This window comes from Streptomyces sp. NPDC025618 (genome assembly GCF_055558795.1).
The window spans coordinates 14934-71481 of record NZ_JBVHLW010000004.1; the positions used below are offsets into that span (position 1 = coordinate 14934).

A 56548-nucleotide genomic window follows, 5' to 3' on the forward strand; every position below is an offset into this window, starting at 1 on the left:
CATCTCGTGGGAGGGCCCTCGTTGAGGGCCCTCCCGCGCGCACGGGGCGTTTTCAGTCTCCCCCCCCCCCCCCCCCCCCCCCCCGTCCGGCGATTGAGGACAACGCGCGAAGCGTGTTGCGGGGGTCTGGGGGCTTGCCCCCCACGCGGCGGAGCCGCACATCAGACGCAGCCGGGAAGGGGCGGGGCTGGGGAAGAAAGAAGCGCCCCGCCGCAGGCGGGTCAACGCGCCAGATTCTCCGGGCACCCCGTGCCACGCGGCAACTTATAAGGCGAGGCGATCCGATACGTGCCGGCCCGCGGAGCGTAAAGCATCGTCCAGTCATCCTCAGGCTCCCCCGCCCGAGACTCCTGCACCTGCTTCACCAGGCACCCGTTCACATTGACCGCCGGCTCCCCGTGCGGCCCCGGCTTCGGCGGCTGGACGGCCTTGCCGTCCTTGTCGACGACGCTCAGCCACGGGGAGTACGGGATCCGGATGAGCACCGGGCCCGCGGACCTCACGGTGATCGTGACCTCGTTGGCCTCGACGCGGTCCACGACGGCCGGCGGGTCGGCGAGCGGGGTCGGCGCGTCGACCGCGTAGACCCGCCAGTTGTCGTCGGACCACACCTGCCGCAGATACGGCTGGCCCTTGACGACGAGCTTGGCCTCCGCCTTGGCGGCGTCGTCGGGCTCGCCGGTGGGCAGCACGACGTAGTGCACGGCCCAGCGGTCGAGCCAGGCGCGGTAGCTGGAGGGGTTGAGCAGGTCGGGCTCGTAGAAGAGCGGGTTGCGCTCGCGGTCCGCCTGCCGGTTCCAGCCGCGGGCCAGGTTGACGTACGGCGCGAGGGCCGACGCCTCGCGGTGGCTGCGGGCGGGCACGACCTCGACGCGCCCGCGGTCGGCGTCCAGCTTGTGCAGCCGGTCGACCAGGGGCGCGAGCTCCCGCGCCCAGGAGGCGGCGGGCGTGGTGTGCATGATGTCGCCGATCGCGCTGGTGGCCTGCCAGATCGTGCAGGTGAGCGCGGCGAGGACAAGCGCGGTCCAGCCCCGGGCCGAGCGCAGCAGCTCCGCACGCGGCGGAACCTTTCGCTCCGTGAGGACGGCGACGAGCACGACCCCGCCGAAGACCATGCCGAGCCGGGAGATGTTCGTGCCGATCTGCGACGGGATCAGCCAGACCAGCAGCACACCGAGGACGTAGAGCGCCGACACCATCCGCACCGTGCGCCACTGCCTGGGCACGAAGACGACCCCGAAGATCCCGCTGAGCAGCGGCAGGATCGCCGAGGGGAAGAACATCGGCTGCTGGCCGGAGAAGGGGAACAGCCAGGCCGACAGGGCGACCACCGCGACCGGCGGCAGCCCCAGCGCGTACGCCGCGGGACGGCGCTTGCCGAGCCACAGCGCGGCCGCCACGATGCCCACGAAGAGACCGGCGACCGGGCTCCCCGCGGTGGCCAGCGCGGCCGCCGCCCCGGCGAGCGCGGCCCGCCCCCACTTGTACCGGCCCTCGTTGCGCCACCGCGCGGGCCACGCGAAGATCGCGGCCACGGCCGCCAGCCCGAACATCATGCCGAGCCCGAACGTCACCCGCCCGGAGATCGCGTTGCCGGTCAGCGCGAGCGCGCCGTAGAGCGCGGGCCACAGGGGCCGCCGCACGGCGCGGCTGCGCACCAGCAGCAGGGCGATCAGCCCGGCGGACACCGTGCCCGCGATCATCATGGTGGGCCGGACGCCGAGCTGGGCCATCAGATACGGCGAGATCGCGCTGTACGAGACGGGGTGCATCCCGCCGTACCAGGAGAGGTTGTACGCCGACGACGGGTGCTGGAGCGCGAACTCCGCCCAGGCGTCCTGGGCGGCCAGGTCCCCGCCGCTGTTGGCGAACACCAGGATCCACAGCACGTGCAGCAGCGCGGCCACGAGGAGCGTGGTGAGCACCGGCCGCCCGGCGAGAGTGCGAGCGGCGTGCGGCAGGCGCTCCCGCACGCTCCCGCCGCCCTGCGGCGGGCGGTCGGGTACCCGTATCCGGGAGGGGGTGTCCTTCTTGCCGGACGGCTCCTCCGGTTTCCCGGCGCGCGTCGGCCCCACGGTGGTCACTGCTGCTCTCCCCGTCTCCCCCGAGGTCCTGGCCCCCATCTTCACGCTGTCCCGGTTGCCACGGGTAGCGGCACGGCGTTCCGGCCGTACTCAAACCCTCGCGACGCTAGCACGCCGGGCCGAAGCGGCCTTCACCGAGAAAGGGCTCCTGGTCCGTACGCACTCGTACGGACCAGGAGCCTCGCGTCTTTGCTGCCCGGCGGCTCAGCCGAGGCGCGTCAGCTTCGCGCCGAAGCCGGGCTCGGCCAGCGGCTTCTGGAGGGCCACCGGCACCTTCACCGCGTTCGGGCCGCTGCCCACGGTCAGCTCGCCGACCTCGGTGCCCGCCTTCGCGGAGTGCGGCACGGGCTTGTCGCCCTTGCCGACGACGAGCTTCGCGGTCATGCCGGGCCAGCCGACACCGGTGAGGTCGCGGGTGGCGACGACCGGGGTCTTCCCGCCCAGGCCGTCGTCGACGTAGCCCACGACGTCGCCCTTGCTGACGAGCTTCGCCGAGGTCAGCGCGTTCTGCACGTCCTCGATCATCTTGTAGCTGACCTTCTTGACCAGCTTCAGGCTCATCTCGGCGTTGACGTCGGGACCGCCCTTGAAGTGCTGGGCCATCGTGACGCCGAGGATCAGGTTCTCCTTGCCGTTGATGGTCCGCTTGGCGGCCCACATCAGCGTGCCGCCGGCCGGGGTGGAGGAACCCGTCTTGATGCCGAGGCCGCCCGGCTTGATCAGCAGCTCGTCGTTGTTGTTGTTCAGGTGCTGGCCACCGGCGACGTTGGTGTTGGGCTTGGCCACGATCTCCCGGAAGACGTCGTCCTTCATGACCTCCTCGGCCAGCTTCAGCTGGTCGACGGCCGTGCTCTTGGTCGTCTCGTCCAGGCCGCTGGGGTCGGTGTAGGTCGTGTGGGTCATGCCCAGCGACTTCGCCGCGTCGTTCATCTTCGCGACGAACGCCTCCTTGGACTGGGCGTCCCAGCGGGCCAGCAGGCGGGCCGCGTTGTTGCCCGAGGGGATGAGCAGCATCTGGAGCAGGTCGTACTCCGAGACCTTCTCGCCCTGCTTCAGGGTCACCAGGGACTCGTCCTTGGCGTGCGAGTCCTGCTCGGCCTGCGCGTCGACCGTGATGTCGGGACCCTTGTCGCCCTTCTTGAGCGGGTGGCCCTTGAGGATCACGTACGCGGTCATCACCTTGGCGACGCTCGCGGTCGGCGTGGGCGTCTCGTCGCCGTACGTGCCCAGGCTGCCGACCCCGGCGACCTTGGCCGCGGCCTGGCCCTGGTCGGGCCACGGCATGGCGAACTTCTGGCCCTGGAAGGTGTACGTGGCCTTCGCGGAGTCCGTCGTCAGCTTCGGGGCGGGCAGCGGGCGGAACGCCTGCACGACGCAGAAGATGATCGCCAGCAGCGCCACGATCGGCGTGTAGATCTTCACGCGGCGCAGCGTGTTGCGGACCGGGGTGGGCTCGGGCGGCGGCGTGTTCGTCAGCTGCGCGAGCAGGTCCAGCGGCGCGGCGGGCTGCGCGGGCGGGGCGTCCGCCCCGGGCTTCGGGCCGGACGGCTCCTGCGGCTTCGCCGACGCCTTCGGATCCGTCTTCGGCGGGGCGGGGGGCGAGGTGACCGTGACGGGTATGGCCGGCTTCCCGGCGGGCTTCGCGGGCGCGCCGTCCAGGGACTTCAGCGGCACGAACTGGCTGGTGCGCTCGGAGTCCGACTCGGCCGCGGGCGCCTTCGGCGCCTTCATCAGCGCGGTGGGCTGGTCGTCGGAGCCGGGCTTCGCGGGCGCTTCGGGGGCCTTGATGAGCGCGGTCGGCTGGTCGTCGGAGCCGCGCTTGGCGGGAGCGGCCCCGGCCGGGGCCTTGACCGCGCCGAAGACGGCGGTCGGCTGATCGGCGGCGGGCTTGTCGCCCTCGGCCTTCGCGGTGCCGTCCTTGGCCTTCGGGCGCACCGCGCCGAAGACGGCGGTGGCCTGGTCGGCCGTGGGCTCACCGGCGGCCTCGGGCTTGTCCTCGGCGTCGGTCGCTCGGACCCAGCGGGGCTTCTGGGCGCCGTCGCCGGACTTGCCGGAAGCGGCGGCGGGCTTGCCGGCGTCGGCCTTCTCGCCGTCCGCCTTCGGACGCAGGGTGCCGAAGACAGCGGTGGCGCGGTCGGCGGCCGGCTCACCGGCACCGTTCCCGTTCGCGGCCTTGCCGGCGTCGGCCTTGTCACCGGCGGCCTTGTCGGCGTCGCCCTTCGGGCGCAGCGTGCCGAAGACGGCCGTGGCACGGTCGGCGGCGGGCTTCCCCGAGCCGTTCGCGGACTTGTCGCCGTCGGCCTCGGCGGCCTTGCCGGCCTTGTCACCAGCGGCCTTGTCGGCGTCGGCCTTCGGGCGCAGGGTGCCGAAGACGGCGGTGGCGCGGTCGGCGGCGGGCTCGGGCTTCTTGTCGTCGTCCGCGGGCTTGTCCGCGCCGGCGTCGTCGTCCGTCTCGGCCGCGTCGGCCACCCACGCCGCGACGGCGGCCTTCAGGCGCGCGTCACCGCCGCGCACCGCCGCCTTGCCCGGGTCCTCGCCCGGCGAAACGGGCGGCTTTTCGTCGGAATCCGCGTCCGCCCGCCCGGGGGATTCCTCGGACTTCGAAGGCCGCGCGTCGGACGCGGCGGAGGTTTCCGATTCCCGGAAAACCCCCAGCCGCGGGTCGCGCTCGCCTTCAGTCGTCTCCCCCGACGACTTCCGCTGCTCCGACTTGTCGGGGGACTCGCCCGCCACCGATGCCTCCTCGAATTCCCACGCCATACACGCCATACACGCCGTCACGGGGCGCGACTGCCCCGCCCTGGACCTTCACAACGCTTACCAGTGTCCTTCGTCGCCGCCTCGCCACCGCGCAACCGCACCGTCAAAGGGCTTCGACTGGCCTCACCGACGTGCTAGACGAGACGACATACCTACCGGTTCCCACCCGAAGCCACCACGCGCTCTCGACAGACCAATGTGAGAGGGGTCACCCTGTCACTCATCCACGCGGGGAGGCATGGATGGGCAGGAGCCGCAGAACAATTCCGGAGGAGCTTCTGCTGCTCGCCCTGGACCCGGCCACGGGTACCACGGCGCAGCCGCAGTCGCTCGACCTCGGTCTCGCCGGGGCACAGCTCGTCGAGCTGGCTCTGGCCGGACGGATAGCCCCAGACGGGGATCGTATCGCCGTGGTGATGCCACGGCCGACAGGAGATCCGACCCTGGACTCCGCACTGGAGCTGCTGCGTCGCCGCGGCAGCCCGGTCCGCGCCGTCCACTGGATCGGCGGGCCCCGGCTGGGGCTGCGTCAGACGTATCTCACGCACCTGGAGCGGTGCGGCATGGTGCATGCCGTGGCGGGCCAGATGTGCGGGGTGCTGCCGACGACCCGCTATCAGGCCACGGACACGGCCATCAGCCGGGAGATCAGGGCCCGGCTGGACAGCGCGATCCGCACCGGCGTGCCGCCGGACCCGCGGACCGCGGCGCTGGCCGCGCTGGCCCACGCGGTGGGTCTGGGCAAGCATCTCTACCCCGGTAACGAGGGGCGGTCGTCCCGCTCCCGGCTCCGGGATCTGATCAGGCACGACCCGATGGGCGGGCTCGTGGCCCACGCCGTCATGGATGTGCAGAACGGCGTCGCCGCACAACCACGGCGACAGCCGGCCACGGCCGGCGGCGGCAACGGCTCAGGACGCCGCTCGACGTCCGTCCGGGCCGCGGTGGAGCCCTCCGGGGCCTCCGCTCAGCAGGTGGCGCACGGGGCGGGCGTGATGGCCCGCGCGGGCGCTTCCTGAACCGGTCCCCCAGCCGGTGAATCGTCAAGCCGCCAGGCAGTCCGGCATCGCGGCGATGCCGCGGCCGGCACCGCCGGCGGCCCCGGTAACACCCCCAGCACGACGCGCAGTACAGCTTCGGCAGTTTTCCGGCACATATGTGACACACCCTCAGCTCCACCAGCTCCACCGGCCGCACCGCAGTCCTCCGGCCCGGTCCGGGAGCCGCGGAACCGCGCGGGGTGGTGGGCCTGTCGCCCGGGACGGCGGCACGGTCCGCCGCCCCGCGCACGCGTCTGCCGTCCCGCCGCGCCGCCGCACGTCACGGGCCCTTGCCGCGGGTCACCGCCGGTGGACCCTGTGTAGGCCGTTTTCCAGCGCCGCCCCGGCCAGTGGTGGCAGGCTGCGAGGTCAGGAGACAGAGCATGACGGAGCCGGAGGTGCGTCCCGTGGCGTCCAGTGTCAATCCCACCGTTAGGCGACGCCACTTGGGGCAGGAGCTGCGCAAGCTCCGCGAACTCAAGGGCATGACCGCCGAGGAAGTGGCCGAGCGGCTACTTGTCTCGCAGTCGAAGATCAGCAGGCTGGAGAACGGCCGACGGAGCATCAGCCAGCGTGACGTCCGCGACCTGTGCGGGGTGTACGGGGTCGAGGACCACCGCATCGTCGATTCGCTGATGCAGATGGCGAAGGAGTCGCGCCAGCAAGGCTGGTGGCATGCCTTCGGCGACATCCCCTACAGCGTCTACATCGGCCTGGAGACCGACGCCGCCTCGCTGCGGGTCTACGAGGCGTCGCTGGTCCCGGGCCTGTTGCAGACCCCCAACTACGCGAGCGCGGTGACGGAAGGCTCCTGGCCGGAGGCCACGGCGGCCGACATCGAGCGCCGCGTGCAGGTCCGCATGCGCCGCCAGGAGCGCATCACCGACCCCGACAACCCGCTGCGGCTGTGGGCCGTCATCGACGAGTCGGCGCTGCGCCGGATCGTGGGCAGCCGGGCCATCATGCAGGAACAGATGCGCAAACTGGTCGAGTTCAGCTTGCAGCCCCACATCACCGTGCAGGTGCTGCCGTACGACGTGGGCGCGCACCCGGGGATGTACGGCAAGTTCTGCATCCTCGAATTCAACGACCCGCAGGACGCCAGCACCGTCTATCTGGAGGGCATCACCAGCGACCTGTATCTGGAGAAGCCGAATGATGTCCAGACCTACAGCGTGATGTATGAGCATTTGCGGATGCAGGCACTCAACGCCGAGAACTCGCGGCAGTTCATCGAGCGGGTCGGCGAGGAGTGGGCGACAGGCTGAGGCTCGAAAGGGCCGCACGGTACACCGCACATCCTGTTCCAGGAAGAGGCTCCCGGGATATGCCATCCGGTCGAGTGAATGGGCCATTCATCAGCTGATGTTGGCGCGTACCGTCGTCGGCGTCTGGGAAATCGGTCGGACCACCGGCCTGACACCCGGGCGATATCGACAGCGACTCACCCAAGGCATGGGAGCAATCATGGCGATCCAGCAGGGAAACACCACGTGGCGTAAGTCTTCGTACTCGCTGGCCAACGGCGACTGCGTGGAGGTCGCCTCCCCCCTCCCCCGGACCATCGCGGTTCGTGACTCCAAGGAGCCTCAGCGTACGGCGCTGAGCTTCAGCCCGGACGCTTGGTCCGCGTTCGTGGCGACCGTCACCTCTGCCGCCTGATCCTTCGGCCGATCCGATTCTCTTCGCAGTCCCGTGCGGAGCCCTCTCATCCTTGCGGCTGAGGGGGCTCGGCCGTTTCTGGGGGCGGGTTCGCGTGCGCCTGCGGCGGTGCGGCTGTCGGGTGCGGGCCGACTGACGCCTGCGGCGGGCTTGTTCCCCTACCCCGCCCCTTCCCGACTGGGGCTGCGCCCCAGACCCCGCAACACGGCTTCGCCGCGTTGTCCTCAAACGCCGGACGGGCTGAATATTCAGCCCGTTGGGGGCACCTCTGGGGGCACCCCCGGACGGAGTCTGGGGGAGGTAGCTGGGGGAGTTTGAGGACGCGGCCGCAGGCCGCTGGGGTCCGGGGTCTCCCCGGTTTCGGGAAGGGGCGGGGCTGGGGAAGAAGCCCGCCGCAGGCGCGACCGGCAGCCGACCCGCACCCCGCAACCGGCCCGCACCCTACCTCGGATACCGCCCCAGCCAAGCAGACCGCTCCGCCGGACCGTGCAAGCTCGCCCCCTGCGTCAGCTCCATCGCGAAGTCGTCCGCCAGTTCAAGGATCGTCGCGCGCCCCTCCAACTCCACCACCCAGGGCGCCGGCAGAGCCGTCTCGCCGTGCAGGGCGCCGAGGAGATTGCCGCACAGGGAGCCCGTGGAGTCGGAGTCCCCGCCGTGGTTGACCGCGAGCAGGAGGCCGTGGCGTACGTCCTCGGCCACCAGCGCGCAGTAGACGCCGATGGCGAGCGCCTCCTCCGCCACCCAGCCCTCGCCCAGGGAGGCGACCCGCTCGGGCGACGGCATCCCCTGCCGCACCGCGCCGAGTGCCTGCTGAAGGGCGCCGCTGGTCTCCTCGTGGCCGGGGTGGGTGGCCAGGACGGCCAGCGCCCGCTGGACCGCGCCGTCCAAACCGTCGCCGCGCGCGGCGCCGTGCACGATGACGGCGAAGGCGCCCGACGCCAGATACCCCGACGGGTGGCCGTGCGTCTGCACGGCGCACTCGGCGGCGAGCTGGAAGACGAGCTCCGGCTCCCAGCCCACCAGCAGTCCGAACGGCGCGGAGCGCATCACCGCGCCGCACCCCTTGGAGCCGGGGTTCCTGGGTGCCTCCAAGGTGCCCATGGTGGTGTCGGCGAGGCCGGACAGACACGCGTTGCCGGGTGCCCGCCGCGCGTACAGCCACTCCTCGCGCGCCAGCCAGCCGGCGTCCGGCTCGCGCTCGTCGGGGCCCCAGGCGCGCTGGGTGGCGGCCCAGCGGAGGTGGGCGCGGTGCACGTCGGTGGGCGGGTGCCAGGCCCCCGTGTCCCGCCGCACATGGGCCCGTATCAGCCCGTCCACGGTGAAGAGCGTCATCTGGGTGTCGTCGGTGATCGCCCCGCGCCGCCCGTACGCGGGCACGTAGTCGGTGACGCCCTCCGGTCCGTGGGTGGCGCGGATCGCGTCGAGGGAGTCGAACTCGATGCCCGCGCCGAGCGCGTCGCCGATCGCCCCGCCGAGCAGGCAGCCGCGCACCCGGGCGCGGAAGTCCTGCTGCTCCGCTCGGCTCCACAGCGCGGGGGTCGCGCCGGCGGTCGTGGTCACGTCCTGGCCTCCTGGCGTCGCTTCGTCCCGTCCGGTCGGTGCCCGGCACGGCTACAGCTACAGCTACAGCTACAGCTACAGCTACAGCTACAGCTACAGCTACAGCTACAGCACTGTAATGGCGCCCCTCACCGGGGGCTTCAGCCCTTGGCGGGCCGGACCGTGGCCATGATCTTGTCGATCTCGGCCTCCGGCAGCGCGTCGGGCACGCCCTGGTCCGCGTAGATGACCCAGCTGTGGAACTTCCCGTCCGGCAGCTTCTCCACGATGCTCTTGGAGATCGCGGTGGCCGGAACGCAGGCGCTCGGGCGGTTGGACACGGTCACCTTGGCCGTCGCCGTCCAGCCGTCGATGCCGTTGTGCTTCCACGGCTTGGCCTCGGACACCTCGATCTTCGGCTTGTTCGCCTTGCCGCCGTAGGCGAAGAAGCCCCAGTTGCCCGCCCAGTTCCGGGCGTTCTCCTGGATGCTCAGCGACGGGTCGCCGCCCATGGTGCCGACCGTGGCGAGCTGACCCTTGCCCGCCTCGCCGAGTGCCTTGGGGTTGGCGCTGGAGGAGCAGCCGCCCTCGCGGAAGTGGGCCACGTCGCGCATCGTGATCTGCGGCTTGCCGGACTCGTCGACGTACGACGTCATGGTGTCCTGCGGCAGGAGGTTCCACTGCGCGTCCTTGCCCGGCACGTCGTACCGGAAGCGGTACTCCCTGGCGGTCTGCGTCTGCCAGCCGGCGACCATCGGCCGCGTGCCCGAGGGCGCCGGGCTGTCGCCGCCCGTGGGCTTGTCGCCCTTCTTGGCGCCCGGGTCGGGGGCGATGACGCTCTGCCCCTTGTCGTCCTTCTTGGCCTCGTCGCTCTTCTTGTCGTCCTTCAGCAGGAAGAACGCGCCACCGCCGATGACGGCCAGCGCCACGACACCGCCGACGACGGCGAGCAGGGTCTTGTTGCTCTTCCCCTGCGGCGCGGGCGCGGGAGCGGGCGGCTGCGTGCCGTACGGGGACGGCGGCCGCATGCCCGGCGGGGGCGGCGGCTGCATCCCGGACGGCGGGGGCGGCTGCGTCCCCGGCGGAGGCGGCGGGGTCACGGCCGGCTGCGCGAAGACGGTCGGCTGCGCGTGCAGCCCGCCGCCGGGCGGCGCCACGGCGGGCTGATCGACGGCCGTGGCCTCCGGGCGCTGCTGAGGTTGGTGGGGCTGCTGGGGATTCTGAGGCCAAGACATGCGCGTAACTCTATGCAGCGCACGTCGCTGATCCATTGAGGCAAATCAACAGATCAGCAACGTTCGCACCGGCGCGCGGTGTCCTAATCCTCCAGAACCGGCAGCAATTCCGGCAGATGGCCGTCCGACATCGCCGCCGCCGACAGCCGTTCCTGTGACACCTCGCCGTAGAGCGTGGTGCGCGCGCGTGCCGGGCGGCCCGCCGACTCCGCTATCGCGACGAGGTCCTGGACAGAGCGGTACGAACCGTAAGAAGAGCCCGCCATGCGGGAGATGGTCTCCTCCATCAGCGTGCCGCCCAGGTCGTTCGCCCCGGAGCGCAGCATCTCCGCCGCGCCGTCGGCGCCCAGTTTGACCCAGCTCGTCTGGATGTTGGTGATGTGCGGGTGCAGCAGCACCCGGGCCATCGCCGTGACCGCCCGGTTGTCACGCATCGTCGGACCGGGGCGGGCGATGCCCGCGAGGTAGACGGGGGCGTTGGTGTGGATGAAGGGCAGGGTCACGAACTCCGTGAAGCCGCCCGTCTCCTGCTGGATGCGCGCGAGCGTCCGGAAGTGGCCGAGCCAGTGCCGGGGCTGGTCCACGTGCCCGTACATCATCGTGGACGAGGACCGGATGCCCACCTCGTGCGCCGTCCTCACGACGTCGATCCACGTCGCGGTGGGCAGCTTGCCCTTGGTGAGGACCCAGCGGACCTCGTCGTCGAGGATCTCGGCGGCCGTGCCGGGGATGGTGTCGAGCCCGGCCTCCTTGGCGGCGGTCAGCCACTCGCGGACGGACATGCCCGTGCGCGTCGCGCCGTTGACGACCTCCATCGGCGAGAAGGCGTGGACGTGCATGCCGGGGACGCGCTCCTTCACCGCGCGCGCGATGTCGAAGTAGGCCGTGCCCGGCAGGTCCGGGTGGATGCCGCCCTGCATGCAGACCTCGACCGCGCCCACGTCCCACGCCTGCTGGGCCCGGTCGGCGACCTGCGACAGGGACAGGGTGTAGGCGTCGGCGTCCGTGCGGCGCTGGGCGAACGCGCAGAAACGGCAGCCGGTGTAGCAGACGTTGGTGAAGTTGATATTGCGCGTGACGATGTACGTGACGTCGTCACCGACCGTCGCCCGGCGCAGCTCGTCCGCGATGCGGCACAGCGCGTCGAGGGCGGGGCCGTCGGCGTGCAGCAGGGCGAGCGCCTCGGAGTCCGTGAGCTTGGTGGGGTCGTCGGCGGCCTGGGACAGGGCGGCGCGCACGTCGCCGTCGATGCGGGAGGGCACCATGCCGGGGGCGGCGGCCTCGCGCAGCGCCTCCCAGTCGCCGTACACCTCGTCGAAGTCCTCACGCCGGTCGCCGGTGCGACCCTCCGTGTCGACGGCGCGGTGCAGGTCCGTACGGCCCGCGGCGACGAAGACGTCCTCCGGCTCCTGCCAGGGGCGCCCCTCCACCACGGCGTCCTCGCGGGCCAGGCCCGTCTCCGGGTCGGCGAGCGCGCGGACGTGCGGCAGCAGCCGGGGGTCCAGCCAGGGCTCGCCGCGCTGGACGAACTCGGGGTAGACGGCGAGACGTTCCTTCAGCTCGAAGCCCGCGGCCGCCGAGCGCTCGGCCAGCTCCTCGATCTGCGGCCAGGGGCGCTCGGGGTTGACGTGGTCGGGGGTGAGCGGCGAGACGCCGCCCCAGTCGTCGATGCCCGCGCCGATGAGCCGCGCGTATTCGTCGTCCACGAGGTTGGGCGGCGCCTGGAGGCAGGCGGACGGGCCCATGATGTGCCGGGCGACGGCGACGGTGGCGACCAGGTCGTCCAGCTCCGCGTCCGGCATGCCGCGCATCGCCGTGTCCGGCTTGGCGCGGAAGTTCTGCATGATGAGTTCCTGGATGCCGTGGTAGGCGCGGGAGACGCGGCGCAGCGCGAACAGCGACTCCGCGCGCTCCTCGGGCGTCTCCCCGATGCCCAGCAGCAGCCCGCTGGTGAAGGGCACGGAGCTGCGGCCGGCGTCCTCCAGGACGCGCAGCCGGACGGCCGGTTCCTTGTCGGGCGAGCCGTAGTGCGGGCCGCCGGGCTCGCTCCACAGCCGCTCGGCCGTGGTCTCCAGCATCATCCCCATCGAGGGGGAGACCGGCTTGAGCCGCTGGAAGTCCGTCCAGGTCATGACGCCCGGGTTGAGGTGGGGCAGCAGCCCGGTCTCCTCCAGGATGCGGATCGCCATGGCGCGGACGTACGCGATGGTGTCGTCGTACCCCTCGGCCTCCAGCCACTCGCGGGCCTCGGGCCAGCGGTCCTCCGGCTTGTCCCCGAGGGTGATCAGCGCTTCCTTGCAGCCGAGCTCGGCGCCGCGCCGGGCGATGGCCAGCACCTCGTCGGGCGACATGAACATCCCGTGGCCCGCGCGGCGCAGCTTGCCCGGCACGGTCGCGAAGGTGCAGTAGTGGCACTTGTCGCGGCACAGGCGGGTGAGCGGGATGAAGACGCTCTTGGAGTACGTGATGACACCGGGCCGCCCGGCGGCTTCCAGCCCGGCGTCGCGCACGCGCGCGGCGGACGCGCACAGGTCGTCGAGATCCGCGCCGCGTGCCTGGAGCAGCACGGCGGCCTCGCTCACGTCCAGCGCCACCCCGTCGCGGGCGCGCCTGAGCGCCCGCCGCATGGCGTTGGCGGTGGGTCCTGCCTGCGAGTTTTCGTGGGCACGGGAAGTCATTGTCCGAGCCTATGCGACGGGGTCGCGGGCGGCTCTGGGGCACCGTCAGTAACCCCCACGGGGTCTGTGTCCGCGGGTACGGCTCCGCCGTGGGGCGCCTGCGGCGGGCTTTTTCCCCAGCCCCGCCCCTTCCCGAAACTGGGGGTGATCCCCCAGACCCCCAGCAACACGGCTTCGCCGCGATGTCCTCAAACGCCGGACGGGCTGGCTTTCCAGCCCGTTGGGGGCACCTCCCAGCGGTAGCTGGGGGAGTTTGAGGACGCGGCCGCAGGCCGCTGGGGTCCGGGGTCTCCCCCCACGCGGCGGAGCCGCACATCAGACGCAGCCGGGAAGGGGCAGGGCTGGGGAAAAAGCACCGCAGGCCGACGAACCCGCACCCGGGGGCCGGGGAAAAAGCCCGCCGCAGGCGCCCACCACCGGTCACAGAAAATCCGCATGCGCGTCCAGCGCCCGAAGCACCTCCCCCTCCCCCGCCGACGGCAGACCCACCACGACCTCCCGCAACCCCAACTCCGCGAAATGCGAGAGCTTCCCCGCCGACGGCCGCACCGCGTACGGCACCACCTCCGGCTCGCCGGGGCGCCCCGCCGCGGACCACGCCTCGCGGAGCTGCGGGATCGTGTCCCGCAGGCCGCTGCCGCCCACCGGCAGCCAGCCGTCCGCGTACTCCGCGATGTGCGCGAAAAGCTTCGGCCCGGCCGCGCCGCCGATGAGGATCCGGGGGCCGACCAGCGGCTCACCGCCCTTCCGGGCGCGTGGCGGGCGCACCGGCTTGGGGTGGGCCCAGCTCGCGCTCACGGAGCCGAACTCGCCCTCGTACGCGGTCGGTTCGTCCGCCCACAGGGCCCGCATCAGTGCCATCCGGTCGCGGACCAGCTCGCGCCGCCGCGCCCAGGGCACGCCGTGGTCGGCGGCCTCCTCCACGTTCCAGCCGAAGCCGATGCCGAGCGTGAAGCGGCCGCCGCTGACGTGGTCGAGGGTGGCGGCCTGCTTCGCGAGGTGGACCGGGTCGTGCTGGGCGACAAGCGCCACGCCCGTGCCGAGCGTGATCCGCTCGGTGACCGCCGCCGCCTGTCCGAGCGCCACGATCGGGTCGAGCGCGCGGCCGTACTCGCGCGGCAGCGGGCCGCCCATCGGCGCGGGGGTGTCGCGGCTGACGGGGATGTGGGTGTGTTCGGGGAGGTAGAGCCCGTCGAAGCCGCGCTGTTCCAGCTCGCGCGCGAGCCGGACGGGGCTGATCGTCTCGTCGGTGAGAAAGACCGTGGTGGCAATCCGCATCCGGGGCACCTCCGTCGGGGCTGTGGCTGGCGCGGGGTGACGTGGGTCACCCCCGGGGTTCCGGCTGTCACCGTATGCCCAACGGGGCGTCAGGGGGGCCGACCGGCCGGTCGCGCCATGCGACTGTCGTAATCCCGCCTTACCCGTACGGCCCTCCCGGGGCCCGGCGAATCCACCCCGGACCGCCCGGGACCGCCCGCGGACCGCAATCCACCCGCCCGCGCCCGTTCCCCCGCGCGCCACCCGGGCGTACAACGGTGTCCCTGGCGGCCCTCCCTTCCAGCCGGAGGCACAGATGCGCAGACGTGAACTGCTGAGGATCACCGCGGGCGCCGCCGGCGCGCTTACGCTCGAAGGCGTGACGTTCGCCCACGCCGACGCGCGGACCGGCGGCGAGGAGTCCCGCAAGGTCACCGGCCGGCTGCCGACCGGTGCGCCGGACTACGTCTATCTCCCGGTGGAGGTGCCGGACGGCGTCCGGGAGCTGGCCGTGTCCTACACCTACGACCGGCCGTCCGTCCCGCCCGGCACCCAGGGCAACGCCTGTGACATCGGCATCTTCGACGAGCGCGGCACGGAGCTGGGCGGGCGCGGCTTCCGGGGCTGGTCGGGCGGGGCGCGCACGGAGTTCGCGATCAGCGCCGAGCGTGCGACGCCCGGCTATCTCGCGGGTCCCGTGCGGGCCGGCACCTGGCATGTGGTCCTCGGGCCCTACACGGTCGCGCCGCAGGGCCTGGCGTATGAGGTGACGGTGACCCTCCGCTACGGCCCGGCGGGCCGTACGCCGGCCCCGGTGCACCCGCCGCAGCGGGCGAAGGGGCGGGGGCGCGCGTGGTACCGCGGCGACAACCACCTGCACAGCGTCCACTCCGACGGCAAGCGCACCCCCGCCGAGATCGCGGCCGCGGCGCGCGCCGCCGGGCTGGACTGGATCACGACGACCGAGCACAACACGACGTCCGCGCACGGCGCGTGGGAGGGGCTGTGGGGTGACGACCTGCTGATCCTCACCGGCGAGGAGATCACCACGCGCAACGGCCACGTGGTCGCCCTCGGCACCGACCCCGGCGTCTTCCTCGACTGGCGCTACCGCGCCCGGGACCACGCCTTCGGCCGCTTCGCGCGCGCCATCCACCGGGCGGGCGGCCTGGTCGTCCCCGCCCATCCGCACGCGACGTGCGTCGGCTGCGGCTGGAAGTTCGGCTTCGCCGACGCCGACGCGGTGGAGGTGTGGAACGGCCCGTTCACCCCGGACGACGAGATCGCGATCGCCGAGTGGGACAACACCCTCGTCGCCTCCGTGCGCCAGGGCGGACCCTGGCTGCCCGCCATGGGCAACAGCGACGCCCACCGCGAGCCGCAGGTCGTCGGCCTGCCGCAGACGGTCGTGCTCGCCGACGACCTCTCCCGCGCCGCGCTCCAGGAGGCCATCCGCTCCGGCCGCAGCTGGATCGCGGAATCCTCGGCGGTGAAGCTGTCGTTCACGGCGACGGGCGACCGGGGCGCGCACGCGGGCATCGGTGAACGGCTGCGCGTGGACGCCGGTTCGCCGGTCGCCGTGCGGCTGGAGGTGACGGGCGCCCCGGGCTGCACGGCGCACTTCGTGACGGACCAGGGGCAGCTCTTCACCGCGCCCGTCCCGGCGGACGGCCGCGTCGAGTGGCGTACGACGCCGTCGTACGCGGCGTACGTGCGGGCCGAGGTCCGGCACGCGTCGGGGGCCATGGCGGCGATGACGAACCCCGTCTTCCTGGGCCACGAGTGATGCGGCTAGCAGGGGGACCCTTACGGGGCGTTGCCCCGGCCGGAGCGCCCCGCGCCCCCGAAGATGGGCGGAGCCGCCTGTGGCTCACCCGTCGACGAGAAGAAGGCGTTCCATGCGTGCTCACATCCGTAAGCCTGTCATCGCTGGTGTCCTGACCGCCGGGGCACTGCTCGGGAGCGCGGGTGCCGCTGCCGCCCACGACGGCTCCCCCGCCCGCGACTGGGGCGCGAGCGGGATGGTCTCGGGCCAGAACCTCCAGATCCTCAGCGGCCTCCCGCACGCGTGCGACGCCGGCCTCGACGGGCCGGCCTTCCTCCACACGGCGGCGAGCTGCGTGCGGAGCTAGCTGTATTGCCCTGTCCGGATGCGACGAGACCCGGCGCCCCTTCGAGGGGTGCCGGGTCTCTCGCGTGATCGGCGGCCGACGCCTCCTGACAGCCGGCGCTTGACCTCAAGTTTGATTCAGGTTCTACGTTTTCCTCACCAGCCAAGATCGACAGATGGTGAGGGCAGGACCATGGAGTACTCGCACAGCGACGCCGAGCTGGTCAACCAGCCGATCGGCTACTGGGCCACCGCCGCCGGGCGGGCCGTGGTGGGGAACATCCGGGGCGGGCTCGCGCAGTACGGGATATCGCAGCCGCAGTGGTGGGTGCTCAACCGGAATGGACAGACCCGCGAGGAGGCCACGTCCGTGCTGCTCCACTACGTCATGCCGGGCGACGACCTCGACGCCGAGATCGACGGCCTGCTCGACCGGGGGCTGATCACGCTCGGCGCGGAGAACCGCATCACCCTGACCGGCGAGGGCGAAAGGGTGCTGGCCCTGTGCGCGGCCTGGCAGAAGGACGCGCGGGAGCGCACCCACGACGGCATCACGGACGAGGAGTACGTCAGCGCCCTCAAGGTCCTCCAGCGAATGATCCACAACGTGGGCGGCAAGGCTTGGCACCATTAGGCAGTGGCCGGGCGCGGTTCCAGCGAACGACGCGACGGCATCACGATGATCTAGGGAGACCCTCCGCATGTGGAACGGCGACGCACTCGACCTCGACGCCTATCTGGCCCACCTCGGCCACGAAGGGGACCGCTCCCCCACCCTGGCGACGCTGCGCGCGCTGCACCGGGCGCACGTCCTCTCGGTGCGCTGGGAGAACGTCGAGGCGGTGCTGCGCAAGAGCCGCTCGCTCGACCTCGAGTCGGTCCAGGCCAGACTGATCGGCAGCCCGCTCGGCGGCACGTGCTTCGAGCACGTCACCCTCTACGCGGCGGCCCTGGAGCGCCTCGGATTCCGCTTCTTCGCGGTCCAGGGCCGGGTCCAGCTGGGCGCGACCACCATCAGGCCCGCGACGCACGCCATGGTGATCGTGGAACTGGAAGGCAGGCGCTGGCTCAGCGACATCGGCTTCGGGGGGAGCCCGCTGGAGCCCATCGAACTGACCGACGCGACGGACACGACGGACGGCGTATGGGCGTACCGGCTGCGCCGCGAGGAGGTCACGCCGGGCGCCGACGGGTGGGCGCTCCACCAGCCGACGAGCGAGGGCGACGGCTGGATGGTCCGGCACACGTTCACGCTCGACCCGCAGTATCCGGCCGACTTGCGGGTGACGAACCACTACGGCGCGAGCAGCCCGCAATCCCCTTTCAGCAACCGCCTCGTGGCGCAGCGCCTCCACCCGGACCGCCTGCACATGCTCGACAACCTCACCCTGACCACGACGAGGCCGGGCGCCCGCCCGGAGACGCGGGAGCTGGAGCCGCGCGAGGTGCCGAAGGTGCTGGCGGATGTCTTCGGGATCGAGCTGCCGACGGGGGATGCGGAGCTGTTGCTGAGCAAGTTGGGCTGATGTGCGGTCAGTTCAGCCTTAGGTGACGGCGGCCGCCGCCGAGGCCCCGCGCCGGGGCCCGACGGCGCGTGGCGTCAGGCGGACCGGCTGACGTCGTCGTAGTCGGTGGAGGCCGACAGTTCGGCCCATGCCAGCATGTCGCGCTCGAAGGCGTCGCGTCCGGCCTGGACGTACCGGAGCGCGTCGGTGCCGAGCAGCAGGCGGGCCGGCGGCCGCTCGGCCGCCACGATGCGCAGCACGGCGGCCGCGGCCTTGTCCGGGTCGCCCGGCTGCTGCCCCCGGCCCTGGATGCGCCGGGCGCGCAGCGGCTCGAACAGCTCGTCGTAGTCGGCGATCGCACGGGGCGCGCGGACCATCGAGCGGCCGGACCAGTCGGTGCGGAAACTGCCCGGCTCCAGGGCCGTGACATGGACGCCGAGAGCGGCGACCTCCTTGCCGAGCGTTTCGAGGATGCCCTCCAGCGCGAACTTGCTGCCGTGGTAGAAGCTGAGGCCCGGCATGGTGGTCAGCCCGCCCATCGAGGTGACGCCGATGATGTGGCCCGAGCGGCGCTTCCGCATGTGCGGCAGCACGGCCTTGATCACCGCCACGGTTCCGTGGACGTTCACCTCGAACTGGCGGCGGAGGTCGTCCATCGACGACTCCTCGAAGAGGCCCTCATGGCCGTAGCCGGCATTGGCGACGAGGACGTCGACCGGGCCCAGGTCGCGCTCGGCCTCCGCCACGACCGTGCCCACCGCGTCATGGTCGGTCACGTCCAGGACGCGGGCGTGCGCGTCGCCGGCGAGCGCCGCGAAGGCCCGTGCGTCGGCGGGCGTGCGCACCGTGCCCACCACCCGGTGGCCCGCGGCCAGCGCGCCGCACGCGAACGCGCGGCCCAGGCCGGTGCTGACGCCGGTGATCAGAAATGTCTTGGTGTCCGACACAGGAGTTCCCTTCGTACGGTGCGAACGGAGGCCGGCCGGGGCGGTTGGGCCCCGGCCGGGCTCGACGCGTTCCACTTCAGCACCGGAATCGGCCGCCGACGGGGTTCAAGGGGGTCCGCTTCGCCCCGGGGACAGCCGGACCGGGGGACTGCCAGTCCCCCCTTCGCCGGGCGTCGGGGCGATCTTTGGCCCTATCGTGAACGGCATGGACCGCAACACAGCACTCGGTGAGTTCCTCCGCTCCCGGCGGGCACGGATCACCCCGCGCCAGGCGGGCCTGCCCGACGACGGGGGCTCCCGGCGGGTGCCGGGACTGCGCCGCGAAGAGGTCGCGCAGTTGGCGGGCGTGAGCGTCGACTACTACATACGCCTGGAGCGCGGACGCCCGCTGAACGTCTCCGAGACCGTGCTGGACGCCGTCTCCCGCGCGCTGCGCCTCGATCCCGTCGAACGCACCCACCTCTTCCAGCTCGCCAGGCCCGCCGCGAGCCGCCCCCGCCGCGCGGCGACGCGTCCGCAGCCGGTCCGCCCGGGCCTGCGCGACCTGCTCCGGATCCTGGAGCACACCCCCGCCCTGGTGCTGGGGCGGCGGCTGGACGTACTCGCGTCCAACCGGATGGCACGCGCGCTGCTCACCGACTTCGACGCGCTGCCGCACCGCGAGCGGAATCTGGTGCGGTTCATGTTCCGCGACGAGACCGCGCGCTCGCTGTACACCCACTGGGAGACCCACGCCCAGGACATCGTCGCCTCGCTCCGGCGCGACGCCGGACGCCATCCCCACGATCCGCTGCTGGCCGAACTCGTCGGCGAACTCTCCATCGCCGACGAGGACTTCCGCCGCTGGTGGGCCGATCAGAACGTGCACCGCCACACGCACGGCAGCAAACACTTCCACCACCCGGTCGCGGGCCCGCTCACCCTCAATTACGAGTCCCTCACCCTGCCCGCCGACCCGGATCAGCGGCTGAGTGTCTACACGGCCGAGGCAGGCTCCAGTTCGGAAGAGGCGCTTCGGCTATTGGGGGCGTGGGTTCGGCAGCCGGAGAATGCGTATGGGGAGCACGCGGATCTTTAGGAGAGGCGCGGGACACGGGGCGAGGGGAGGTCGCGGCGTCCGCCGGCTGGGGCCCTGCTCCTGTTCACGGCAGCCTGGCAGGGGGAGGAGCCTCCTTCACGCCGGGTGAGGCCGGGGAAGTCCAAGTAGCGATTCACCGATGCCCCTCGGGCCGCTGACCTGGTGGTTTGTGCAGGGCATGCCCTGCACGGGCTGTTCAGACGTCGCCGTGCTGTGGGTGGTCGGCAGCCGAAACCCGGCTGGTCGCCAGCCAGGATCGCGCGGGTTCGGCGGGATGCGTGGTGTCCACGGTGAGGTGGAGCCGGGTACCGCCTTCGCGGCCGGCCGGGTAGCTGCGTTGTTCGGTGGAATCGAAGCAGTGCCGGAGGACTTCCGCGACGCGGCGGGCGGTCTCGGGGGACGCGGCGACGACGCGAATGTCGGCGCACCCCGCCGGGGGCACCGGATCCGCTGGGGCAGGAGTGGGCGTGGTGTGTGCGGACGTCATGTTCACCTCCTCCGTCCGGAGAAGATCCGGCGGCGTTCGCGATCCCCGTGCGGTTGCTCGCGGCGGTTACGGGCGAGGAGGGGGCCGGCGGGGTCGATGGCCGACCGGGGGCGCTTCCGGCTTCTGCTGTCGCGCCACGGCAGGACACCGCTGTAGTGGAAGCTCGCGATCCGTTCGTCGTGCTGGGCGTTGAGCCGGTGGATCAGGAGGGCTCCCGCAGTGATCAGGCCCAGGATCACGACCAGGGTGACGGCGATCTCCACTGCCTTCACATCCCTCGGGCGGAGCGCGGAGGCCCGGTCGGGTTCCCGGCCGGTGGTGGCGCGGTCCCGCCCTCGGTCTCCCATTCCTCTTCGCGGTCCCGTGACTCCGCCGCGTCGTCGGCCGCTCGCTCGTCCTCCATCAGCCTGCTCGCGGTGAGGAGGCCTCCGGGGGTGGCCGCGGCGGACATCAGTCTGGCGGCCGCGGCCGGGTCGGTCTCCGGCGGGATGATCAGCAGGTCCAGGCGGTCCGCGGTGCAGGAGAACACAAGGAGCTTGTGGGGGTCCTGCTCATTGGCGAACCACCCCACGTGCACCGTGTGTCCGGTGACGGGAACCTTGCGCGGGATCACGGGCCAGAAGGCCGGATTCACCGTGACGCGGGCGACCCGCCCCCAGGAGGGGTCCAGCCTCTCCGCCAGTGCGGGGAGCTCGCGGGAGAGGTCACGCGAGCGAGGCCACCAGGAGCCGTCCAGGAGCCCCGGCGCCGTTCCTGACGTCAGGGACAGGCGAGCGGGCGGCGAGGGGGCATGCTCCTCGGTGGGCGTAGGGTCGATGGTCACGGCCATGATGCAACCTGCCCCCGGGCTCGTCGTCGGCCCGGCATTGCGACTCGCCAGGAACGACACCCGCGTGGAGGCCGGTGTACGAAGCGTTCCCGGTTTCTTCACCCTACTCCGGCAGACGGCCCACAGGCCCCGCGCGACCGGGCAATCTTGCGGGAGCACGGGCGTACGACGGCGGCCCTGCGGGCGACCCCGCCGCCGGCCCGCGGAGTACGGTGGGTTTACTGCGAGCGCTTCACCCGGTGCTCTCGGCACATTGCCGGACGACGAGCGAATGCGCCGGAACTCTCGGAGACAGGCGAGCACACCATGGCCACGTCCGATACCCCACGCCTTCCCGGGCTTCTGCCGGATGCGATTCACCACGCCGTGAGACCTGGGACGGCACTCCTGCGGCTGGAGACGACACAAGAGCGCGGGGGCGTCCTGGACGGCGCGTGGTGGCCGCGCTCCCGCGACATCCACGCCGAGCTTCCCGGTCTGATCACCGCCCTGACCGAGCACCTCGGGCCCATCATGCGCGTGGGCCTGGACGGGAGTGCCTGGGAGGAGCTCCCGGCGCGGCTGACCGTCGACGACCGGGTTGTGCACATCGACTCCTTTCCTGTCAGTGACGACACGGTCCTCATCAGCCGGGGCGACAACGATCACTTCGCCCTGCTGGTGGTCCCGCCCGACGCGGCACCCGACGCGGCGCGGGCCGCAATGGCCAGAGCCGTACGGGCCGACAATGTCACCCAGGCCGAACAGATCCTCATCGACACCGGCAGCACTCCGCGGCCCTGAACGCCCGGGCAGCGCGGCGTACGGTCAGCCGAGGAAGGACAACCGGACCTTTCGGTCGGCGGTGTCCCGCCCGGTGGTCACCAGAACGACGGACTGCGAGCTCCCCAGCTCCAGCTCACCGCCGACCACCGGCAGCGTGGCGTGCGGCGGGACCAGGGCCGGGAGCATGTGATCGCGGCCGGGGCCCGCGCCGCCGTGGCGGTCCCGCCAGCGGTCGTCCGCGCGAAGAACCTCACGGAGGGCCGCCAGCAGGTCGTTGTCACTGCCGGCCCCGGTCTCGATGAGAGCCAGGCCGGACGTCGCGTGCGGGGTGAAGACGTTCAGCAGTCCGTCTCTCCCGTGAGCGACCTCCCGGAGGAACGCGGAGCACGCGTTCGTCAGGTCGTGCATGGTTTCGGCGGAGCCGGTTGTCACGTGGACAGTGCGGGTGGTGAAGGTACCAGTCATGGTTCACCAGTACCCGCTGGACAGGAGCAGCGCTGACGGCTGGGCGGGTTGTTTCCGCCGGACTCCGATCACCGAAGCCGCCCCCGGCGTCCTGCCGCGAGCCGCCACGTGGTGGGAGATCACCCAGGCCGGGGTGATGTGCCCCTGTTCTGCCTGGTGGGATCGCCTCCCACCGGCTATGGACGCCGCCGTCGAGGTCGCCGAGCGTCATCGCGCAGCTGGGCGGCGCGGACTCCGCCCGCGGCGCCATCGTCGGCCGAGCTGCGCAGCCAGCTCGCCGCCCACCGCACGGCCCGCCCCGTCGCGGACTCCCTCGACCTCACTGCGCAGCCCACCCACGATCTTCCCTTTGCGCCAGGGTTCGTTGTCCTGGAGCCCGTCGGAGGCGAGCATCAGCCAGTTCTTCTACGGCACCGTGCGCGGCGGTTCGGTGGGTGGCGAGGCGGGTGTTCGCCTCGCGCATGCCGAGCCAGTCTTTCCGCACCTCCAACTGGTGGCGCAGCTCGACGAGTTCGAGGCAGGTGGGGCAGGTCTCGGACGGGGCGAGGACGATGACGCCGGGGCCTGACGAGCCGGCCACGGCGACGAGGCCGCGGCGCAGGCGGCGCTGCTCGTGACGGAGGGCTTCGGCGGCTCGGCCCAGGCTTCTGACGCAGGCGATCGCGGATACGTATCCGTCACCGGGGCCGAGCCGCAGCCGGTAGCGGGCTTCCCGCACGACGACGAGGGCTTCCAGCCGCACGGGGTCTCCGACGGGGCGAGCGCTCGCGGCGGTCTCGACGTCGTCGGCGGTCGCGGTGATGAAGCGGCGGAGGCAAGCGGTGAGCCAGGTCAGTCGGCCGGGGGGTGCGAGGAGTCGTTGCATGGCGTTGGCTTCGCGGATCACGTCATCGATGACGGTTTCGTCGGGTGGGGTGAGCCCTCCGCCGAGGTGGCTGGTGTGGGGGAACGGAGGCATGGGGGAGCTCCTAGGGCAGGTGTGCGGGGGCGACAGCCGGGCGCGCCGGGCGCACTGATTACGTTCCTCCAGCTCCGAGTTGCCTTTCAACTTAGAGGCATGAACTCCTTGAAATTGGCATATGACAAACCCTGGAGATCGCTTGCTCAAGGGGCTACAGGGGGTGGGAAACTCCCAACTGGGGTGCACTGAGGGGCAACAGAGGCGCGCTGAGGGCCAACAGGGTCGCGTCGAGGGCATACAGAGGCACGTCGGCGGGCACAGCATCAGGAGGGCTCAGAGTGGCAGCACGACGCGGTCCGACGTTCCGTCGGAGAGAGCTGGGCAAGGAGCTTCGGCGACTGCGGGAGAAGAAGGGGATCGGGACGAAGGAGGCCGCCGCAGCCATCGAGAGCTCGGAGTCCAAACTCAACAGGGTTGAATCCGGTCACAACCAGCTACCGCGCGTCCGCGACCTGGAAGACCTGCTGGACCTGTACAACGTCACGGAGCGCGCCGCCCGCGAGCACTTGCTGATGCTGCACCGCGACTCACTCAGCGCGGACTGGTACCGGCCCTACCAGAACTTCATGCCGTCGGGGCAGCCGCTTTACGCGGGCCTGGAGTCCGATGCCGCCGCGATGCGGGCGTGGCACTCACAGCTCGTCTTCGGACTCTTGCAGACCGAGAACTACACCCGGTCCCTGTTCATGACGGCGAAGCCGGTGGACGAAAGGACGACCGAGTTCGTCGAGGAGAGCGTGGCCCTCCGCATGAAGCGAAAGTCGATCATCCACAGGGACGACCCGACTGAACTACGAGTAATCCTCGACGAAGCCGCTCTCCGCCGGATGGTCGGCGGAACGGATGTCATGCGTGAACAGTACGAGGAGATCGAAAGAGTGGCCGCACTCGATCACGTGACCGTCCAGATCCTTCCGCAGAACCTGCCCGCTTATCGGGCGCTTGCGAATTTCGTCATTCTGGACTTCGACGCAGGGCTCGACCCAGTCGTCATGGAAGAAGGCGCCTCGGTCATGACGGTGTCCGACAAGCCCCGCGAGGTCTGGAAGCACGCCCGGAAGTTCGACGCGATGCGGGAAAGTGCGCTGGCCCCGGCCATGACAGCGGAGTTCCTCCACCGACTGGCGAGAGAGATCGATGACAACTGACACCCGCGCGAAGGCACTCGACGTAGCTGCCGAGGCATTCTGGTTCAAGTCTTCCTACAGCGGCGACAACGGGGGCGGCGGCTGCGTATCGATCGCCACGCTTCCCCAGAACGTCGCCATACGCGACTCCAAACAACACAACGGCCCCACCACACTCGTCCCCACAGCCACCTGGGCCACCTTCATACACAGCCTCCGCACCGGCCGGCTGGGCAATCCCTGACCGGAATCGATCACCCACGTCCATTACCCATTCGTCAAGCGGATTACCAGACCCAAACTATTTATTGACCGCAACCAGGACATCCACCCCCGCACCCCCCACTAAGGTTTGGCTTCGCTAACCAAAGTGCCACCGCGGACGCGACTCGCGCCGCCGCCCCGGCCGAGAGACCAGCCGGCGTCGTGCCGGGGAGGACGCCCTATGTGGGACGACGCGTTTCCCAGTTTTCTGATCGGGCTGAGGGAAGGGCTCGAAGCCGGGCTCATCGTCTCCGTGCTCGTCGCCACACTCGTGCGGGCGGACGCCAAATCGCGGCTGCCGCAGGTGTGGACGGGAGTCCTGGGCGCGATAGCCCTCTCGCTCAGCTTCGGCGCGGTGCTCACCTTCACCGCCGCCACGCTTTCCGCCACCGCGCAGGAAGCCTTCGGCGGCACGCTCAGCGTGATCGCCGTCGCCTTCGTCACCGCGATGGTCTTCTGGATGCGGCGCTCCGCCCGCAATCTCTCCGGGGAGATCCGGGAGAAGGTCACCAGCGCGCTCGCCATGGGCACGGGGATGCTGATCATCACCTCGTTCCTGGCCGTCGGCCGCGAGGGGCTGGAGACGGCGCTGTTCCTGTGGACGACGGCGCGCGCGGCCGGTGAGTCCGCCGGGCCGATGGCCGGGGCGGGTGCCGGGCTCGTCATCGCGGCAGTGCTCTGCTGGGGGCTCTACCGGCGCGTACTGAAGATCAACCTCACGAAGTTCTTCACCGCCACCGGCATCGTCCTCATCGTCATCGCGGCAGGCGTGCTCGGATACGGCCTGCGGGATCTCCAGGAGGGCGGCGTGCTGCCGGGGCAGAGCGCGTTCGCGTTCGACCTGAGCCGGAGCATCGACGCGAGCTCCTGGTACGGCACGCTCTTGCAGGGCGTCTTCAACCTGACGCCGTCCATGACCTGGTTGCAGGTGATCGCCTACGTCGCCTACCTGGCCGTGGTGATGACCCTCTTCGTACGCGGCGTACGCACGACGGCCCCCAAGACGGCAACCCCGAAGGCCGAGAAGGCCGAGAAGGCCGAGAAGGTGCCCGGCAGCCGGCCCGCCTGGGTCGTCCCCGCCGCCGTCGTGGCCGTGCCCGCCGTCGTCGCCGGTGCCGTCGTCGCGTTCAGCGGCTCGAAGCCCGCGGGCGACCAGACCGTCGCCGTCTCCGAGAAGGACTGCGGCAAGGGCTTCACCGCCCCCGAACCGGGCCGCCGGACCTTCCAGATGCACAACACCGGCGACAAGGTCTCCGAGGTCTATCTCGTCGAGCCCGCGACCAACGCCGTCCACGGCGAGATCGAGGGCCTGGCGCCGGGCACCACCCGCGAGCTGGTCGCCACCGTCGGCGGCGGGGAGTACGCCTGGCGCTGCGTCCCCACCGGCGGCAGGACGGTCACCTCCACGCCCGTGCGCGTCGACGGCGCGGCCGCCAAGGCCGTCGTGCCGGTCTCCGAGAAGGACCTGGCCGCGCCGCTCGGCACGTACAAGGACTACGTGAACAAGGGCCTGGCCACCCTCACCGAGCAGACGGGCAAGCTCGACCAGGACATCGAGAGCGGCGACCTCGACGCCGCCCGCGAGGACTGGCTCACCGCCCACCTCTCGTACTCCTCCCTCGGCGCGGCCTACGGCACCTTCCAGGACTTCGACAAGAAGATCAACGGGCGGACGGCCGGGCTCCCGGACGGCGTCAAGGACAAGGACTTCTCCGGCTTCCACCGGATCGAGTACGGCCTGTGGCACGGGCAGTCGGCCGACGATCTGCGCGGCCCGGCGCAGCAGCTCGCGAAGGACGCCGACGGCCTGCGGAAGGCGTTCCCCACCCAGGACTTCGACCCCGGTGACCTGCCACTGCGCGCCCACGAGATCCTGGAGAACACGCTCCAGTTCGAGCTGACCGGCGACTCCGACCAGGGCAGCGGCACGAACCTCGCCACCGCAGACGCCAACCTCGCGGGCACCCGCGAACTCCTCGACGTGCTGCGCCCGCTGCTCACCGCCCGGGACACCAGGCTGCTGCCCACGGTCGACGCCGACATCGACCGCGTGCAGAAGCTGCTCGACGGCGCGCACCACGACGACCGGTGGACGCCGGTCGACAAGCTCGACGCGGGCACCCGTGCCCGGCTCGACGGGGCGACGGGGCAGTTGCTGGAGGATCTCGCCCCGGTCCCCGACCTCCTCGAGATCCGCAAGGCCGGCTGAACCGTGCCCACCGCCGACCGCCCCGAAGGGAACCCGAACATGACCGCCGACTCCGCCTGCCCGCAGGGTGGCTTCTCCACCGGCCGCCGCGGCTTCGTCAAGACGGCGCTGGGCACGGGCGCGGCCGGGGTCGCCCTCGCCGGTGGCGGCTTCGCGCTCGGCCAGACCGTCGGCGCGCAGCCGGCGCGGGCGGCCGGCAGCGAGGCGCCGGGGAAGACGGAGTTCCACGGCGTGCACCAGGCGGGCATCACCACCCCGCAGCCCGCGGCCGCCGCCTTCATATCGTTCGACGTGATCGGCGAGAACCGCAAGGACCTCGCCGAGCTGTTCAGGACGATCACCGAGCGGGCCCGCTTCCTGACAGCGGGCGGCGCGCCCGCCGACCTCGGCGTCGGCGCACCGCCCTCGGACAGCGGGATCCTCGGCCCGACCGTCCCCGCCGACGATCTCACCGTCACCCTCGGCGTCGGGGCGTCCCTCTTCGACGGGCGCTTCGGGCTCGCCGGTGCCAAGCCGCGCCGCCTCACGCCGATGCGCACCTTCCCCAACGACAACCTGCGCGCGGCCGAGTGCCACGGCGACCTCTCCCTCCAGATCTGCGCGGCCCGGCAGGACGTCGTGCTGCACGCCTTGCGCGACATCGCCCGGCACACGCGTGGCGCGATGCAGGTCAAGTGGCGTATCGACGGCTTCCAGAGCACGCCGCGCCCGACCGGCGCGCAGCGCAACCTGCTCGGCTTCAAGGACGGCATCGCCAATCCGGACACGGACTCGTCGCGCGAGATGAGCCGCCTGGTGTGGGTGACGGAGCGGCTCGGGGAGCCCTCCTGGGCCGTGGGCGGCAGCTATCAGGTGATCCGCGTCATCCGGATGCTGGTGGAGTTCTGGGACCGCGTCTCGCTCACCGAGCAGGAGAAGATGTTCGGCCGCCGCAAGGACACGGGCGCGCCGCTGGACGGGGCGAAGGAGACCGACAGCCCCAACTACGCCAAGGACCCCAAGGGCGAGGCCATTCCGCTCACCGCCCACATCCGCATGGCCAACCCCCGTACGGCGAAGACCGACGACTCCCGCCTCCTGCGGCGCGGCTACAACTACGACCGGGGCATCGACGCCGTCGGCAACCTCGACATGGGCCTGGTCTTCTGCGCCTACCAGCAGGACGTACGGCGGCAGTTCGAGGCCACGCAGGAGCGGCTGATCGACGAACCGCTCGTCGACTACATCTCGCCGACCGGCGGCGGCTACTTCTTCGCGCTGCCCGGCGTCAGGGACTCCCACGACTGGCTGGGGCGGACGCTGCTGGGCGGCTGAGGCGGCGGCGTCGGCTCGGGCATCGGCATCGGCATCGGCATCGGCATCGGCATCGGCCGAGGATTCGGCTCAGGCTTCGGCTGAAACGACGCCGTCAGTCCTCCATCACCAGCGCCGGGGTCGACCGCGTCAGCACCTCGCCGCGGAAGAACGCCGGGCTCCGGCGCCGCATCAGCAGCATCAGCACCACCCCGAGCAGCAGCAGGCCCACGCCGATCACGAACACCGACCCCACGCCCATGACCGAACTGCCGCTGCCGTACGCGGGGTTCCACATGTCGTACAGCGTCTTGCCGAACACGGCCGCCAGCAGCACCCCGCCCAGCAGGGGGAAGACGCCCTTGAAGAGCGCGTCGCGCACCGAGCGGCCGAGCTCGCCGCGGAAGTACCAGGCGCAGGCGAAGGCCGTGATCGAGTAGTAGAAGCAGATCATGAGGCCGAGGGCGTAGATGGTGTCGATGAGGACGTTCTCGCTGAGGAAGCTCATGACGGCGTAGAAGACGCCGGTGGCGACGCCTGCGGCGACGGTCGCGCGGCCCGGTGACTTGAAGCGCGGGTGGACGCGCGCGAAGGACGGCGGGAGGGCCTGGTAGGTGCTCATGGCCAGCACCGTGCGGGCCACCGGCAGGAAGGTCGTCTGAAGGCTGGCGGCCGCCGAGGCGAGCACCGCCACGAAGAGCAGCACGCCCAGCACCGTGCCGAGCACGGGGTCGGCCAGGGCGGCGAAGACGTTGTCGGCGGTGCCGGGGTTGCCCAGGCCCGTGCCCTCGGTGCCCACGCCGGCGAACATCTGGGCGGCGACGGCGGTCAGCAGATACGAGCCGACGAGCACGACCATGGAGATCAGCGCGGCCCGGCCCGGGGTCTTCGCGCTGCCCTGGGTCTCCTCGTTGACCGTGAGACACGCGTCCCAGCCCCAGAACATGAAGATCGAGAGCGAGAGCCCGGCGGTGAAGGCCGCGAAGGACCGCACGGCGAAGGGGTCGAGCCAGCTCCAGGAGAAGTCGACGGAGCCGGGCAGGCCGCCGGTGCGGGCCTTGACGAGCGCCATGGCCACGAAGACGGCGAGCACGGCGAGTTGGAGGCCGACGAGCGCGTACTGCACGCCCTTGGTGGCGGTCATCCCGCGATAGCTGACGGCGGTCGCGACGGCGATGAAGGCCAGGCACGTCAGGACGTGCACGGGGCGGTTGCCGTCCAGGCCGGCGACGTGATCGCTGCCGGTGATCTGACCGAGGAGGAGATAGAAGAAGGAGGTCGCGACGCCCGCGAGGTTGGACAGCACGATGATCGTCGCGATGACCAGGCCCCAGCCGCACATCCAGCCGACCCGGGGCCCGAACGCCTGCACCGTCCAGGTGAAGGACGTGCCGCAGTCGGGCACGGCCTTGTTGAGCTCGCGGTAGGCGAAGGCGACCAGCAGCATCGGCAGGAAGCCGGCGAGGAAGACGGCGGGCATCTGCACGCCGACCTGCCCGACGGTAGGGCCGAGCGTCGAGGTCAGACAGTAGACGGGGGCGACCGTGGAGACCCCGATGACGGCGCTGCCGAGCAGCCCGACGGAGTTCCCGCTGAGGCCCTTGGCGCGCCGGTCGCCGACGCTCGTTACCGTGTCTCCGGCCCTGGGCCGGGGGGCTGTCTGCACCATGAACAGGACGTTAAGGGCTGCTGTTTCCGCAACCGGAGCCTCGCAGTCCAGACGGAACCCCTTGAATATGGGCCGCTGCAACGGCAGTTGACCTGGCTTTGAAAGGCATCCCGCCACTTACGCCAAGTAACACCCAGGAGTAACCCCTCACCCATCACCCTGCGATAACCGCAGCCCCGCACCTTTTGCCCCGTTTCAAAAATTTCCCGCGCCGGGCCGGGGCAGGCACGCGTACCGGCCACGCGCTCAGCCCTTCGTGGCCACCGTCTCCGTGTCCCGCCCCGACCGCAGCACCCTCCCGGGCACCTTCCCCGTCACCACGTCGTGCCGCACGGTCTCCACGCCGTTGACCCGTACGCTCACCACGCCCACCGCCCGCGCGTCCAGCCTCGGCCCGTCGCCGGGCAGGTCGTGGACGAGCGTGGCGGGGCCCGCGTCGACGCGCTCGGGGTCGAAGAGGACGAGGTCGGCGCACCAGCCTTCCGCGATCCTCCCCCGGCCCCGGAGCCCGAAGAGCCGCGCGGGGTCGTCACTCAGCATCCGTACGGCCGCCGGAAGCGGCACCAGCTTGCGGCCGCGCAGGCAGTCGCCGAGGAAGCGCGTGGTGTACGGCGCCCCGCACATGCGGTCCAGGTGCGCGCCCGCGTCCGAGCCGCCGAGCAGCACGTCCTCGTGCTCCCAGGTGCGGCGGCGCAGCTCCCAGCTGGCGGGGTCGTCGTCGGTGGGCATGGGCCACAGGACCGTACGCAGCCCGTCGGCCGCGCAGATCTCCACCAGGCAGGCGAACGGCTCCAGGCCGCGCTCGGCGGCGATGTCGCGGACGACGCGGCCGGTGAGGCCGTCGTTCTCCCGCGCGTACGTGTCCCCGATGACGTAGCGCCCGAAGTCGGCCAGCCGCCGGAACACTCCCGCCTCCTCGCTCCGCGCCCGGCGCAGCAGCTCCGCCCGTACGTCCGGCTTGCGCAGCTCGGCGATGCGGCGCGGCACCGGGAGGGCGAGGACCTCCCCCCAGCCGGGCAGCAGGTTGAGCGCGCAGAAGGTGCCGAGGGACATGTTCATCGGCGCGAGGACCGGCATCGTGAGCGCGACGATCCGGCCCCCCACCGCCCGGGCCCGCTCACTCGCCCCGAGCTGCCGGGGCACGCGGGCGGGAACGGCGGCGTCGATGGTGAGGACGTTCCAGTTCAGCGGCCGCCCGGCGGTGGCCGTGAGCTCCACCAGGAGATCGGTCTCGGCGTCCGAGAAGCGGTCGAGACAGCCGGTGACGATGGCCTCCAGCTGAGTGCCCTCGTGCTCCCCGACGGCCCGCGCGAGCGCGATCAGCTCCTCCGGCCGCGCGTGCCGCGAGGCGACGGGCCTGCCGTCGCCGTCGGAGTGGGTGGTCGACTGCGTCGTGGACAGCCCCCAGGCGCCGGCGTCCATCGCGTCGTGGAGGACCGCCGTCATCCGCGCCAACTGCCCGGCATCGGGCACCCCGCCCACGGCCCCGGGGCCCATCACATAGCGGCGCAGCGCGCAATGCCCCAGCATGAAACCGGCGTTGACCGCGATCCGCCCCTCCAGCGCGCCCAGATAGTCCCCGAACGACGACCAGCTCCAGGGCGCGCCCTGTTCGAGCGCGGTGAGCGACATGCCCTCCACCTTGCTCATCATCCGCCGCGTGTAGTCGGCGTCCTCGGGGCACGCCGGATTGAGCGGCGCGAGCGTGAAGCCGCAGTTTCCGCCGACGACGGTGGTCACGCCGTGGCTCATGGACGGCGTGGCGTACGGGTCCCAGAACAGCTGTGCGTCGTAGTGCGTGTGGGGGTCGACGAACCCTGGGCTGAGCATCAGCCCGCTCGCGTCCTCTTCCGTCCTGGCGCGCTCGCCTATACGTCCGGCAAGTGCCCGTCCTGGACGGCCGATTGTCGCTATACGGCCGTCTTTTATTCCTACGTCCGCGACGTAGGGGGCGCTTCCTGTGCCGTCTATGACCGTGGCGCGGCGGATGAGATGGTCGAGCATGGTCGGTCACCTCTGTCTCTGACGGATGGATGACGTGGCCGCTTGCGGCGCGCCGTTCTACCCGGCCCAGCCCCTGGCCCACCCTGACCGGGGCTGCGCACCCCAGGCCCCCGGCTGCGGGCCGGTTACCGCCTGCGGCGGGAGCGGCCTGCGGCCGCGTCCTCAATCTCCCCCAGCTACCTCCCCCAGACTCCGTCCGGGGGTGCCCCCAGAGGTGCCCCCAACGGGCTGAAAAGAACGGCGTGCCCCACAGCCCTGAACGTATCCCCCGGCACCCACCACAACCAAAGCCCGGCCGGCGATTGAGGCCACACGAACCGCAACCAGCAACAGACCCGCACCCAGCAACGGCGAACAGCCCTAAACCCCCCGCCGCAGACGCGCAGTCCGATGCACAGGATCCACATCAATCTTCGGAATCACATGCTCCCCGATCAACCGAAGCGTCCGCAAAGCCCCCTCCCGAGGCACCCCGATCGGCAAGCCGAAGGCAAGCTGATCAGCCCCCGCCTGCTCCCACCTCTTGCACTGGCGGAACACCTCGTCAGGATCCCCGCAGATCATCAACTCCTCGGCGATCAGCAGCTCGATGATCTCCGACGTGTACTCCGGCAGCAGCTCAGGCCACTGAGGAATCCCCTCAGGACGAGGAAACGTGTCGTGATAGCGGAAGAGCAACGACTGAAGGTAATGCAGCCCACCGCTGACCGCCGTGGCCACAGCCTCCTCGTGCGTCTCGGCGCAGATCGCCGTCGACGTCACCATCACGTTGTCGTTGACGAAGGCCCCCACCGGCTTCGCGTCCTTGATGGCGTTCTTGTAGGAGTCGACGACCCACTCCATGTCGGAGACCTTCTGCACGCTGAAACCCAGGACGCCGAGGCCCTTCCGGGCGGCCATGGCGTAGGAGGAGGGGGAACCGGCCGCGTACCACATCGCCGGATGCCCGGGGCCGTACGGCTTGGGGAGGATCTTCCGCGGCGGCAGCGACCAGTGCTTGCCCTGGAAGCCGGGGTATTCGTCCTGGAGCCACATCCGGGGGAATTCGGCGATCGTCTCCTCCCAGATCTCCTTGGTGTGGTCCATGTCGGTCACGCCGGGGAGAAAGCCCAGGATCTCGTGGCTTCCCGCGCCGCGCCCGGTGCCGAACTCGAAGCGCCCGCCGGAGAGATGGTCGAGCATGGCCGCCTTCTCGGCGACCTTGACGGGGTGATTGACCTGGGGCAGCGGATTGAAGATCCCGGAGCCGAGGTGGATGCGTTCGGTGGCGTGCGCGAGATAGCCGAGGAAGACGTCATTGGCGGAGAGGTGCGAATACTCGTCGAGGAAGTGGTGCTCGGACGCCCAGGCGTATTTGAAGCCGGACCGGTCCGCCTGGATGACGTACTCGGTCTCTTCCAGCAGCGCGTGATGCTCGGCCTCGGGGTCGGTCCGCTGCCTGCTGGCGGGAACGTAACCCTGCACAAAGATCCCGAATTCCACGGAGGTTCACCGTCCCTAGATTTCTGACGCACCGTCAGATGCACGACTGTGGCATCGGCTCCAGGGAGCGTCAAGGGATCGTGTGGGCGGCGCCCTGGCCAGCAGAACACGGGTCAGGAGAACAGCCGTGTCCCCGCCAGCCACCCGCCGTCCACGACGAACGGCTGGCCGGTGACGTACGAGGAGGCGTCGGAGGTCAGGAACAGCACCATGCGGGCCACCTCCGCCGGCCGCCCGATCCGCCCCATCGGCACGACCTTGCGGTAGAAATCTCCGTCCCCGGCCCCGGCGTCCGCCGCCGTGCCGCGCAGGCCCGGGTTGGTCATCGGGGTGTCGACGCCGCCGGGGCAGACGGCGTTGACGCGGATGCCGTCGGCGGCGAGTTCGAGCGCCGCGACGCGGGTCATGGCCACGACTGCGGCCTTGCTCGCGGCATAGGAGGCGACGTACGGCAGCCCGGCCAGCGCGGCGAACGAGGCGGTGTTGACGATCGTCCCGCCGCCCGCCGCCACGAGCTCGGGGATCGCGGCGCGCATGCCGAGGAACGTACCGAGCTGGTTGACGCGGAAGACCTCTAGGAACTCCCGCTCCGGCGTGTTCACCAGCTCGTTGAAGCGGAGGATCCCGGCGTTGTTGACGAGCCCGTCGAGCTTCCCGAAGGTGTCCTTGGCGGCGGCGACGGCCGCGCCCCACCCGGCTGCCTCGGAGACGTCGAGGTGGACGTAGACGGCCCTGTCCCGGCCGATCTCCCCGGCGACGGCACGCCCCGCGTCGTCCAGCAGGTCGGCGAGGACGACCCGCGCGCCCTCGGCGGCGAGGAGGCGGGCCTCCTCGGCCCCTTGACCGCGGGCGGCGCCCGTGACGAGCACGACCCGGCCGTTCAGTTGGGACATGGGCGTACGCCTCTCACTCCGCCAGCAGGGGGGCGATCCCGGACGCGAACCGTTCCATCTGCTCCAGCAGTTCAGCGGGTCCCCGGCACCGGAAGCGGACCTGGATCTGGTCCGCGCCCAGCGAGCCGTACACGCGCAGCGACTCCGCCAGTGTCCCCGGCCTGCCGGACAGCGTGCGCGGGCCGACGTCCCAGCCCGGCGTGCCGATGTAGAGCGCCTCCGTGATGGCGCCGACGGCGAACGGGCCCTCACGCCCCGCCGCGGCGCGCAGCCGGCGGAGCTCGGCGACGCGCAGGGGCAGCTGTTCCCGGGAGTCGCCCTGCGACAGCCAGCCGTCACCCCGCAGCGCGGCGCGGCGCAGGGCCGCCGGGGAGGAGCCGCCGACCCAGATCGGCGGGCGCGGTGTGCGGACGGGGCGCGGGGCCTGGCCCAGGCCGCGGAAGGCGAAGCGGGAGCCGTGGAACTCCGGGAACTCCTCCGGCCCCAGCGCCGCCTTGAGCGCGTCGACGGTCTCGTCCAGGATCGCCCCGCGCCGGTGGAAGTCCACGCCCAGCGCCCGGAACTCCTCCGGCACGTGCCCGGCGCCCACCCCCAGCACCAGGCGCCCGCCCGAGAGCCGGTCGACGGTGGCGTACTGCTTCGCCAGGGCCAGCGGGTGCCGCAGCGCGGCGACGGAGACGTGGCTGAGCAGCAGGGTCCGCTCGGTGACGGCGGCGAGGTGGGCGAGGGTCGCCACGGGGTCGTACCACATGGTGCCCATGGCGGCCGCGAGCCGCACGGGGACGGCGACGTGGTCGCAGGTGGCGAGGTAGGTGAAGCCGAGGCGGTCGGCGGCGCGGGCGATGTCACGGAGCTCGGCGGGCCCGGCCTCGACCTCCCAGGGCTCGGCGTAGAGGGTGCTCAGCGAGGTGATGGGCACCTGCATGCCGTAGGCCAGGCGCCCCGCCGGCAGCACATCGAGACCGTTCACCTGCCCTCCTCCCCGGTCGCGTTCAGCCCGCCCACAGGCCGTCCTCCGTCAGGCCCAGCAGGGAGATCGCGTTGCCCCGCACGATGGCCTCGACCACGTCCCGCCCCAGGTGCCCCATCTGCTCCCGCGCCACCTCCCGCGAGCGCGGCCAGGTCGAGTCGGAGTGCGGGTAATCCGTCTCGTAGAGGACGTTCGCCGTGCCGATCGCGTCGAGGTTGCGCAGGCCGACCGGGTCGTCGAAGAAGCAGCCGTGGACGTGCCCGGCGAAGAGTTCGGAGGGCGGGCGGTGGACCTTGTCGGCGACGCCGCCCCAGCCGCGGTTCTCGGACCACACGGCGTCCGCGCGCTCCAGGATGTACGGGATCCAGCCGATCTGCCCCTCCGCGTACATGACGCGCAGCCCGGGGAACCGCTCGAAGGCGCCCGACATCAGCCAGTCCACCATCGAGAAACAGCAGTTGGCGAAGGTGAGCGCCGAACTGACCGCGGGCGGCGCGTCGTCGGAGGTCGACGGCATGCGCGAGGAGGATCCGATGTGCATGGCGACGACGGTCCCGGTCTCCGCGCAGGCGCGCAGGAAGGGGTCCCAGGCGTCGGTGTGGACGGAGGGCAGGCCGAGATACGGCGGTATCTCCGAGAAACACACGGCCCGCACTCCGCGCGCGGCGTTGCGCCGCACCTCCTCGGCAGCGAGGTCCGCGTCCCACAACGGGACGATGGCGAGGGGGATCAGGCGTCCGCGCGCGTCCGGCCCGCACCACTCCTCGACCATCCAGTCGTTGTAGGCGCGGACGGCCAGCAGGGCGAGCCCGCGGTCCTTCGCCTCGGTGAAGGTCTGTCCGCAGAAACGCGGAAAGGTGGGGAAACAGAGCGCGGACTGGACATGGTTACGATCCATATCGGCCAAACGTTCCGGGACGTCGTAGGACCCCGGGCGCATCCGCTCGTAGGTGATGGCCTCCAGCTTGATGTCGTCCCTGGAGTATCCGACGGCGGTATCCAGCCGAGTGAGCGGACGGTGCAAATCCTCATAGACCCACCAGTCCGCCACCGGACCGTCGTCCCCGGGAGCGCCCATGACCGGCGTGAACCGGCCCCCGGTGAAGGTCATTTCCCGCACCGGCGCGCGTACGACACGTGGTCCGACGTCGCGGAACTTCGCCGGAAGCCTGTTCCGCCAGACGTGCGGGGGCTCGACCGTGTGGTCGTCCACCGAGATGATCCTGGGGAAGCTCACCATGGCTGACACGTTAGCGACGAACTGACGATCCGTCAGCAGTGTGGCGGGGCAGTCTCTTGCAGGGCTTGTGGAGAGGCCGGACCACTGCTGACGTAGAGGCCACGGACAAGGCAGACTGGCCGGTGCGACCGAGCGGGACAGGCAGGGGGTCACAATGGCCGGCGACACAGGGCACGGGCACCATCTGCGCTTCACCGTGCTCGGGCCCGTGCGGGCCCGGCGCGGCGGGGAACTGCTGCACACCGGCTCGCCCCAGCAGCGGGCGCTCCTCGCCGCCCTGCTGCTGCGCGGCGGCCGCACCGCCACCGCGCCCGAGCTGGTGGACGCGCTGTGGGGCGACGAACCCCCGCACGCCGCCCTCGCCGCGCTGCGCACGTACGCCTCCCGGCTGCGCAAGGCGTTCGGCCCCGACGCCGACGCCCTGGTCAGCGAGTCCGGCGGCTACGCGATCCGGGTGGGGCACGGCTGCCTCGACATCGACAAGGCCGAACACCTCGCCACCGAGGCCGAGAAGTCCCGCGCCGCGGGCGACCGCGCCCGCGCCCGCGAGCTGATCAACGAGGCGCTCGGGGTCTGGGACGGCGAGCCGCTGGCCGGCCTGCCCGGCCCGTACGCCGAGACCCAGCGCACCCGGCTGGAGGAGTGGCGGCTCACCCTCATCGAGACCCGCCTCGACCTCGACCTGGAGGTCGGCGCCCACGCCGAGGCCGTCTCCGAGCTCACCGCCCTCACCGCCGCCCACCCGCTGCGCGAGCGGCTGCGCGAGCTGCTGATGCTCGCCCTCTACCGCAGCGGACGGCAGGCCGAGGCGCTCGCCGTCTACGCCGACACCCGCAAGCTCCTCGCCGAGGAGCTCGGCGTCGACCCCTGCCCCGAACTCGCCGAGCTCCAGCAGCGGATCCTCCAGGCCGACGCGGACCTCACCCTGCACCTCACACCGGACGACCGGCCGCACGCGGGCCCCACCTTCATCCGGCCCGCGCAGCTCCCGGCGACCGTCTCCGACTTCACCGGCCGCACCGGCTTCGTGGACGAGCTCAGCGACCAACTGGTCACCGCCGAGGGTCGGATCATGGCGGTCTCGGCCGTCGCGGGCATCGGCGGCGTCGGCAAGACGACGCTGGCCGTGCACGTCGCGCACGCCGCCCGGCACCACTTCCCCGACGGCCAGCTCTACGTCGACCTCCAGGGGGCCGGGCCGGTGCCCGCCGAACCGGAAGCAGTCCTGGGGTCCTTCCTGCGGGCGCTGGGCATCCTGGACGCCGCGATCCCCGACGGCCTGGAGGAGCGGGCCGCGCTCTTCCGCTCCACCCTGGACGGCCGCCGTGTCCTCGCGCTGCTCGACAACGCCCGCGACGCCGCCCAGATCCGGCCGCTGCTGCCGGGCACGGAGGGCTGCGCGGCGCTGGTCACCAGCCGCTCGCGCATGGTGGACCTCGCGGGCGCCCACCTCGTCGACCTCGACGTGATGAGCCCCGAGGAGGCGCTGGTGCTCTTCACCCGCATCGTCGGGGCCGAGCGGGTCGGCGCGGAGCGCGACGCCGCGATGGACGTCGTCGCCGCCTGCGGCTTCCTGCCGCTCGCCATCCGCATCGCCGCCTCCCGGCTCGCCGCCCGCCGCACCTGGACCGTCTCCGTCCTGGCCCGCAAGCTCGCCGACGAGCGCCGCCGCCTGGACGAGCTCCGCGCCGGCGACCTCGCCGTCAAGGCCACCTTCGAGCTCGGCTACGGCCAGCTGGAGCCCGCCCAGGCCCGCGCCTTCCGCCTGCTCGGCCTCGCCGACGGCCCCGACATCTCCCTGGCCGCCGCCTCCGCCGTGCTCGACCTGGACGCCGACGCGACCGAGGAGATCCTGGAGTCGCTCGTCGACACCTCGCTCCTCGAATCCGCCGCCCCGGGCCGCTACCGCTTCCACGACCTCGTCCGCCTCTACGCGCGTGCGTGCGCCGAGCGCGACGAGCAGCCGCCTGCCGAACGCTGCGCCGCCATGTCCCGGCTGCTGGACTTCTATCTGGTCACGGCCGCCGGCGCGTACGTCCTGGAGCGCCCCGGCGAGCAGCTCCTCACCCACCTCGCGCCCACCACGCACCCCGGGCTCACCTTCGCCGACGGCGGGGCCGCAAGCGACTGGCTCTTCGCCGAGGCCGGCTGCCTGCTCGCCTGCGTGCGCCAGCAGGCGGGCGAGGGCGGCGGCACGCTGCGGCGCGCCGTCGACCTGCTGCTGGCGGCGAAGGACCTCGCCGAGTCCGGCGCCGACTCCCGGCAGTACGAGCAGGCCGCCACCGCCCTGCTGAACACGGCCCGCGCCACCGGGGACACCCTGGCGGAGGGGCGGGCCCGGACCGTGCTGGCCCACGTGGACCGCATCGCGGGCCGGTTCGCCCCCGCCGACGAGCACGCCCGGCTGGCGATCCTGCTCGGGGACGCCTGCGCGGACATCGTCCCCGTCTGCCACGCCACGAACATCCGCGGCATCATCGCCATCTACCAGCACCGCTACGACGACGCGGAGCTCTATCTGGAACAGGCCCTGGTCGCCTTCCGCGGCGACGGCAACCGCCCGGGCGAGGCGAGCGCGCTCAGCAACCTCTCGCGCGTCCTGCTCGACACCGGCCGCATCGCGCAGGGCGTGCAGATGGCGGAGCAGGCGGTCGCGCGCTACCGCGAGTTCGGCACGTCCTGGCGCATCGCCAACGGCCTCTACGCGCTGGGCGTCGCCCTCACCCACGCCGGCCGTTACGAGGAGGCGCTGAGCCGCCTCTCCGAGGCCCTGCCGATCTTCCGCGACAACCGGCAGCGGCTGTGGGAGGGCATGATCCACTACCGCATGGCGGACGCCCACCTGGGCGCCTCCCGCCCCGCCGCGGCCGCCCACCACGCGGAACAGGCCCTCAAACTCCGCAACATCGGCGGCGCCTGGCGCCGCGGCAACATCCTCACCCTCCTGGGCCGCTCCCTGGACGCCCTCGGCCAACCGGGCCGAGCCCGCGCCTGCTGGACGGAGGCCCTGGGCATGTACGAACAACTGGGCGCCTCGGAGGCGGAGGAGGTACGGGGGCTGCTGGCGGGGGTGGTGGCGGCGGCGTAGGGGCGGGCGGGGCTTGGGCGTTGGGCCCCGGTCTTCGCCCAGAGGTGAGTTTTCAGGCACACGCTCGCCGCGGGCGCAGGCGGCGACGGAGGGTGGTCGGGCGGGGCTTGGGGCGCGACCTCGCCGGCCCGTCCGGCGCTTGAGGAAAACGCGGCGAGGCGGGGTCTGGGGGCGGAGCCCCAGTTTCAGGGCGCGCAGGGCTGTGGGGGTCTGGGGGCGGAGCCCCAGTTCCGGGGCGCGCGACGTTCGTGGGGGTCTGGGGGCGGAGCTCCAGTTCCGGGACGCGCGACGTTCGTGGGGGTCTGGGGGCTTGCCCCCAGTTTCGGGAAGGGGCGGGGCAGGGGAACAAAACAGCCCGTCCGGCGTCTGAGGACGCGGCCGCAGGCCGCTCCCGCCGCAGGCGGCAAACCTGCCCGCACGTCGGGGTCTGGGGCAGCGCCCCCCACGCGGCGTAGCCGCACATCAGACGCAGCCGGGAAGGGGCGGGGCAGGGGAACAAGCCCGCCGCAGGCGCCAACGGGGCCCGGGGCCGAGCCCCGGTTTCGGGAAGGGGCGGGATGGGGAATATCCGCCGGACACACCCGCCGCGGGCCCCACCCCACCAGACCCCCGCGAAGCGAACACCCCCGCCCAGCCCCCCGCACAACGCTGTCACGTGCCCGTTCATCGATCGTTTATCGCCGCACGGCAGTCTTACTCATGTCGATCCGTCGCGTCGGGGGGCAGGCGGGTCGTAGGTGAAACCTCACCTAGGGATGATCAACCTGATCAGCCCTCATGCCCGTCCGGCGATCCTCGGGGGAGTCGCCGGGCGGGTTCTGCAATCCCCGAGGATCACCTTCCCCTTCACACCCAGAGACTCGCACTGAACCAACGGAGTTGATCGACATGAGCGATGAGCGGAAGCTCAAGCCAGTCGTGGCCACACCGCAGGACGATCACGTGACGGGCGGAGGCGGCGGCACCCTCGCCGCGACTCCGGAATTCGCGCCGGAATTCGCCCCGGAGTTCGCTCCGGAATTCGCGCCGCCGCCGGACGACCACGCGACCATAGGTGAGCCGATCGTCAAGCTGGACGATCACGCGACGGACAGCCCGCTTTCCTGAGACCTGATCCGACCGGGCTCGTCCGGGTGACAACACCGGCCGGACCCGGAAGGACAGAAGGACGACAGGGCCGCGGAGCGACACGGGGGAACACGGGGGACCGCGGCCCGGTCACCAGGGAAAGGCCCTACGGGGGACGTTCGGCAGGGGACCCGTCCAGGGGGACGGAAGGCGAACGGACAAGGGCCCGGCCCTGATCACGGGGGACGCCGACGGGGGGAAGAACGGAGGGGGCCGACCACACACGGGGGAACGCACGGGGGGAACACACGGGGGAAACCGACGGGGAAAAGCGCGACGGGGGAAGCGCGAACGGAAACGGGAACGTTCGAAGGGGCCGGCCGAAACGGGGGACGGCCCCACGGGGGAAACGTTCCACGGGGGACCGTTCACGCAGGAACAGAACGACGATCAGGCCCGAGGAGCGACGGGAACCCTCCGCAAGGAGGGCCCCACGGGGGCGCTCCCCGGGCCGGCTCGACGGGGGAAGTTCCGCGCACGACAACTGAATACGACAACTGAAGAGGGACGTCCCAACGGGGGGACAGACCAACGGGGGACTGTCAGGGGCCGGCGTCGGCAGCACGGAGGGGAAGCCGTCGACGCCGGCCCCTGCGGTCATGTTCCAGCGACGTCGGGATCCGTCAGGACCGCAGGCGCCGAGCGCGTCACCACCGCATTGCCACCCCCGATCCAGAGGAGTCAGGAATGAAGAACTCGAGCACGCGCATGAAGAAGCCCGCCTTCATAGCCGCCTTGGCGGTGGCCGCCGCCGTCGCCGCCGCGGTCCCGGCCGCGGCCGACGACCACACGACGCTCGCCGGCGTCCATCTCCAGACGCCGTCCGCCGGACACGCGAGCCCGCACGACGACCACACGACGGGCAGCACGGACGACCACAGCACCCTCGGCGCGGACGACCACACGACTGGCGGCGCGGACGACCACACCACCTCCGGCGACCTCGGCTGACACCACCCGGACGGGCTCGACCACCGCACTTCCCACAAAGGGCACCCGGGTCGGGCCCGTCCGGCGCGTCCGGGTCGTCAGGGGCGTCCGATGCGTCCGGGGCGTCCGGGGCGTCCGGCCCATCCAGCGCGTCCGCACGGCGGCGCCCCGGGATCCGCAGGGCTTCGCCCGGGGGCGGGGAACAGGGAACAGGGAACACCGCCCTCACGCGCCGTCGTCCGCCAGCTCCCGCAGCTCTCCCTTGCGTATCTTCCCCATCGCATTGCGCGGCAGCGCCCTCAGGAACGTCACCCCTCTCGGCACCTTGTAGTTCGCCAGCTCCGCCCGCACCCAGCGGATCAGCTCCTCCTCCGTCGGTGAATCGGCCGCCGCCCGCCGGACGACGAACGCCCTGCCCACCTCCCCCAGCCGCCCCTGCGGATCCGGCACCCCGACGACCGCCGCCTCGGCCACACCGGGGTGCCGCGTCAGCACGCGCTCCACCTCGGCCGGATAGACGTTGAAGCCACCGACCACGTACATGTCCGTGAGCCGGTCCGTGACGCGGAGATTGCCCTTGCCGTCCAGCACGCCGACGTCCCCGGTGTGCAGCCAGCCCTCCGCGTCGACCGCCCGCTCCGTCGCCTCGCGATCCTCGAAGTAGCCCGGCATCACCTGATATCCCCGCACCAGGATCTCCCCGCGCTCGCCGGCCGGCAGCGTCCCGCCGCCCGCCCCGACCACCTTGACCTCGGTGTCCGGTACGGCGCGGCCCGACGTGCGGGCCACCACCTCGTCCGGGTCGCCGCGCCGGCACATCGTGACCAGCCCGGTCGCCTCGCTGAGCCCGTAGGCGGTCAGCACCGTCACCCGCCCCAGCTCGTCCCGCAGCCGGCCGACCAGCCGCCGGTCCACCGTCGCCGCACCCGTCACCACGACCCGCAGCGACGAGAGGTCGTACAGCGCCCGGGCCGGGTGGTCGAGCAGCGACCGGAACAGCGTGGGCGGCCCGGGCAGCACCGATATGCGTTCGGTGGCGATGCGCGCCGCCACCTCGTCCGCGGCGAAGACCGGCTGCGGCACCATCGTCGCGCCCCGCATCAGGCAGGCGAGCACCCCCGCCTTGTAGCCGAAGGTGTGCGAGAAGGGGTTGACGATCAGGCAGCGGTCCCCCGCCCTGAGCCCGGCGAGATCCGCCCAGGCGCCGAAGGCGCGCAGACTCTGGGCCTGGGTGGCGACGACCCCCTTCGGCTCGCCCGTGGTACCGGAGGTGAAGACGATGTCGGAAGGCGCGTCCGGGGCCACGGCGTGGGCCCGCGCCCGCACGGCCCAGGCCGGCACCTCGTCACCCGCGGCCAGGAACTCCTTCCACGTGAGGAACTCCGCGGGCGCCTCCCCGCCCAGGACCACGACCTGCCGCAGGCAGGGCAGCTCCGCCAGCGGCGGCCCGTCACCCCGCATCCGCTCCCCGGCCCCCGCCGCACGGCGCAACGCGGCGACGTACGACGTACCGAGGAAGGTGCCGGTCACGAAGAGCAGCTCGGCCCGAGTGCGCTTCAGCACCTGGACCGCCTCGGCGCCCTTCAGCCGTGTGTTGAGGGGGACGAGGACCGCGCCCGCCGAGACGGCGCCCAGGGCCGCGACGACCCAGTCGAGGGTATTCGGGGCCCAGACGGCCACCCGGTCGCCCGCCTCGACCCCCGCGGCGAGGCAGCCGGCGGCGGCGCGCTCGACACGGGCGCCGAGCTGGCCGTAGCTGATCCGGCTCCGGCCGCAGACCACCGCCTCGCGGTCGGCGTACCGTGCGGCGGCCGTGCGGACCAGCCGGGGTACGGACATGAATTCCAGGTCCCCGCGCATCGCGCCCCCTCGCCCACTAGCTGACTAAACGTCAGATTAGCGATAGCCTTCCGCGCTGTCAGCAGCGAAAGCACCCACAGCGTGGAGGTGACGATGGCGGCGGCACTCAAGGACTCCACGGCGATCGTCGGCATAGGGCAGACTCCTTTCGCACGCCAACTCCCGTCATCGGAAAAGACCTTGGCCTGCCAGGCGATCCTGGCCGCGCTCGACGACGCGGGCATCCCTCCCTCCCAGGTCGACGCCTTCGCCTCCTACACCATGGAGGAGACCGACGAGGTCGAGGTCGCCAAGGCCATCGGCGCGGGCGACGTGACCTTCTTCTCCAAGGTCGGCTACGGCGGTGGCGGCTCCTGCGCGACCGTCGCCCACCTCGCCGCCGCGATCACCACCGGCCAGGCGACCGTCGGCGTGGCCTGGCGCTCCCGCAAGCGCGGCTCCGGCCCGCGCCCCTGGCGCAACACCGCCGTCCAGCTCCCCACGCCCGCGCAGTGGACCCGGCCGTACGGCCTGCTGCGCCCCGTCGACGAGATCGCCATGCTCGCCCGGCGCTATATGCACGAATACGGCGCGACGCGCGATCACTTCTTCAACGTCGCGCTCGCGTGCCGCAACCGCGCCCACCAGAACCCCGCCGCGATCATGCACGAGCGCCCGCTGACCCGTGAGACGTACATGACCTCGCGCTGGATCAGCGAGCCGCTCTGCCTCTTCGACAACTGCCTGGAGACCGACGGCGCCCTCGCCTGCGTGGTCACCTCCGCCGAGCGGGCCCGCGACTGCCGCGAGACCCCCGTGCTCATCCACTCCGCCGCGCAGGGCCTCCCCGCCCAGCACCACGGCATGGTCAACTACTGGAACGCCGATCCGCTGTCGGGCCCCGCCTGGACGGCCGCCCGGCACCTCTGGAAGACGGCCGACTTCGGCCCCGGCGACGTCGAAGTCGCCCAGATCTACGACGCGTTCACCCCGCTCGTGCTGCTCTCCCTCGAAGGCTACGGCTTCTGCGGGCGCGGCGAAGGAGCGGCCTTCACCGAGGGCGGCGCCCTGGAGACCGGCGGGCGCCTCCCGCTCAACACGGCGGGCGGTGGGCTCAGCGAGGCTTACGTCCATGGCTTCAACCTCATCAACGAAGGAGTCCGGCAACTCCGCGGCAGCTCCACCGCGCAGGTGCCCGGAGCCTCGACCTGCCTGGTCACGGCGGGCGAGGGGGTCCCCACTTCGGCGCTGCTGCTGAGGAGTTGAGTCTTCATGTCCTCCATCATGAAGGGCACCACTGACAACGGGCTCCTCGTGCCGGTGCCCGACGAGGACGGCGCCCCCTTCTGGGAGTTCGCCACCCGCGGTGAGCTGCGGATACAGGCGTGTGCCGACTGCGAACGGCTGCGGTTCCCGCCCCGGCCCTGCTGCCCGCACTGCCAGTCCTTCGCCGTCGCGTGGCACAGGATGAGCGGCCGCGGCCGCATCTGGTCGTACGCGCTGCCCCACCCGCCCCTCCTGCCCGCCTACACCGCGCACGCCCCGTACAACGTCGTGGTCGTGGAACTCGCCGACGCCCCGCTCATCCGCCTCGTCGGCAATGTGGTCGCCTCCCCCGGCGCGCCGCCCGACTCCGTCGATCCGGCCCGGCTGCGCATCGGCGCGCCCGTCCGCGTCGCCTTCACGGAGCTCACGGCGGGTGTGACGGTGCCGTGTTGGCTGCTGGAGCACCCGTGACGGCCGACGGCGCACCCGTGCGTACGGAGGTGGCGGAGGACGGCGTCGCGCTCGTCACCCTCGACCGCCCCGCCCGGCACAACGCGATCGACCTGGCCACGGCCGCCGCCCTGGCCGCCGCGTGGCGCCGCTTCCGCCGCGACGACAACGTGCGGGCTGTCGTGCTCACCGGCGCCGGCGACCGGGCGTTCTGCTCCGGCATCGACCGGTCGGCGACCGTGCCGCAGCCCGGCTCGCCCTACTCCGTCGACGACCCGCTCCTCACCGTCGGCCCCAAGGCCGCCGACCTGTGGAAGCCGGTGATCGTCGCGGTCGGCGGCCTGGCCTGCGGCGGCGCCTTCTATCTAATCGGCGAGGCGGAGTTCGTGGTCGCCTCGGAGAACGCGACGTTCTTCGACCCGCACACCACCTACGGCATGGTCAGCGCGTACGAATCGATCCACATGGCCCAGCGGATGCCGTTCGGCGAGGCAGCGCGCACGGCGCTGATGGGCACCGCCGAACGCCTCTCCGCGCGGCGCGCGTACGAGATCGGCCTCGTCTCCGAACTGACCCCGCCCGGCGAGGCCGTGCCCGCCGCCCTGCGCGCCGCCCGCGTCATCGCCTCCTGCCCCACCGAGGCGGTCCAGGGGACCGTACGCGCCCTGTGGGCGGCCAAGGAAGCGGCCCGCGCCCACGCCCTCGCCCTGGCCCCCCACCTGGTCTCCCTGGGCAATCTGCCACCGAACAGCCAGAACCACCTCTTCACCGGCCGCGACCGGACGTACCGCCTGCGGTGAACCGGCGACGGCGGGCGGCAGGGGACCCACTTTCGCGACCGCCACCGGGTGGGCCCTGGTGCGAGCCCGCACCCGCACCCGCGCAACGATCACCTCAACGCCGGGACAGCCCCGTCCCCTTGGCCGCGTCCAGCGCGTACACACAGCGGTCCTTGCTACAGGCGTAGACCACGCCGCCCATGGCCACCGGGGAACCGGTGATCTCGCCGCCGGTGGCCAGCTTCCAGCGGAGCTGACCGCCCGCCGCGTCGACCGTGTACAGACAGTGGTCCGCGGAGCCGAAGTGGACCCGGCCCTCGGCGACGACGGGCGCGCCCACCACATCGCCACCGGCCGCGAAGCGCCACCTGGGCGTGCCCGTGACGGCGTCCAGCGTGTACAGCGCGCCGCCGCTGCCCAGGTGCACGGCCCCGGACGCCACGAGCACCGGCTCCGTGGACTGCCGGGGCTCCGTGGCGATGCGCCAGCGATCCCGGCCGGTCGCCGCGTCCAGGGCGTAGACCGTGCCCAGGTAGTCCGCGATATAGACACCGCCGCCCGTGACCGCCGGGCCCGGCGCGAAGGCGGGCGGGCTCAGGAAGACCGCGGGCGCCTCGAACCGCCAGCGCACGTCCCCGCGCGCCACGTCGATCGCGAGGACTCGCGTACCGGCCGCCACGTACACCACGCCGTCCGGCGCGGCCAGCAGCCGCACCGGCACACCGCCGCAGGACGCGGTGTCACCCACGGGATACGACCAGCGCTCCGCGCCCGTGCGCGCCTCCAGGGCGCGCAGCCGCCCGTCGGCCCACACATACACCGTGCCGTCCTGCGCGAACGGGCCGCAGTCCGGGGTCTCGAAGTCGGTCTGGAGGCCGCTCATCTCCCACAGCAGCTCGCCGTTGGCCGCCTCCCACGCCTGGACACCGCCGCCACGCGTGCCCGTGACGATCGTGCCCCGGTCGGCCCGGAGCGAATACACCCAGCCGTCGGTGGCCAGCCGCCAGCGCTCGGCGCCGTCCGCCGCGTCGAGCGCGTAGAGCGTGGGGCCGTCGGAGGCGTGGATGCGGCCGTCCGCGACGGCCATGGCCCAGGCCACGTCCCGCGTCTTGAACTGCCTCCGCCCGCTGGCCACATCGAGCGCGTGGACCTCGAACGACGTCACGTAGAGCAGCTCTCCGGCGACGGTCGGCGTGCCCCACACGTCATTGGACATGCGGAACCGCCAGGGCCGCCAACGACCCTGGTCGGGCTGGGCGTTACCGCTGTCCATCGCGGGAGCGGCGGACTGCGGGGGCACGGAGGCCGGCGCCGCGCCCGTGATCCCGGCGGGCGGGCGCACCCAGCCGGTCGTGGGTCCGGCGCCGGGGTGGGCCTGCGGCTCGCGCACGTCGGCGACGCGCGGGCCGGGCCCGATGGGGACCTGCGATCCGGCCAGCCGTACGGAGCCGTCGTGCGCGGGCGCGGCGGGCGCGCCCGCGTGCCGGCCGTGCGCGGCGGCCACGACGGGAGCCCCGGCGGACCCGCCCGGTCCGCCGCGCGGATCGGGGGCGCCGGCCACGCCGGAACGACCGGTGTCGGCGCCGCCCAGGTGACCGTCGCCCCACGCGGGCCCGCTGCGCGCGCCGGGCGGCGCGTAGGAGGCGGCGGGCGCGCGGGACGGCGTCGGGGGCTGCGCGGGTCGGGGCGGCACGCCGGAGCGGTTGCGGCCGCTCCTCGCGGCCGCGGCGGCGGGCGCGGGCCGGTTCCCCGCCCGGCGCTGCTCGATGAGGGAGACGGCGTTGTCCGGCAGCCACGCGGAGGCCGTGCCGCTGTCGTCGTCCCCGCCGGAGGCGAAGAGGTGCGGGGCGAGCTGCGCCTGGAGGTCGGCCGGGGTGGGGCGGTGCTCCGCGGCCATCTGCATGCAGGAGTCGATGAGCGGGCGGAGCTCGTCGGGCAGCCCCGCCAGGTCCGGGCCCTCGCGCAGCAGCATGAAGACGGTCTCCACCGGGTTCGCGCCGTGGAAGGGCGCGTGTCCGGTCGCGGCGAAGACGAGCGTCGAGCCGAGCGAGAAGATGTCGCTGGCCCCCGTCACGCTGCGGGAGTCGCGTGCCTGCTCGGGAGACATATAGGCGGGCGTGCCGACGGCGACGTTGGTCATCGTCAGCCGGGTGTTGGAGACGCCGGAGGCGATGCCGAAGTCGATGACCCTGGGGCCGTCCTCCACCACCAGGACGTTCGACGGCTTGAGGTCGCGGTGCACGAGGCCCGCGCCGTGGATGGACTGCAGCGCCTCCGCGACACCGGCGGCCAGCCACCGGACGGCCTGGGCCGGGAGCGGGCCGCACTCGTTGATGATCTCTTCGAGCGAGGGCGCGGGCACATAGGCGGTGGCCAGCCAGGGCACGGCGGCGCGCGGGTCGGCGTCGACGACGGCGGCGGTGTAGAAGCCGCTGACCGCGCGGGCCGCCTCCACCTCACGGGTGAAGCGGACCCGGAAGAGCTGGTCCTCGGCGAGCTCCGTGCGCACCGTCTTGATCGCGACCCGCCGGCCGGAGGCCGAGCGGGCGAGATAGACCAGCCCCATGCCGCCGGCGCCGAGTCGGCCGAGCACCTCGAACGGGCCGATCCGTCTCGGGTCGTGCTGCGTAAGCTGCTCCACCACTGGCCTGCCACCTCCCCGTGGGGGCTTGAAGGGTTTCAGCCCCGTGCAGCGTCTCACCGCGAATTATCTCCGGGGTACGCATACTGATTCTTCCTGGCGACGGGCGCGGTTGCGAACCCGGGTCGCGCATCGCCGTGTCTCCACCACATGCGGAACGCCCGGCCCCGCCCGTCGCACCCCCCACTTCCGTCCCGTCACTCCGCGTAGCCGCCGCGAGGCGCGTCCGCCGCTCCGCGAGGTGTTCCGACCGCAACGTTATCGGGGTATCGCGGTTTCCACGCGGCCTGTGGATAACTGTGCGAAGAGCGCCCCGGGCGGCCTTGTCCACAGCCTGTCGATAGGACGATTCACCGGTACGGGCCAATCCGCTCCGCCGCCCGCGGCGACCCTCACATGCCGCCTGAGCTGGCCTTACGTACCACCTCGCACCCCTCCCCCCATTTGCATGCGGCCGGATCGCGCTCCGATCACCCCTCGGTAAGCTGACGGCATGACAGGACAAGTACGCACCGTCGACGGCCGCGTGGCCGGACGACGCGGACAGGCGACGCGGCAGAAGCTGCTCGACTGCCTCAGTGAAATGCTCAGCTCCTCGCCGTACCGCGACGTGAAGGTGATCGACGTCGCGCGTAAGGCCGGCACCTCGCCCGCCACCTTCTACCAGTATTTCCCGGACGTCGAAGGCGCCGTCCTGGAGATCGCGGAGGAGATGGCGAAGGAGGGCGCGAGCCTGACCGATCTCGTCGCCGGGCGCTCCTGGGTCGGCAAGTCCGGCTGGCAGGCAGCCGAGGAGCTGGTCGACGGCTTCCTCGGCTTCTGGCGCAAGCACGACGCCATCCTGCGCGTCGTCGATCTCGGGGCGGCCGAGGGCGACAAGCGGTTCTACAAGATCCGCATGAAGATCCTCAACGCCGTCACCAACTCCCTGACGGACTCCGTCAAGGAGCTCCAGTCCAAGGGCAAGGTGGACAAGGACGTCAGCCCGGCCGCCGTCGCCGGCTCGCTCGTCGCCATGCTCGCCGCCGTGGCCTCGCATCAGAAGGGCTTCCAGAGCTGGGGCGTGAAGCAGGCCGAGCTCAAGCCGAACCTCGCGCTGCTCGTGCACCTGGGCATCACCGGCAAGAAGCCGGCCAAGTAGCACGTCCGCGCCTCGCACGTCCTGTCATCGCAGCGGCGGGCCACTCCCGGCTCGGGCCGGAGCGGCCCGCCGCAGTGACATCCCCCACCTCTTCCCCGCCTCCGGCGGAAACGACCTCCTCGCCTCCGGCGGGGACGACGGCACGGCCTAACGCCGCTCCAGCCGGAACAGCCGGATCTCCCGTTCCACGCGCGCCTGGTAGCGCGCGTACGGAGGCCAGAACCTCACCACCGCCGCCCACGCGGCCGCACGCTCCGTGCCGCTCAGCAGCCGTGCCCGCACCGGGATGTCCCGCCCCCGCCAGCTGATCTCCGCGTCGGGGTGCGCCAGCAGATTCGCCGTCCAGGCAGGGTGACCGGGCCTGCCGAAATTGCTGCCGATCAGCACCCAGGCGCTCGCCGGATCGCCTTCCCGCATGCAGGCGAGCGGAGTCCGCCGCCGCTGTCCCGTCCGCGCGCCCGTCGACGTGAGGACGACGCTCGGCAGCAGACGCGCGCTGAGCATCGACTTCCCACCCGACAACCGGTGCACCGCCCGATCCAGCGCCGGCACGATGTGCGGCGCGATCCACGCGAACGCACGGGTCGAGGAAACTCTCTGCACCACTCGCTCCACAGTGGCAGTCATAGCGCCACGGCTTCCCGTCCGCTCCGGGCGGCAAACAGCCCGGCTCGCTCCGCGGCGCGTTCCCGCAGCCTGTGCACGGGCCCGAACAGCAACTCGTCCGAAGCGGCCCTCTTGAAGTACAGCTGCACATCGTGCTCCCACGTGACCCCGATGCCGCCGTGCAGCTGGACGGCCTCCGCCGCGGTCATGCGCTGCGCCTCCAGCGCCTGAGCGAGCGCGAGCCCTCCGACGGCCGCCGACGGCCGCTCCCCGGCGGCCCAGGCCGCGTAGTACGCGGCCGAACGTGCCGTCTGCACCACCACGTGGAGGTCGGCCAGCCGGTGCTTGACCGCCTGGAAGGATCCGATCGGCCTGCCGAACTGTTCGCGGGAACACACGTACTCGACCGTCCGCTCCAGCGCCCGGTCCGCCGCTCCCACGGCTTCCGCCGCGACAGCCGCCGCCACACTGCCGCTCAGCCGGGCGAGCGCGCCCGGCACATCGGCATCCTCCCCTGCCGGCCCCAGGAGTTCGGCCGCGGCATCGCGCAGTTCGACGCGGGCCTGCGACCGCGTCTCGTCCAAGGCGGTCAGCCGGGTACGGGTCACGCCCCGCGCTCCCTGCGGCCGAAGGGCGAACAGGAGCGTCCTGCCGCGCGCGTACCCGCCCGCGTGGGCCGCGACGAGCAGCAGGCCCGCGCTGTGCCCGTCGAGCACCTGTGCCGCCTCGCCGTACAGCCGCCAGCCCGTGCCGCCGGCGGCCGGCCGCGCCTGGATGCCGCCCGCCCGGCCGCCTCCGGCCCACTGCCCGTCGTTCGCCCCGGTCAGCCCGAGCGCGGCCGTCAGGTGGCCGCCCGGCAGTACCAGCGCTCCCGTCAGCTCACCGTCGGCCAGGGACGGCAGCAGCTCCGCGCGCTGCGCCTCCGTGCCGAGCGCCGCGACGAGCGGTGCCACCAGTCCGGCGGTGGCCAGCAGCGGGGACGGCAGCAGCACCCGGCCCGCCTCCTCGGCGGCCAGGGCCGCCTCCGTGGGCCCGCAGCCCGCTCCGCCGTAGCGCGCCTCCACCGCCAGGCCGGGCAGCCCCGGCCGCTCCGCGAGAAGCGCCCACAGGGCCTCGTCGTAACCGGTCGCCGTACGGACCGCCGCCCTGACCTCTTCCGGCCCGCAGCGTTTGAGCAGCAGCTCGCGCAGGGTGCGCCGGATCTCGTTCTGCTCGTCGCTCAACGCGGCATCCATGGCGGACTCCTTCCGAAGCCGAAGGGCCGTCATGGTAGGCAGGGCAACCACACTTTCCCAGAGCAGATCTGATGTACCGTCAGATCTATGAGCCCGGACCGCCCGCGCAAGGTAGCCGTCGTCGGTGTCTCCCTCTCGGACTGCGGCCGTGTCGACCACGCCACCGCGTACGCCCTGCACGCCCAGGCCGCCCGCCGCGCCCTCGCCGACTCCGGCCTCGGCCGGGACGCCGTCGACGGACTCGCCTCCGCCGGGCTGGGCACGCTCGCCCCCACGGAGATCGCGGACTATCTGGGGCTGCGGCCGCTGTGGGCCGACTCGACCGGCGTCGGAGGAGCGACCTGGGAGGTCATGGCCGCGCACGCGGCCGACGCCATCGCCCTGGGCCACGCGAACGCGGTCCTGCTCGTCTACGGCTCCACCGCCCGCGCCGACCTGAAGGCGGGCCGCCGCACCGCGGCCCTCTCCTTCGGCAGCCGGGGACCCGCACAGTTCGAAGCGCCGTACGGGCACACGCTCATCGCCAAGTACGCGATGGCCGCACGTCGCCACATGCATCAGTACGGGACCACGCTTGAACAGTTTGCCGACGTCGCGGTTCAAACCCGCGCCAACGCCTTTTTCAACCCCCACGCCATGTACCGCGATCCGATCACGGCCGACGACGTGCTCGGCGGACCGGTGATCGCCGACCCCTTCACCAAACTCCAGTGCTGCATACGGTCCGACGGCGGCTGCGCCGTGCTCCTCGCGGCGGAGGAGTACGTGGCCGGCATGGCGAAGTCACCCGTGTGGGTGTTGGGAGCCGGAACCGCGCTCTCTCACTCCACGTTGTCGGAGTGGGACGACTTCACGGTCTCCCCGGCCGCGGCCTCCGGGCGGCTCGCCTTCCAGCGCGCCGGCGTCACCCCCCAGGAGATCGATCTGGCCGAGCTGTACGACGCGTTCACCTATATGACCCTGGTGACGCTGGAGGACCTGGGCTTCTGCGCGAAAGGCGAAGGCGGCGCGTTCGTGGCGGGGGGCCGGCTGACGACCTGCGGCGGGCTGCCGGTCAACACCGACGGCGGCGGGCTGTCCGCCTGTCACCCCGGCATGCGGGGCCTCTTCCTCCTGGTCGAGGCCGTACGCCAGCTCAGGGGCGAGGCCGAGGAGGGCCGCCAGGTGCGGCGACGCGACGGCACCCTCCCCCAGCTGGCCGTCGTCTCGGGCACGGGCGGCTGGTTCTGCTCCTCAGGGACGCTGGTCCTGGCACGCGACTGAGTGCGGTGCGGTCCGGTTGCGCCCGCGGGGGGCTTGCGTCGCGGTCTCGCCTTCTCGGCTCCGTCTCTCGCGGCTCCGCCGCGTGGGAGTTCCTCAGACCCCGGTCCTCAGAACGCCGGTCCTCAGAACGCCGGACGGGCTGGTCCCAGCCCGTCCGGCAGCGCCTCCCAGCGTGAGCTGGGGGAGCCTGAGAACACCGCGCGTCAGCGCGGTTGGGGTTCTGGGCGCCTCCCCAGTTCCGGGAAGGGGCGGGTAGAGGGAAAGCCCGCCGCAGGCGCGACCGGCCTGCACCGAACTCAAGCGCGCGACTGCCCCCGGCCCCCATCCCCCGGCTCCCCGCCGCACCACAGGGTCGGAACAACAGGGTCGAACGAATCGCCCGCAGCGGGTTGGATGGATGCCATGAGCGACGAAACGGCCGACAGCCGCCAGGATTCCTTCCGCGAGCTGCTGCGCTCCCTGCGGGTGTGGGACACCGAGCTGCCGCACTTCGACCCCGCCCAGGCCCCCGCCGACCCCTTGCCCCTCTTCCAGCAGTGGCTGCGCGAGGCCGCCGAGGCCGGGACACCCGAGCCGCACACGATGACCCTGGCGACCGCCGACGCGCACGGCACGCCGTGCGTGCGGACCGTCATGCTCCACGACGCGGACGCGCGCGGCTGGCACTTCGCCACCCACCGTACGAGCCGCAAGGGCCGGGAGCTGGCCGCCCGGCCCGAGGCGGCGCTGGGCTTCTACTGGCCCGCGGTCGGCCGTCAGGTACGGGTGCTGGGCACCGTGACGGCCGCGAGCCCCCAGGAGAGCCGGGCCGACCTGGCCAAGCGCTCCCCCGGCGCCCTGGCGGCCGCGCTGGTGGGCCGGCAGAGCGAGCCGCTGCCCTCCCTCGCCGAGCTGGAACGCGCCTCGGACGCCGCCTGGGAACGGGCCCTGCGCGAGCCCGACGCGCCGGTGGACAGCTGGACGCTGTACGTCCTGGAGGCGGACGAGGTCGAGTTCTTCCAGGGCGACGACCGCCGCCGCCACGTGCGCCTGCGCTACCGCCGCGGCCGGGGAGGCCGCTGGGTCACCGAGCTCCTCTGGCCGTGAGGCCGGGCTCCGGGTCGGTGGCGAGCCGGGCGTGGAGATGGATGTCCCACATCCCTCCGTCACTGCCCGGCAAAGCACCTCGCAGTGTGCCTTCGAGGCCGTACGCGCACCGTTCGGCCACCCGGCACGAGGCGTCATGGCCGAGCGCGTGCCCCAGCTCCAGCCGGTACAGCCGCGGCTGCTCATGGAACGCCCACCGCGTCAGGGCCTCCAGGGCCCTGGAGGCATAGCCCCGGCCGCGGAACTCGGGCAGGATCCAGTAACTGACCCGGGCGCTGCGCCGAATGTGGTCGATCATGGACAGGCCGACGCTGCCCACGACGGTATCCGGGCCCTCCGCCTGGGCGGTGACCGCGAACCCCACCGAATCGCCCTGCTGCCACCCGTCCGTACAACGCCCCAGGAAGGCCCGCGCGCCCTCTTCGTCCGGTGGCGGCGCGGTGATGGCGTTCCAGCGCCGGAACTCAGGGTCCGCTATTCCCCGCAGCACGGCATCGAGATCCCCGTCCTCCCACGGGCGCAGCAGGAGGTCGAACTCACCGATCCGGGCAGGGGCCGATGCCTTCGATTCCTTCATGTCCGGCATTCAACGCGGGCGGAATACAGGGAGCTTCAGCGGGGATTCGGGCACCGCGCGGAACATCACCCGCAGGTCCATGCCGATCCGCAGCCGGTGTTCGGGGCAGTCGACGATCTCGGTCGTCATGCGCGGCCCCTCCGAGAGATCCACGACGGCGGCCACGTACGGCAGCCGCTCGCCGAACGGCGGAAGGTCGTTCACGCGGACGACCGACCATGTGTAGAGCGTGGCGCGGCCGGACGCCTCCTCCCAGACGACGTCCTCGCTCCAGCAGCGCGGACAGATCTCCCGTGGGTGGTGATGCGCTCTGCCGCACTCCGGGGCGCGGCAGCGGCGTATGAGCAACCGGCCCCGCGCGGCGGCGTCCCAGTAGGGCCTCGTGAACGCGTCCACCGCGGGCACATCGTTGCGCACCTCAGCCTCCAACCGCTCAACTTCCCCGCCTTCCCCGGCACTTGATGCCCCTCGGGCCGCCCCGGGCCATTTCGCACATCTTTCCTGACGTGACGTCAGATCGGTAGCCTGAACTTACGTCAGCCCGTCGGCCCTTGAGCAGGAGTGGACGAGAACGATGCTTGGATCGACTCACGGCACCCTCACCACCACCTCCCGCCCGGCCCGCGTGGCGGCCTGCGGCGAACACCGGAGCCCCGCCGTCCATGGCCTGGCCGACGGCGCCGAGGACCTCGATGTCAGCGGGCGCCCCCTGCGCTCGGACGTGCCCGACCTGGACCGCTTCTTCCGGCCCGAGACCGTCGCCGTCGTCGGCGCCTCGGACGCGGAGGGCCGGCCCAACACCGGCATCACCCGGCAGCTCATCGCCTGGGCCGACCGGGTCGGCGCCCGCCTGCACCCCGTGCACCCGACCCGCGGGAGCGTCTTCGGCCGCCCCTGTCATCCGTCCGTCGCCGAGCTGCCCGAGCGGATCGATCTCGCAGTCCTTCTCGTGGGTGACCCCCTTCCCGTCATCGATCAACTGGCCGCCTCCGGAACGGACTCCACGGACAGCAAGGCGGCATTCGCCGTCGCGTTCGCCTCCGGCTTCGCGGAGACCGGACCGGAAGGCGCCGCCGCCCAGGCCCGGCTCGCGGCCGCGGCGCGGCGGGCAGGAGTCCGGCTGCTCGGCCCGAACACCAACCTCAACGCCTTCGAGCGCTTCCGCACCGACCTCGACGGCCCGGCGATCGCCCTGGTGACCCAGTCAGGCCACCAGGGCCGCCCCGTCTTCTCCCTCCAGGAAATCGGCGTCCGGCTCTCGCACTGGGCCCCGACCGGCAACGAGGCCGACCTGGAGTGCGCGGACTTCATCTCCTACTTCGCCACCCGGCCGGAGGTCGGAGCCATCGCCGCGTATATGGAAGGGCTCAAGGACGGCCGCTCCTTCCTGCTGGCCGCCGACCGGGCGGCCCGGCACAAGGTGCCCGTCGTCACCGTCAAGGTCGGCCGCACCGAGACCGGTGCCCGCACGGCCGCCTCCCACACCGGCAAGCTGACCGGCGCCGACGACGTGGTGGACGCGGCGATGCGGCAGTTCGGCGTGATCCGCGTGAACGGTCTCGACGAGCTCCAGGACACCTCGGCCCTGCTCGCCCGCGCCCGGCCGCCACGGGCCACCGGGGTCGCCGTCTATTCGATATCCGGCGGCACGGGCGCCCACTTCGCCGACCTGGCCACCGCGGCCGGCCTCGACCTCCCCGTCCTCCCCGCCGCGAAGCAGCACGAGCTCCACCAGTGGATCCCGGACTACCTCTCCGTCTCCAACCCCGTCGACAGCGGCGGCCACCCCGTCGGCGACTGGCGCGGCCGCAAGATCATCGACGCCGTCCTCGACGACCCTTCCGTCGGCGTGCTCATCTGCCCGATCCCCGGCCCCTTCCCACCCATGAGCGACACCCTCGTACGCGACCTGGTGGCGGCCGCGGAGGAGACCGACAAGCTCGTCTGCGTGGTCTGGGGCTCCCCG

At 72.1% G+C, this 56548-nt stretch carries 47 protein-coding genes (1 of these 47 running past the window's edge); 23 read left to right on the forward strand and 24 right to left on the reverse strand.

The features are described 5' to 3' along the window. Positions 1–221 precede the first annotated feature (221 nt). Positions 222–2084, reverse strand: a complete 1863-nt coding sequence (locus ACZ4A5_RS05635) for an MFS transporter (protein ID WP_467578737.1) — start codon at positions 2082–2084, stop codon at positions 222–224. Positions 2085–2288: 204 nt separating this feature from the next. Continuing rightward, positions 2289–4844: a D-alanyl-D-alanine carboxypeptidase family protein gene (locus tag ACZ4A5_RS05640; RefSeq protein ID WP_467578739.1), complete on the reverse strand. Its 2556-nt coding sequence runs from the start codon at positions 4842–4844 to the stop codon at positions 2289–2291. Between the two features lie 242 nt (positions 4845–5086). Between ACZ4A5_RS05640 and ACZ4A5_RS05645 the strand changes: the two genes are divergently transcribed. From ACZ4A5_RS05645 to ACZ4A5_RS05655, 3 genes are all read left to right on the forward strand, one after another. After that, a complete protein-coding gene (locus tag ACZ4A5_RS05645) occupies positions 5087–5863 on the forward strand; it encodes a GOLPH3/VPS74 family protein (protein ID WP_398869083.1) in 777 nt (258 codons plus the stop codon). Between the two features lie 428 nt (positions 5864–6291). Continuing rightward, positions 6292–7152, forward strand: a complete 861-nt coding sequence (locus ACZ4A5_RS05650) for a helix-turn-helix domain-containing protein (RefSeq protein ID WP_467579125.1) — start codon at positions 6292–6294, stop codon at positions 7150–7152. Between the two features lie 199 nt (positions 7153–7351). Continuing rightward, positions 7352–7546: a DUF397 domain-containing protein gene (locus ACZ4A5_RS05655; RefSeq protein WP_467578741.1), complete on the forward strand. Its 195-nt coding sequence runs from the start codon at positions 7352–7354 to the stop codon at positions 7544–7546. 441 nt (positions 7547–7987) lie between these two features. Here the strand turns inward: ACZ4A5_RS05655 and ACZ4A5_RS05660 are convergent, their stop codons facing one another. The 4 genes from ACZ4A5_RS05660 to ACZ4A5_RS05675 all read right to left on the reverse strand — a co-directional run bounded on the left by ACZ4A5_RS05660 (position 7988) and on the right by ACZ4A5_RS05675 (position 14276). Further along, on the reverse strand, positions 7988–9106 hold the full coding sequence (locus tag ACZ4A5_RS05660; protein WP_467578743.1) for an ADP-ribosylglycohydrolase family protein: 1119 nt from the start codon (positions 9104–9106) through the stop codon (positions 7988–7990). 140 nt (positions 9107–9246) lie between these two features. Further along, positions 9247–10320 (reverse strand): DUF8017 domain-containing protein, encoded by a 1074-nt coding sequence (locus ACZ4A5_RS05665; RefSeq protein WP_467578745.1) that lies wholly within the window; start codon positions 10318–10320, stop codon positions 9247–9249. Positions 10321–10403: 83 nt separating this feature from the next. Continuing rightward, on the reverse strand, positions 10404–12998 hold the full coding sequence (locus ACZ4A5_RS05670; protein WP_467578747.1) for a bifunctional FO biosynthesis protein CofGH: 2595 nt from the start codon (positions 12996–12998) through the stop codon (positions 10404–10406). Positions 12999–13418: 420 nt separating this feature from the next. Then, positions 13419–14276 carry an LLM class F420-dependent oxidoreductase gene (locus tag ACZ4A5_RS05675; protein WP_467578749.1) on the reverse strand — a complete coding sequence of 286 codons (858 nt, stop codon included), beginning with the start codon at positions 14274–14276 and terminating at the stop codon, positions 13419–13421. Positions 14277–14571: 295 nt separating this feature from the next. Here ACZ4A5_RS05675 and ACZ4A5_RS05680 point away from each other — a divergent pair, with 295 nt between their 5' ends. The 4 genes from ACZ4A5_RS05680 (at position 14572) to ACZ4A5_RS05695 (ending at position 17891) form a co-directional block, all read left to right on the forward strand. Continuing rightward, on the forward strand, positions 14572–16041 hold the full coding sequence (locus ACZ4A5_RS05680; protein WP_467578751.1) for a CehA/McbA family metallohydrolase: 1470 nt from the start codon (positions 14572–14574) through the stop codon (positions 16039–16041). Between the two features lie 112 nt (positions 16042–16153). Beyond that, positions 16154–16387, forward strand: a complete 234-nt coding sequence (locus ACZ4A5_RS05685) for a hypothetical protein (RefSeq protein ID WP_467578753.1) — start codon at positions 16154–16156, stop codon at positions 16385–16387. 171 nt (positions 16388–16558) lie between these two features. Beyond that, positions 16559–16999, forward strand: coding sequence for a MarR family transcriptional regulator (locus ACZ4A5_RS05690; protein ID WP_467578755.1), 441 nt, complete (start codon positions 16559–16561; stop codon positions 16997–16999). A gap of 67 nt (positions 17000–17066) precedes the next feature. Continuing rightward, positions 17067–17891 (forward strand): arylamine N-acetyltransferase family protein, encoded by an 825-nt coding sequence (locus tag ACZ4A5_RS05695; protein WP_467578757.1) that lies wholly within the window; start codon positions 17067–17069, stop codon positions 17889–17891. A gap of 74 nt (positions 17892–17965) precedes the next feature. Here ACZ4A5_RS05695 and ACZ4A5_RS05700 read toward each other — a convergent pair whose 3' ends face one another. Further along, entirely contained in the window at positions 17966–18817 is an 852-nt protein-coding gene (locus ACZ4A5_RS05700) for an oxidoreductase (protein ID WP_467578759.1), read from the reverse strand. A gap of 205 nt (positions 18818–19022) precedes the next feature. On the opposite strand from ACZ4A5_RS05700, the gene ACZ4A5_RS05705 reads away from it, so the two are divergent. Further along, entirely contained in the window at positions 19023–19895 is an 873-nt protein-coding gene (locus ACZ4A5_RS05705) for a helix-turn-helix transcriptional regulator (protein WP_467578761.1), read from the forward strand. A 196-nt stretch (positions 19896–20091) separates the two neighbouring features. Here the strand turns inward: ACZ4A5_RS05705 and ACZ4A5_RS05710 are convergent, their stop codons facing one another. From ACZ4A5_RS05710 to ACZ4A5_RS05720, 3 genes are read right to left on the reverse strand one after another with little or no spacing between them, the layout of a single operon-like run. Further along, positions 20092–20382 carry a hypothetical protein gene (locus tag ACZ4A5_RS05710; protein WP_467578763.1) on the reverse strand — a complete coding sequence of 97 codons (291 nt, stop codon included), beginning with the start codon at positions 20380–20382 and terminating at the stop codon, positions 20092–20094. Positions 20383–20384: 2 nt separating this feature from the next. Continuing rightward, complete coding sequence (locus ACZ4A5_RS05715) at positions 20385–20645, reverse strand: hypothetical protein (RefSeq protein ID WP_467578765.1); 261 nt, start codon at positions 20643–20645, stop codon at positions 20385–20387. 5 nt (positions 20646–20650) lie between these two features. Further along, a complete protein-coding gene (locus tag ACZ4A5_RS05720; protein WP_467578767.1) occupies positions 20651–21211 on the reverse strand; it encodes a DUF5994 family protein in 561 nt (186 codons plus the stop codon). A gap of 306 nt (positions 21212–21517) precedes the next feature. On the opposite strand from ACZ4A5_RS05720, the gene ACZ4A5_RS05725 reads away from it, so the two are divergent. Next, complete coding sequence (locus ACZ4A5_RS05725) at positions 21518–21994, forward strand: DUF5994 family protein (RefSeq protein WP_467578769.1); 477 nt, start codon at positions 21518–21520, stop codon at positions 21992–21994. A gap of 24 nt (positions 21995–22018) precedes the next feature. On the opposite strand, the gene ACZ4A5_RS05730 is transcribed toward ACZ4A5_RS05725, so the two are convergent. Both ACZ4A5_RS05730 and ACZ4A5_RS05735 read right to left on the reverse strand, forming a co-directional pair. Beyond that, the gene (locus ACZ4A5_RS05730; protein WP_467578771.1) at positions 22019–22441 is read right to left on the reverse strand and encodes a YjbQ family protein; all 423 of its coding nucleotides are present in this window, start codon (positions 22439–22441) and stop codon (positions 22019–22021) included. A 319-nt stretch (positions 22442–22760) separates the two neighbouring features. Then, a complete protein-coding gene (locus ACZ4A5_RS05735; RefSeq protein WP_467578773.1) occupies positions 22761–23399 on the reverse strand; it encodes a DUF6415 family natural product biosynthesis protein in 639 nt (212 codons plus the stop codon). Between the two features lie 281 nt (positions 23400–23680). On the opposite strand from ACZ4A5_RS05735, the gene ACZ4A5_RS05740 reads away from it, so the two are divergent. From ACZ4A5_RS05740 to efeB, 4 genes are all read left to right on the forward strand, one after another. Next, positions 23681–24550 carry a helix-turn-helix domain-containing protein gene (locus ACZ4A5_RS05740; RefSeq protein WP_467578775.1) on the forward strand — a complete coding sequence of 290 codons (870 nt, stop codon included), beginning with the start codon at positions 23681–23683 and terminating at the stop codon, positions 24548–24550. Further along, complete coding sequence (locus ACZ4A5_RS05745) at positions 24540–24773, forward strand: DUF397 domain-containing protein (protein WP_467578777.1); 234 nt, start codon at positions 24540–24542, stop codon at positions 24771–24773. The genes ACZ4A5_RS05740 and ACZ4A5_RS05745 overlap by 11 nt, the downstream gene beginning before the upstream one ends. 201 nt (positions 24774–24974) lie before the next feature. Continuing rightward, positions 24975–27002, forward strand: coding sequence for an iron uptake transporter permease EfeU (gene efeU, locus ACZ4A5_RS05750; protein WP_467578779.1), 2028 nt, complete (start codon positions 24975–24977; stop codon positions 27000–27002). Between the two features lie 39 nt (positions 27003–27041). Then, on the forward strand, positions 27042–28316 hold the full coding sequence (gene efeB, locus ACZ4A5_RS05755) for an iron uptake transporter deferrochelatase/peroxidase subunit (RefSeq protein WP_467578781.1): 1275 nt from the start codon (positions 27042–27044) through the stop codon (positions 28314–28316). Between the two features lie 94 nt (positions 28317–28410). On the opposite strand, the gene ACZ4A5_RS05760 is transcribed toward efeB, so the two are convergent. From ACZ4A5_RS05760 to ACZ4A5_RS05785, 6 genes are all read right to left on the reverse strand, one after another. Further along, positions 28411–29964 carry an APC family permease gene (locus tag ACZ4A5_RS05760; RefSeq protein ID WP_467578783.1) on the reverse strand — a complete coding sequence of 518 codons (1554 nt, stop codon included), beginning with the start codon at positions 29962–29964 and terminating at the stop codon, positions 28411–28413. Between the two features lie 246 nt (positions 29965–30210). Further along, on the reverse strand, positions 30211–31968 hold the full coding sequence (locus ACZ4A5_RS05765; RefSeq protein ID WP_467578786.1) for an N-acyl-D-amino-acid deacylase family protein: 1758 nt from the start codon (positions 31966–31968) through the stop codon (positions 30211–30213). Between the two features lie 360 nt (positions 31969–32328). Next, positions 32329–33450, reverse strand: coding sequence for an LLM class flavin-dependent oxidoreductase (locus tag ACZ4A5_RS05770; protein ID WP_467578788.1), 1122 nt, complete (start codon positions 33448–33450; stop codon positions 32329–32331). A 113-nt stretch (positions 33451–33563) separates the two neighbouring features. Beyond that, positions 33564–34343: an SDR family NAD(P)-dependent oxidoreductase gene (locus tag ACZ4A5_RS05775; RefSeq protein ID WP_467578790.1), complete on the reverse strand. Its 780-nt coding sequence runs from the start codon at positions 34341–34343 to the stop codon at positions 33564–33566. A 13-nt stretch (positions 34344–34356) separates the two neighbouring features. Beyond that, entirely contained in the window at positions 34357–35268 is a 912-nt protein-coding gene (locus ACZ4A5_RS05780) for a TIGR03619 family F420-dependent LLM class oxidoreductase (RefSeq protein ID WP_467579127.1), read from the reverse strand. A 67-nt stretch (positions 35269–35335) separates the two neighbouring features. Then, positions 35336–36553, reverse strand: coding sequence for an amidohydrolase family protein (locus tag ACZ4A5_RS05785; protein ID WP_467578792.1), 1218 nt, complete (start codon positions 36551–36553; stop codon positions 35336–35338). A gap of 154 nt (positions 36554–36707) precedes the next feature. Between ACZ4A5_RS05785 and afsR the strand changes: the two genes are divergently transcribed. The 3 genes from afsR to ACZ4A5_RS05800 all read left to right on the forward strand — a co-directional run bounded on the left by afsR (position 36708) and on the right by ACZ4A5_RS05800 (position 41720). After that, the gene (gene afsR / locus ACZ4A5_RS05790) at positions 36708–39641 is read left to right on the forward strand and encodes an SARP-family global regulator AfsR (RefSeq protein WP_467578794.1); all 2934 of its coding nucleotides are present in this window, start codon (positions 36708–36710) and stop codon (positions 39639–39641) included. A gap of 888 nt (positions 39642–40529) precedes the next feature. Further along, positions 40530–40748, forward strand: a complete 219-nt coding sequence (locus ACZ4A5_RS05795) for a hypothetical protein (RefSeq protein WP_467578796.1) — start codon at positions 40530–40532, stop codon at positions 40746–40748. 708 nt (positions 40749–41456) lie between these two features. After that, on the forward strand, positions 41457–41720 hold the full coding sequence (locus ACZ4A5_RS05800; RefSeq protein ID WP_467578798.1) for a hypothetical protein: 264 nt from the start codon (positions 41457–41459) through the stop codon (positions 41718–41720). 204 nt (positions 41721–41924) lie between these two features. On the opposite strand, the gene ACZ4A5_RS05805 is transcribed toward ACZ4A5_RS05800, so the two are convergent. Beyond that, positions 41925–43559, reverse strand: a complete 1635-nt coding sequence (locus tag ACZ4A5_RS05805) for a FadD3 family acyl-CoA ligase (RefSeq protein ID WP_467578800.1) — start codon at positions 43557–43559, stop codon at positions 41925–41927. Positions 43560–43652: 93 nt separating this feature from the next. On the opposite strand from ACZ4A5_RS05805, the gene ACZ4A5_RS05810 reads away from it, so the two are divergent. The 3 genes from ACZ4A5_RS05810 to ACZ4A5_RS05820 are packed head-to-tail and all read left to right on the forward strand — an operon-like array spanning position 43653 to position 46054. Beyond that, positions 43653–44804 carry a lipid-transfer protein gene (locus tag ACZ4A5_RS05810; protein ID WP_467578802.1) on the forward strand — a complete coding sequence of 384 codons (1152 nt, stop codon included), beginning with the start codon at positions 43653–43655 and terminating at the stop codon, positions 44802–44804. 6 nt (positions 44805–44810) lie between these two features. Then, on the forward strand, positions 44811–45275 hold the full coding sequence (locus tag ACZ4A5_RS05815; RefSeq protein WP_467578804.1) for a Zn-ribbon domain-containing OB-fold protein: 465 nt from the start codon (positions 44811–44813) through the stop codon (positions 45273–45275). Continuing rightward, positions 45272–46054 (forward strand): enoyl-CoA hydratase/isomerase family protein, encoded by a 783-nt coding sequence (locus ACZ4A5_RS05820; RefSeq protein WP_467578806.1) that lies wholly within the window; start codon positions 45272–45274, stop codon positions 46052–46054. Before ACZ4A5_RS05815 ends, ACZ4A5_RS05820 begins: the two co-directional genes overlap by 4 nt. Before the next feature lie 94 nt (positions 46055–46148). Here ACZ4A5_RS05820 and afsK read toward each other — a convergent pair whose 3' ends face one another. Continuing rightward, positions 46149–48677, reverse strand: coding sequence for a protein serine/threonine kinase AfsK (afsK, locus tag ACZ4A5_RS05825; RefSeq protein ID WP_467578808.1), 2529 nt, complete (start codon positions 48675–48677; stop codon positions 46149–46151). Positions 48678–49167: 490 nt separating this feature from the next. On the opposite strand from afsK, the gene ACZ4A5_RS05830 reads away from it, so the two are divergent. Beyond that, positions 49168–49815, forward strand: a complete 648-nt coding sequence (locus ACZ4A5_RS05830) for a TetR family transcriptional regulator (protein WP_361527648.1) — start codon at positions 49168–49170, stop codon at positions 49813–49815. A 147-nt stretch (positions 49816–49962) separates the two neighbouring features. On the opposite strand, the gene ACZ4A5_RS05835 is transcribed toward ACZ4A5_RS05830, so the two are convergent. Both ACZ4A5_RS05835 and ACZ4A5_RS05840 read right to left on the reverse strand, forming a co-directional pair. Next, positions 49963–50442 carry a nitroreductase family deazaflavin-dependent oxidoreductase gene (locus tag ACZ4A5_RS05835; RefSeq protein WP_467578810.1) on the reverse strand — a complete coding sequence of 160 codons (480 nt, stop codon included), beginning with the start codon at positions 50440–50442 and terminating at the stop codon, positions 49963–49965. After that, positions 50439–51656: an acyl-CoA dehydrogenase family protein gene (locus tag ACZ4A5_RS05840; RefSeq protein ID WP_467578812.1), complete on the reverse strand. Its 1218-nt coding sequence runs from the start codon at positions 51654–51656 to the stop codon at positions 50439–50441. The genes ACZ4A5_RS05835 and ACZ4A5_RS05840 overlap by 4 nt, the downstream gene beginning before the upstream one ends. A gap of 87 nt (positions 51657–51743) precedes the next feature. Between ACZ4A5_RS05840 and ACZ4A5_RS05845 the strand changes: the two genes are divergently transcribed. Both ACZ4A5_RS05845 and ACZ4A5_RS05850 read left to right on the forward strand, forming a co-directional pair. Next, positions 51744–52919, forward strand: coding sequence for a thiolase C-terminal domain-containing protein (locus ACZ4A5_RS05845; protein WP_467578814.1), 1176 nt, complete (start codon positions 51744–51746; stop codon positions 52917–52919). A gap of 402 nt (positions 52920–53321) precedes the next feature. Next, on the forward strand, positions 53322–54005 hold the full coding sequence (locus ACZ4A5_RS05850; RefSeq protein ID WP_467578816.1) for a pyridoxine/pyridoxamine 5'-phosphate oxidase: 684 nt from the start codon (positions 53322–53324) through the stop codon (positions 54003–54005). Here the strand turns inward: ACZ4A5_RS05850 and ACZ4A5_RS05855 are convergent. Continuing rightward, a complete protein-coding gene (locus ACZ4A5_RS05855) occupies positions 53983–54582 on the reverse strand; it encodes a GNAT family N-acetyltransferase (protein ID WP_467578818.1) in 600 nt (199 codons plus the stop codon). The two genes, ACZ4A5_RS05850 and ACZ4A5_RS05855, sit on opposite strands and share 23 nt — an antisense overlap. A 9-nt stretch (positions 54583–54591) precedes the next feature. After that, complete coding sequence (locus ACZ4A5_RS05860) at positions 54592–54999, reverse strand: Zn-ribbon domain-containing OB-fold protein (protein WP_467578820.1); 408 nt, start codon at positions 54997–54999, stop codon at positions 54592–54594. A gap of 157 nt (positions 55000–55156) precedes the next feature. Between ACZ4A5_RS05860 and ACZ4A5_RS05865 the strand changes: the two genes are divergently transcribed. Beyond that, a protein-coding gene (locus ACZ4A5_RS05865; RefSeq protein WP_467578822.1) for an acetate--CoA ligase family protein crosses the window boundary here: on the forward strand, positions 55157–56548 show its 5' portion. The gene runs 855 nt beyond the window's last position; 1392 of the gene's 2247 nt are visible here — the first part of the coding sequence; it begins with the start codon at positions 55157–55159; the stop codon falls past the right edge of the window.

What these genes read in the sequence shown, in the direction of transcription:
- ACZ4A5_RS05640 (WP_467578739.1), bottom strand. Translation starts at nt 4,844, where the DNA reads ATGGCGTGGGAATTCGAGGAGGCATCGGTGGCGGGCGAGTCCCCCGAC.
- ACZ4A5_RS05645 (WP_398869083.1), top strand. Translation starts at nt 5,087, where the DNA reads ATGGGCAGGAGCCGCAGAACAATTCCGGAGGAGCTTCTGCTGCTCGCC.
- ACZ4A5_RS05655 (WP_467578741.1), top strand. Translation starts at nt 7,352, where the DNA reads ATGGCGATCCAGCAGGGAAACACCACGTGGCGTAAGTCTTCGTACTCG.
- ACZ4A5_RS05665 (WP_467578745.1), bottom strand. Translation starts at nt 10,320, where the DNA reads ATGTCTTGGCCTCAGAATCCCCAGCAGCCCCACCAACCTCAGCAGCGC.
- ACZ4A5_RS05670 (WP_467578747.1), bottom strand. Translation starts at nt 12,998, where the DNA reads ATGACTTCCCGTGCCCACGAAAACTCGCAGGCAGGACCCACCGCCAAC.
- ACZ4A5_RS05675 (WP_467578749.1), bottom strand. Translation starts at nt 14,276, where the DNA reads ATGCGGATTGCCACCACGGTCTTTCTCACCGACGAGACGATCAGCCCC.
- ACZ4A5_RS05680 (WP_467578751.1), top strand. Translation starts at nt 14,572, where the DNA reads ATGCGCAGACGTGAACTGCTGAGGATCACCGCGGGCGCCGCCGGCGCG.
- ACZ4A5_RS05685 (WP_467578753.1), top strand. Translation starts at nt 16,154, where the DNA reads ATGCGTGCTCACATCCGTAAGCCTGTCATCGCTGGTGTCCTGACCGCC.
- ACZ4A5_RS05690 (WP_467578755.1), top strand. Translation starts at nt 16,559, where the DNA reads ATGGAGTACTCGCACAGCGACGCCGAGCTGGTCAACCAGCCGATCGGC.
- ACZ4A5_RS05695 (WP_467578757.1), top strand. Translation starts at nt 17,067, where the DNA reads ATGTGGAACGGCGACGCACTCGACCTCGACGCCTATCTGGCCCACCTC.
- ACZ4A5_RS05705 (WP_467578761.1), top strand. Translation starts at nt 19,023, where the DNA reads ATGGACCGCAACACAGCACTCGGTGAGTTCCTCCGCTCCCGGCGGGCA.
- ACZ4A5_RS05710 (WP_467578763.1), bottom strand. Translation starts at nt 20,382, where the DNA reads ATGACGTCCGCACACACCACGCCCACTCCTGCCCCAGCGGATCCGGTG.
- ACZ4A5_RS05720 (WP_467578767.1), bottom strand. Translation starts at nt 21,211, where the DNA reads ATGGCCGTGACCATCGACCCTACGCCCACCGAGGAGCATGCCCCCTCG.
- ACZ4A5_RS05725 (WP_467578769.1), top strand. Translation starts at nt 21,518, where the DNA reads ATGGCCACGTCCGATACCCCACGCCTTCCCGGGCTTCTGCCGGATGCG.
- ACZ4A5_RS05730 (WP_467578771.1), bottom strand. Translation starts at nt 22,441, where the DNA reads ATGACTGGTACCTTCACCACCCGCACTGTCCACGTGACAACCGGCTCC.
- ACZ4A5_RS05735 (WP_467578773.1), bottom strand. Translation starts at nt 23,399, where the DNA reads ATGCCTCCGTTCCCCCACACCAGCCACCTCGGCGGAGGGCTCACCCCA.
- ACZ4A5_RS05745 (WP_467578777.1), top strand. Translation starts at nt 24,540, where the DNA reads ATGACAACTGACACCCGCGCGAAGGCACTCGACGTAGCTGCCGAGGCA.
- efeU (WP_467578779.1), top strand. Translation starts at nt 24,975, where the DNA reads ATGTGGGACGACGCGTTTCCCAGTTTTCTGATCGGGCTGAGGGAAGGG.
- efeB (WP_467578781.1), top strand. Translation starts at nt 27,042, where the DNA reads ATGACCGCCGACTCCGCCTGCCCGCAGGGTGGCTTCTCCACCGGCCGC.
- ACZ4A5_RS05760 (WP_467578783.1), bottom strand. Translation starts at nt 29,964, where the DNA reads ATGGTGCAGACAGCCCCCCGGCCCAGGGCCGGAGACACGGTAACGAGC.
- ACZ4A5_RS05765 (WP_467578786.1), bottom strand. Translation starts at nt 31,968, where the DNA reads ATGCTCGACCATCTCATCCGCCGCGCCACGGTCATAGACGGCACAGGA.
- ACZ4A5_RS05775 (WP_467578790.1), bottom strand. Translation starts at nt 34,343, where the DNA reads ATGTCCCAACTGAACGGCCGGGTCGTGCTCGTCACGGGCGCCGCCCGC.
- ACZ4A5_RS05780 (WP_467579127.1), bottom strand. Translation starts at nt 35,268, where the DNA reads ATGCAGGTGCCCATCACCTCGCTGAGCACCCTCTACGCCGAGCCCTGG.
- ACZ4A5_RS05785 (WP_467578792.1), bottom strand. Translation starts at nt 36,553, where the DNA reads ATGGTGAGCTTCCCCAGGATCATCTCGGTGGACGACCACACGGTCGAG.
- afsR (WP_467578794.1), top strand. Translation starts at nt 36,708, where the DNA reads ATGGCCGGCGACACAGGGCACGGGCACCATCTGCGCTTCACCGTGCTC.
- ACZ4A5_RS05795 (WP_467578796.1), top strand. Translation starts at nt 40,530, where the DNA reads ATGAGCGATGAGCGGAAGCTCAAGCCAGTCGTGGCCACACCGCAGGAC.
- ACZ4A5_RS05800 (WP_467578798.1), top strand. Translation starts at nt 41,457, where the DNA reads ATGAAGAACTCGAGCACGCGCATGAAGAAGCCCGCCTTCATAGCCGCC.
- ACZ4A5_RS05805 (WP_467578800.1), bottom strand. Translation starts at nt 43,559, where the DNA reads ATGCGCGGGGACCTGGAATTCATGTCCGTACCCCGGCTGGTCCGCACG.
- ACZ4A5_RS05810 (WP_467578802.1), top strand. Translation starts at nt 43,653, where the DNA reads ATGGCGGCGGCACTCAAGGACTCCACGGCGATCGTCGGCATAGGGCAG.
- ACZ4A5_RS05815 (WP_467578804.1), top strand. Translation starts at nt 44,811, where the DNA reads ATGTCCTCCATCATGAAGGGCACCACTGACAACGGGCTCCTCGTGCCG.
- ACZ4A5_RS05830 (WP_361527648.1), top strand. Translation starts at nt 49,168, where the DNA reads ATGACAGGACAAGTACGCACCGTCGACGGCCGCGTGGCCGGACGACGC.
- ACZ4A5_RS05835 (WP_467578810.1), bottom strand. Translation starts at nt 50,442, where the DNA reads ATGACTGCCACTGTGGAGCGAGTGGTGCAGAGAGTTTCCTCGACCCGT.
- ACZ4A5_RS05840 (WP_467578812.1), bottom strand. Translation starts at nt 51,656, where the DNA reads ATGGATGCCGCGTTGAGCGACGAGCAGAACGAGATCCGGCGCACCCTG.
- ACZ4A5_RS05845 (WP_467578814.1), top strand. Translation starts at nt 51,744, where the DNA reads ATGAGCCCGGACCGCCCGCGCAAGGTAGCCGTCGTCGGTGTCTCCCTC.
- ACZ4A5_RS05850 (WP_467578816.1), top strand. Translation starts at nt 53,322, where the DNA reads ATGAGCGACGAAACGGCCGACAGCCGCCAGGATTCCTTCCGCGAGCTG.
- ACZ4A5_RS05855 (WP_467578818.1), bottom strand. Translation starts at nt 54,582, where the DNA reads ATGAAGGAATCGAAGGCATCGGCCCCTGCCCGGATCGGTGAGTTCGAC.